The sequence below is a fragment of the Viridibacillus sp. FSL H8-0110 genome (assembly GCF_038003565.1).
Lineage (GTDB): Bacteria > Bacillota > Bacilli > Bacillales_A > Planococcaceae > Viridibacillus > Viridibacillus arenosi.
Map to the genome: position 1 here is coordinate 3,863,987 of NZ_JBBOPJ010000001.1, position 57,671 is coordinate 3,921,657.

Here is a 57,671-nt window from a genome sequence, read left to right on the forward strand (position 1 = left end):
TGAAAGTTATTTTCGCATCTAATTGATTAGCGTTATTCTCGGCTGTGGTAAGTGCTGCTAGAGAAATATCTGTTGCGATTACAGTCGCTTGAGGTACTTCTTTTTTCATCGTTATTGCAATTGCGCCACTACCTGTTCCGATATCTGCTATTTGAATGGATGATGTAGGTGAAAATAGTTTCTTAATGCGTTTTAGTGCTTCTACGATTAACTCTTCTGTTTCTGGACGAGGAATTAGGACTGATTCATCTACTTTAAAAGTTCGACCGTAAAACTCTTCTGAGCCCGTAATATACTGAATAGGGCGACCACTCTTATGTTCCTCAATCATGTTAAAATAGTTTTCCCACTGTGCCTCCGTCATTTCATCTCGCATGATGATCATTAATCCTGTATAGGATGTATTTAATGCATGCTGTAAAAGTAATCGTGCAGCTCCTTCTTCTCGACCGTTTTCTTGTAAAAAAGAAGAAGCCCGGTTGAGGGCCTCAAATACTTGTCTCGTCATATTAATCGTTTAGGCTTTCAAGTTTGTTTGCTTGTTCTTCTAAGATTAATGCATCGAAGATTTCATCTATCTTACCTTCAATAATTTGATCAAGCTTTTGAATTGTTAAACCGATACGGTGATCAGTAACTCGGTTTTGTGGGAAATTATAAGTACGGATACGCTCTGAACGGTCACCTGTACCAACTGCAGATTTACGTTCTGCATTATATTCATCTTGTGCTTCTTGTTGTAATTTATCATATACACGCGCACGTAATACTTTCATCGCTTTATCACGGTTTTTTAATTGAGAACGCTCATCTTGCATTGCAACAACTACGCCTGTTGGAATATGTGTCATACGAACAGCAGATGCCGTTTTATTGACGTGCTGTCCACCCGCACCACTTGCGTGATAAATATCTACTCGGATATCTTTATCAGCTATGTCTAACTCTACTTCTTCGGCTTCTGGCATTACTACTACAGTTGATGTTGAAGTATGCACACGACCTTGTGATTCTGTTTCTGGTACACGTTGTACACGATGTGCGCCACTTTCGAATTTGAATTTTGAGTATGCGCCTTGTCCGTTAATCATGAAGACAATTTCTTTATAGCCACCAAGTTCTGTTGGGTTGGCGTTCATGACTTCAATTTTCCAACCTTGTGCTTCAGCATATCGACTATACATACGGAATAATGTATTGGCGAATAGAGCGGCTTCATCACCGCCAGCAGCACCGCGGATTTCCATAATAACGTTTTTATTGTCATTAGGATCTTTCGGAATTAATAAAAGACGTAGGTGGTCTTCTAATTTTGTAATTTGCTCTTCTAATTCATTTACTTCTTCTTTTACTAGCTCACGCATTTCAGGGTCTAGTTTATCCTCAAACATTTCTTTTGCTTCTTGATACTGTTGTTTCACTTCTTTATATTCTCGATAAACTTCTACTGTTTCACTGATATCAGACTGTTCTTTTGAAAACTTCGCTAGTTTTTTTGAGTCGTTGACTATCTCAGGGTCGCTAAGTAATTCATTTAATCGATCGTAACGATCTTCAACGGCTTGTAGGCGATCAAACATTTTTTCACCTTGACCTTTCTTTTGGAAATTTATTTAAATCAACTTGTGATTAGCTATTTGCCGAAATATGCTCCTTCAATAGTATAATGAAAAAGAGCTGCTATCGCTACTCTTTTGAGAATTGATCGTTATTTTTTCTTTATATATTGATCAATACCATCAGCTATACTATTAGTCAGGCTTTTTATATATAATGGATCTGCTAACTTTTTGTCCTCCTCCTTATTTGTCATGTAACCCAATTCAATCAACACTCCAGGTACCTTCGACCAATTTGCTCCTGATAGGTTATCCCGATAAATAATTCCTTTTATATCTTTAATTTTTTTATTTTTTTCTATCTTTTGTATAATTTCATTTGAAATTACTAGACTCTTTTTATTAATACTTTTTGATATGTATGGATTTTTTGATGATGGCGTTAAAATCGAAAAACCTTTTTCTTTTTTATCAATGGACCCATCTGCATGTATACGTAAAAAGATGTCCGCTTTGCTTTTATTAGCAATATTGGCACGTTCACGATTACTTATGTTCACATTTTGTTTTGTACGTGTATAAATTACTTTATAGCCACGCTTTTTTAATGTATTGCCTAGCATTTTAGATGCTTCTAAAGTAAGGTTGGATTCTTTTTTGTTTGTATAGGGACTATGCGTACCATCTGTCACTTTATACTTCGTTTTAAGTGCACCCGGCCCAATTTGTTCAACATCAATATTGGCATATTGCTGATGGCCAGGGTCGATAACTATTATTTTCTTGCTAGATTTCTTTATTGCCGATTTTGCAGTTACTGGAACTGTTGAGAAAATAGCGATTAAAGCGATAAACGAAAACAATATTAGTATAACATTCTTCATATGTTCCCCTTTTAAAAATAGATTTACTATATTTAATACTAGCATACCTCAATATAACAAAATCCAATTTAGGGTAAAATGATTATTTATGTAAATTAAAACCTCCATTTTAAACGTAAAAAAAGAGCAGCCTTCAAGCTACTCTTACTGAGAAATTGATTTTCCTACTGGCACTACATGGTGATGTCTACAGCGAGGTTCATACGCCTCCGAAGCACCTACTAATATAACCGGGTCATCGATTCCTGCAGGTTGTCCATTAATTAAGCGCTGTGTACGACTCGATGGTGATCCACATACACTACATACTGCTTGTAATTTTGTTACTAACTCTGCGATTGCCATTAACTTAGGCATCGGACCGAACGGAACTCCTTTGAAATCCTGATCAAGTCCAGCTAATATTACACGGAAACCGTGATTAGCTAATTGTTGAACGATTTCTACAATATCATCTTCAAAAAATTGTGCTTCATCAATTGCAATTACATCGAAATCATCTGAAATGTGATCCCATATATCTTTGGGAGATTTGATAGGTCTTGCTAATACTGTTGTGCCATTATGACTTACAACTGCCTCTTCACTATAACGATTATCAATTTCAGGTTTAAAAACTGCAATTTTCTGCTTTGCAAATTGAGATCTACGAACACGGCGAATTAGTTCTTCCGATTTCCCTGAAAACATACTTCCGCATATTACTTCAATCCAACCATTTTGAGTCATTACGTACATGAATTAGACTCCTTTCAACACTTATATCCAACATCATAACGAAAAAATAGAGAGAATACTTCTCTTTTTTTTATATAAAAACTATGTTATGTAATCCACTTACACAGCTTTTTATTTTAAACGAACGAGCTTTATACTACACGAAAAAGCATTTTGGCGCAAGAAAAATACCTGCCTAGCAATTACTTGCCGGGCAGGTATTTTGTATATACGGGTTAAATTATTTAATACCGTATTTTTTGTTGAAACGATCAACACGTCCGTCAGCAGACGCGAATTTTTGACGGCCAGTATAGAATGGGTGACATTCGTTGCAGAATTCTACTACGATTTTTTCTTTTACTGAACCAGTTTTGAAAGTGTTACCACAAGAGCAGATTACTGTTGCTTCTTTATGGTCTGGATGAATACCTTGTTTCATGTGTATGATCTCCTTTCGCCCTGAACCATCTGGAACAGAGTTTATCGAACTGTTGCCTTACACGACCCAGATTAGTTTGCCGCATATGCAACACGTTTATTGCAATACTGTATGAATTATATCAAAAACTATACAGTGTTGCAAGCAAATAAATTATATGAATTTATAATTTAGTAGAAAATAACTTTGTTTTTACAGTAATCCTTTACCGTTTCGAGCAGCCTTCATGTCTGAATTTAGCTGTTCAAAAAACTCATCATTCGTTTTTGTTTGACGTAATTTTTTTAGGAATCGCTCCGCAAAATCTGATGAATCTGAGAATGTTTTACGAATCGCCCACAGTTTATCTAGTTGGTCTTTTGGAATTAGTAGTTCTTCTTTACGAGTTCCTGAACGGCGAATATCAATAGCTGGGAAGATTCGACGTTCTGCTAGACTACGATCTAAATGAAGCTCTAAGTTACCTGTCCCTTTGAACTCTTCGTAAATTACTTCATCCATACGAGAGCCTGTATCGATTAATGCAGTAGCTAATATTGTTAAACTACCACCTTCTTCAATATTACGTGCAGCACCGAAGAAGCGTTTCGGACGATGGAATGCAGCAGGGTCAATACCACCAGATAAAGTTCGTCCACTTGGAGGAATAACAAGGTTATATGCACGCGCAAGTCGAGTAATAGAGTCCATTAAGATAATAACATCTCGCTTATGTTCTACTAATCGCATAGCTCGTTCTAACACTAACTCTGCTACTTTAACGTGATTTTCTGGCAATTCATCGAATGTTGAGCTAACTACGTCCGCTGCTACTGAGCGCTCAATATCCGTTACTTCCTCAGGCCGTTCATCTATTAATAGTACAATAAGTTCAGATTCAGGATATTTCTCTGTAATTGCATTTGCAATTTCTTTTAAAAGTAATGTTTTACCCGCTTTTGGAGGAGCCACAATAAGTCCACGTTGACCAAAACCTACTGGTGCTACTAAATCCATAATACGTGTAGATAACTTTGCAGGAGTTGTTTCAAGTTTAATATGACGATCCGGGTATAGCGGTGTCAATGCTGGGAAATGTACTCGTTCTTTTGCAGTTTCAGGGTCTTCCCCATTTACCGCTTCTACATGTAACAAACCATAATAGCGCTCATTTTCTTTTGGCGGGCGCACTTTCCCCGTTACTTTATCACCATTACGTAAACTAAATCGACGGATTTGAGATGCTGAGATATAAATATCCTCAGAGCTTGGTGAATAATTTATAGGTCTTAAGAAACCAAAGCCCTCTTGTTGAATAATCTCAAGGACACCTTCCATGAAGAAGTAGCCTTCTTGTTCTGCTCTTGATTTTAAAATCGCAAAAATTAATTCTTTTTTTGTCAGCTTACTATAGTATGAAATTTTATAATCTCTCGCAAGCGCATACAAATCTTTCAGTTTCATATCTTCAAGCTGAGAAATTGTCATTGTCGTCATAGACATAGCACCACTCTTATATAAGTTTTTTGTATAGATGAATTTGGTCAACATAGATGTGTGAGAATTGCGAGTAAATGAATGAAATGTACTTTAAGAAGATGCCCGGCAAATGCCGGGCAATTAATATTGAAGTTTAATATTCCATAAATAGATTTGGTTTTTTAGTTAGGCTATGGCGTCCTTCGATGAAACGAACAGTACCAGATTTAGCACGCATAACAACTGATTCAGTTGTACAGTGCCCACCTTTAAATTGAACACCTTTTAGTAACTCTCCATCTGTAACACCTGTTGCGGCGAAGATTGCATCGTCACCTTTAACAAGGTCATCCATATATAATACTTTATTAACTTCGATACCCATCTTTTTGCAACGTTCAATCTCTTCATCATTCGACGGAATTAATTTACCTTGGAATTCTCCACCAAGACATTTTAATGCTACTGCGGCAATTACACCTTCAGGAGCTCCACCCATTCCGAATAGAATATCTACGCCTGTTTCATCAAAAGCTGTGTTAATTGCTGCTGCTACATCTCCATCAGAGATAAATTTAATACGAGCACCAGCATCACGAATTTGATCAACAATATGTTGGTGACGATCACGATTTAATAGAGTCGCTACTACGTCTTCAATATCTTTGTTTTTTGCTTTAGCTACTGCACGTAAGTTATCAATTACTGGTGCATTAATATCAATTTTCCCTGCTGCTTCTGGACCTACTGCAATCTTTTCCATGTACATATCAGGTGCATGAAGTAAGTTTCCGCGATCAGCGATTGCTAATACAGTTAGTGCGTTACCACTACCAGCTGCTACGATATTCGTCCCTTCTAGAGGATCTACGGCGATATCGACATGAGGTCCATTTTCATCATGACCTAATTGTTCACCAATATATAACATTGGTGCTTCGTCCATTTCACCTTCACCGATTACGACTGTTCCTTGCATAGGAATAGAATCAAATACTTGACGCATGGCTGTTGTTGCTGCGTCATCTGCTTCCATTTTCAATCCTCGGCCCATCCATCTTGCTGAGGCAATTGCTGCTGCTTCTGTAACACGTACTACTTCCATTGATAAACTGCGTTTCATTTTTAACTTATCCTCCCGCTTTCCAACTCATTAAATGGTTGGAATCCTTTAAAACTAAATCTATTGTAGCACACAGATAATTCTGTGCGACTTTTTTTCAGTTTTATCTATTTGTGGCTTTGTTTTCTTGTTCTGAAGGTAGCGATTCACGGCGAATATCTGCACCAAGCGCACGTAGCTTCGGAACCAATGAACTATAGCCTCTTTCTATGTGGAAAATGTCATGGATTTCTGTTTCGCCCTTAGCTAATAAGCCTGCAATAACCAGTGCTGCACCTGCTCTTAAATCTGTAGCAGTAACTGTAGCAGCTTCTAGCTTAGTCGAACCATTAATAATGGCTGTACGTCCTTCTACTTTACCATTTGCTCCCATGCGGGCTATTTCATCAATATGTTTAAAACGGGCAGAATAGATTGTATCTGTCACGACTGATGAACCTTGAGATTGTGTTAATAATACAGTAAAGGGTTGTTGTAAATCCGTAGGGAAACCTGGATATACAAGAGTTTTCACATCAACAGCCTGAAGTTTTTCAACTTTAGGAATGATGATTCTCTCTTCTTCCTCAATGATTTTGACGCCCATTTCTCGTAGTTTCGCTGTAACAGCTTCTACGTGTAAAGGAATTACATTATCGATTATAATACCATCACCAATTGCTGCGGCCATTATCATAAATGTACCAGCTTCTATTCTGTCTGGAATAATTGTATGATTTGTACCGTGTAACTCTTCAACGCCATCAATACGAATAACGTTCGTACCTGCACCTTTAATCTTAGCTCCCATATTCGTTAGTAACGTGGCAACATCAATAATCTCGGGTTCTTTTGCAGCATTTTCAATGACTGTGCGTCCTTTTGCTTTAACTGCAGCAAGCATGATGTTAATAGTGGCCCCTACACTGCTAACATCTAAATAGATTTTAGCACCTACTAATTCATCAGCTCGTAAATAGATTGCACCATGCTCATTTGTTACTTTAGCGCCTAATGCTTCAAAGCCTTTAATATGTTGATCAATCGGGCGTGGTCCTAAATGACAACCACCAGGTAATCCAATAACAGCCTTTTTAAATCGTCCTAACATCGCTCCCATCATATAGTACGAAGCGCGAAGTTTTTTGACATTGCCATTTGGTAAAGGCATATCAACCATTCCTCGAGGATCAATAACCATATGACCGTCAGAAAATTGTACTTCTCCACCAATTTCTTCAAGTAAGGCTTTCAATGTTGTAACGTCTAGAATTTCTGGTAAGCCTTCGATCGTGACGGGTGAATTAGCCAATATGGATGCTGGAATTAAGGCCACAGCACTATTTTTAGCGCCGTTTACTTTGATTGTACCTTGCAAACGCTTGTCGCCGTTAATTTTATAAACGTCCATGTAAATCTCCTTCATCTTCGGATATTTCTATTATTATTAACCGTTTTTCTTATTCCAATCCGCTAAGAAACCTTCAATTCCTTTATCAGTTAAAGGATGTTTGAATAATTGAGCTAAAACTTTAAATGGAGTTGTGGAAATATGTGCACCAGCAAGAGCCGCTTCTGTAATATGTTGTGGGTGACGAATAGAAGCTGCAATAATTTGCGTAGGGATTTCATGAATAGCGAAGATTTCAGCGATTTGGCGTACTAACTCAATGCCATCTTGGCCAAGATCATCTAAACGACCTAAGAATGGAGATACGTAAGTTGCTCCCGCACGAGCTGCTAATAGTGCTTGGTTTGCACTAAAGATTAATGTAACGTTTGTCTTAATGCCTTTTTTTGATAGTGTAGAACAAGCTGTTAAACCAGCTGGTGTCATTGGTAGTTTCACAGTAATATTCGGTGCAATTGCAGCAAGTTCAAGACCTTCTTTAATCATGCCTTCTGCATCTAGTGAAATTACTTCTCCACTAATAGAACCATCTACTAATTCCGCAATTTCACGTAGACGATCGTGGAATGAGATATTTTGTTCTTTTGCTACTAATGATGGATTTGTTGTTACACCTGAGATAATTCCCCAAGAATGCGCTTCTTTGATTTCTTCAAAGTTAGCTGTATCGATAAAAAATTTCATTATAATATCCCCCTGGATGATGGAAAATAGGAGAAGGGCCGATTAATTTAACCGAACACTTCTCCTCATTTCACCTAATTAATTATGCTTTTTGAGCACTTCCGAATTCGCGTATTTTGCCAATAACTGTCGCTTTAATAGCATCACGAGCTGGAATTAAATATTTACGTGGATCATAAACTTTAGTGTCATTTGCTAATACTTCACGAACTGCTTTTGTAGCAGCAATTTGGTTTTCAGTATTAACGTTTATTTTAGCTGTTCCTAAAGAGATTGAACGTTGAATATCTTTTAAAGGAATACCAGTACCACCATGTAATACTAATGGTAAGTCAGCTAAGTTTGAGATTTCTTCCATTTCTTTAAAACCTAAGTTTGGCTCACCTTGATAAGGACCATGAACTGAACCTAATGCAGGTGCAAGGCAATCAATATTTGTAGCTTCTACAAGTTTTTTACATTCTTGTGGATTTGCATACATGATGCCACCAATTACTCCATCTTCATCGCCACCAACTGTGCCGAGTTCTGCTTCCACAGAAACACCTCTAGCGTGTGCATATTCAACCACCTTAGAAGTGATTTCAACATTCTCTTCGAACGAATGGTGTGAAGCATCAATCATAACTGATGTAAAACCAGCATCAATTGCTTCTTTACATTTTTCGAAGCTTGAACCGTGGTCTAAGTGAATTGCTACTGGAACTGTAATCTTGTAGCTTTCGATCAGGCCTTTTACCATGTGGACTACGGCAATAAATCCTCCCATGTATTTCCCCGCACCTTCAGAAACACCTAAAATTACTGGTGATTTTTCTTCTTCTGCAGCAAGTAAAATAGCTTGAGTGAATTCAAGGTTATTGATGTTGAATTGACCAACTGCATAACCTTCTTTTTTACCTTTAATCAACATTTCTTTCATGGAAACCAAAGCCATTACAAATTCCTCCTCTAGTATGAATCGTGGTATTAAGGTTACTTAATATCATAACTCATAATATCAAAAACATACGTCGTTGACCACTGCTCACCATCAATCTTTCAATATTTTATTGACCACGTCTCGCACTTCGTAGATGTCGAATGGTTTTGTAAAGTAATGCTTAGCACCAAGCGCCTCTGCTTCTTTAATCAAATCCAATTCGCCATAAGCTGTCATCATAAGTACAGGCAGGTCAGGCAATTGTTTATTTATACGTTTTAGTATTTCAATTCCATCCATACCAGGAATTTTCATATCTAACAAGACACAATCCATCATTATTTTATCTATATATTGCAAAGCTTCAAGACCGTTAGCCGCTAGATATGTTTCATAGCCTTCTTTCTTGAACACCTCATTGAGTAGTAAGCGAATTCCTTGTTGATCATCTACTATAAGTATTTTTTTCACCTTTACCATACTCCCTTTTTTTATTCCCCCGTACGTATTATTCGATAATATACCTCATTTTCCCTTTTAATACATTAAAATAATTCATTTTGCATTTAAAATGAACAATTATTATAATAAAAGCCGTGAGGTGAATATTATGTTGAAAATGTTGTCGACACAGCTTGGCGGTCTCTTACAAAGAATTTCGACTAGTCAAGAAGAAGCAATAGAAGAAACTGCTCGATTATTAGCGCAAGCCGGTATCGCTGAAGGAACTGTATATTTTGCTTGTTTTGATGAAATGCAAGCAATTGAAGATAATGCTTTGCACAGTGCAGAACCTTTTACAAAATTAAACCCTTGGTCTAAAAATACAAAATTAGTATCAACAGACCGTGTATGTATTTTCACTCGTCACGCAAACGATCCACAGGCTCTCGAATTGGCACATTCATTATACGATTTATTTATTCCATTTGCTGTAGTTGCAAGTGAAAAAGCTGAAGATAGTGGCGAGATGGCTGATTTAGCTTATACCTATGTATCTTTAGGCATCAATAAAGGGTTATTGCCAAATGATACCGGTGAACGAATTGTACTGCCATATAGTTTCGCTGCACTGTTTGTATACGAAGCTGTTAAAATGTCTTATGACGAAATGCTATCTAATGATTAGTAATAATCCAACTTTTTCTGGCCACTCTATAGATTCTTGGAGTGGTTTTTTTTGTTTTTTAGTTATTTGAATGATTATGATTACTGTTATAGTATGGTCTAATTTATTTATTTTCCACAAAAAAAGAGACTACTCTTCATTTAAACATGTGGAGTAGTCTCTTTGTATAAATCTTTTGTTTTTCTAGCTAACAAACTTTGTATGCTAGTTACTCAATTGAATCTGAAAAACCATTTTGAACTCGAGCCATATAAAGATATTCAAGTCTTGTAACGCAAAAACAGAATTTATTTAACTGCTGCTGCGATGAATTCTCTAAATAATGGTTGTGGACGGTTCGGACGTGAGATAAATTCTGGGTGGAATTGAGATGCCACGAAGAATTTGTTCTCTGGTAATTCAACAATTTCAACTAAACGGCCGTCTGGGCTTGTACCTGAGAAGACGAATCCTGCTGCTTCAAATGCTTCACGGTACTCGTTATTAAACTCATAACGATGACGGTGACGTTCATAGACTATTTCTTCACCATATGCTTCCATAGCTTTAGAATCTGATTTTAATTTACATGGGTAAAGACCTAGACGAAGTGTTCCACCTAAATCCTCCACGTCTTTTTGTTCTGGTAAAAGATCGATGATAGGGTATTTAGTGTCCGCATCTAGTTCTGATGAGTGCGCGCCTTCTAAGTTTAGAACATTACGTGCAAATTCAACAGTTGCTAATTGCATACCTAGGCAAATACCTAAGAACGGCACGTCATTTTCACGTGCATATTGAGTTGCAATGATTTTACCTTCAACACCACGGTCACCAAAGCCACCTGGTACAAGGATACCATCTGCATTTTTCAATAATTCTTCAACATTTTCAGCTGTAACATCTTCAGAATTGATCCAGTCTACATCAATATCTGCATCTACTGGATATCCAGCGTGTTTTAACGCTTCAACTACTGATAGATAAGCATCTTGTAATTCAACGTATTTACCAACAAGTGCAATTTTCACTGTTTTAGATAAGTTTAATACGCGATCTACTAATGACGTCCATTCAACCATGTCTGCTTGTGGTGCAGAGATACCAAAGTGTTCAAGAACGATATCATCCATACCTTGTGCTTGTAGGTTTAATGGTACTTCATATAAATGTTTTGCATCTTGACATTCGATAACGTTACTTGCTTTTACGTCACAGAATAGTGCTAATTTTTCTTTCATTTCTTGTGGTACTTCTTGTTCTGTACGTACTACAAGAAGAGTTGGTTGAATACCTAAAGAACGTAATTCTTTTACAGAGTGTTGTGTTGGTTTTGTTTTTAATTCACCAGCTGCTTTGATGTAAGGGATTAAAGTACAGTGAATGTACATTACGTTTTCCCCACCAAGGTCTGATTTCATTTGACGAATAGCTTCTAGGAATGGTAGTGATTCGATATCACCTACTGTACCACCTACTTCTGTAATAACCACATCTGCGCTTGTTTCACGACCTGCACGTTGGATACGTTCTTTAATTTCGTTTGTAATATGTGGAATAACTTGTACAGTTCCACCGTTATAATCTCCACGACGTTCTTTTCTCAAAACAGAAGAGTAAACACGTCCAGAAGTTACTGTACTGTGTTTCCCTAAGTTAATATCGATGAAACGTTCATAGTGACCTAAATCTAAGTCTGCCTCTGCGCCATCATCTGTTACGAAAACTTCCCCGTGTTGGTACGGACTCATTGTACCTGGGTCAAGATTGATGTATGGGTCAAATTTTTGGATTGTTACTTCTAATCCTCGGTTCTTCAGTAAACGTCCAAGTGATGCAGCTGTAATACCTTTACCAAGTGATGATACAACCCCACCTGTTACGAAAATATATTTAGTCAAAGCCAATTCCTCCTTTAAATTAAACACTAAAAAAATAAAAAACGCTCCTCCCGCATAATATGCAGGGGGAGCGTATAAATTATACGGTCATTCTCCTTTTAAGGAGCCCAAGTAAAAGATTATATGGAACTCAGCTAGAAGTCAAGAAATTATTCTTCTTCCTCTTCTTCTAACTCATCATCTTCTTCATCAATTTCGAATTCATCTTCTTCTTCAAGCAAGTCTTCATCAAGGTCTTCATCGATATCATCGATTGTAACATCTTCGAATTCTTCCTCTTCTTCTTCTTCATCTTCTTCGGTTGGATCTTCAACGAATTCATCGAAGTTTTCATCGAAGTCTAATTCTTCTTCTTCAAGTTCAAGTTCATCTTCATCGTCAATTACTGCTTTAGCTTTTTTCTTGCGGACTTTTACTGTTGGCGCTGTTTCTTCTTCGATTTGTTCAATTGCATACCACTCGCGAAGTCCCCAACGGTTTTCACCTAGTACAATAAAACGACCCTCAATGTTAAGATCTGTATAAAATTGTTGCAAGCGCTCTTTTACTTCTGCATCATCACAACCTTTTATTGCTTGGATTTCTTTCATCAGTTCTGGGAAAGTTAATGGTTGTTTTTTTGAATCTAAAATTCCGTATGCTAAATCGATAAACGATTCTTCTGATAGTTGTTCTTTTGTCATTTCACGAAAGTTCAAATCGTGCACGTCCCTTCTTAATACATAAACATAATATCCATTATATACAATCTTTCTTTGATTACGCCACAATCAATTATTCTTTTTTTGATTTCTCAATTGTCGAAACCCATAAACAAAAAGATATATGGAAAAAATAAGGATGGGGATGGCCCCTAATTGCTTGTTATACAAAAAGAATATAAGTACCAGGCAAATTATGATAAATAGACAATGTAGTAAGCTTTTCATATAAACAAGAACTCCTTAAAATTTGTTTTACTCCCTATTATACAAAAAATAAAAATGAAGGGGCTAATGAAATGATTAGTTCCTTCATTTTTTATTTTCCACTAATTTTTATCTCTTGATAGTATTGTACATTTCCATTACTTTTATGGGCATCGAAAGTGGCGTTTTAGCTAGTGTTTATTTGTACAATTCTTGTGAATGTCCTGGAGCAACAGGATGTGGATCAGTTAGCTATCACTATAGGAAACGGCTAATTTAGGTTATCTTCCACTAAACGAGTGCATTCAGCATTTAGTTACATATTCAGCTTCTGGCGCTAGCTACTCAGGTCGTTTCGGTCGGGCACTCAAAGTCAAAAAGCGACTTTGGCTTCCGCCCTCCAACGTCCTCATAGCTTAACGAGCGCCTTGGGCTAACAGGATGTTAGTCATGCAACCGTTGCGACAGGACGTCGCGTACTTAGGTTGCCTTCCTAAAGTGATGTATCCAGCTTCAGCGGCCAGCCCCTCGAGGTCACTTCAGTCTCTCGGACAAAAGCTTAAGTAATGCTTTTGTTTCGAGCCTTCCAGTGCTTGTCGGAGGCCCACAGGACGTGGCGTACTTAGGCTATCTTCCTCTCAACGAGGGCCGTTTCAGCATTTAGTTACATATTCCGTCTGTATTGCCCTCCTACTTGGTATAGGGCATTGGTGATTTGACCTAGACTTGCGTATTTTACGGTTTCCATTAGTTCTGCAAAGATGTTGCCTCCTGTTACCGCTACTTCTTTTAGTTTTTGAATAGCGACTTCAACTTCATTGGCATGTTTTGTTTGGAATTTTTGTAGATTTTGAATTTGTGTTTCCTTTTCTTCTTGTGATGCTCTGGCAATTTCCATACTATCGATTGCTTCTGATGAAGGTGGATTTGGATTCAAGTATGTGTTAACACCGATGATTGGTAGTTCACCTGAGTGTTTCAGCATTTCATAGTACATTGATTCCTCTTGAATCTTGCCACGTTGGTATTGGGTTTCCATCGCTCCAAGAACTCCACCTCTATCATTAATACGATCGAACTCTTCCAATACTGCATTTTCTACAAGATCAGTTAGTTCTTCGATTATGAATGCACCTTGTAATGGGTTTTCATTTTTTGTTAACCCGTGTTCTTTTGTAATGATCATTTGGATAGCCATTGCGCGTCGAACAGATTCTTCTGTTGGTGTTGTAATCGCTTCGTCATATGCATTCGTGTGTAATGAATTACAGTTATCATGCAATGCCATCAATGCTTGTAATGTTGTACGAATATCATTGAAGTCGATTTCTTGTGCATGTAAGCTACGACCAGAAGTTTGGATATGGTATTTTAGCTTCTGACTACGTTCATTTGCACCGTATTTGTCACGCATAACAATCGACCAAATACGACGAGCTACTCGACCGATTACTGTATATTCTGGATCTAAGCCATTGGAGAAGAAGAAAGATAGGTTTGGTGCGAAATCATCAATATTCATGCCACGACTTAAATAGTATTCCACATAAGTGAAACCATTAGCCAAAGTAAATGCTAGCTGTGAAATTGGGTTCGCACCTGCTTCTGCAATATGATATCCAGAAATTGATACAGAATAATAGTTACGTACTTTTTGGTCGATGAAATATTGTTGAATGTCCCCCATCATACGTAATGCGAATTCTGTAGAGAAAATACATGTATTCTGTCCTTGATCTTCTTTTAAAATGTCAGCCTGCACTGTCCCCCGCACAACTTGAAGCGTTTTTTCACGAACGTCAGTGAATTCTTCAACAGTTAAGCATCGTCCTAATTTACTTTCTTTTATTTTCACTTGTTGATCGACAGCTGTGTTCATGAACATTGCTAAAATAATTGGAGCTGGTCCATTGATTGTCATGGACACAGATGTAGACGGTGCACATAGATCAAAGCCATCATAAAGCTTCTTCATATCTTCTAGTGTACAAATGCTAACCCCTGATTCGCCAACTTTACCGTAAATATCCGGACGGTAATCTGGATCTTCACCGTACAACGTTACAGAGTCAAATGCTGTTGATAAGCGTTTTGCATCATCATCTTTAGATAAGTAATGGAAGCGTCTATTTGTACGTTCTGGTGTCCCTTCACCTGCAAATTGACGTTTCGGATCTTCTCCTTCACGTTTAAAAGGGAAAACTCCAGCTGTATAAGGGAATGAGCCCGGTACATTTTCTTTATATACCCAACGTAATATTTCTCCGTAATCTACGAATTTTGGTAACACAACTTTTGGGATTTTTAAACCTGCTAGACTAGTAGTTGTCAATATTGTACGGATTTCTTTGTCACGCACTTTTGTAACAAATTCATCTCCCGAGTATGCTTCCTTAAGCATTTTCCAATTCGCTAAAATGTTCTTGGATTCTGCTGTTAATTGATTTTTGATATCCTCAGCTAATGAAATGAGTGATGCAATTAATGCATCATCTGGCGCTTTCTCTTGAACAGTTGTAATTGCCCCTTCTAATTGGAATAGCTTTCGGGCAAATTCAACTTGCTGTTCGGATTTTTTATGATAGTTACGAATTGCGTCTGTAATTTCACGTAAGTAGTAACGGCGATCATTTGGAATGATGACATCTTGCTTTTGCGTTTTCACAAAATGCTCGTAAGATGTTACCCAATCAAGACCACATTTTTCGTTAATAACCTGAACAAGCTCTGCAAATAAAGAATTTGTCCCTTTATCATTAAACTGGCTAGCAATTGTACCAAATACCGGCATTTCATCTAGGTTTTTTGTCCATAGCTCATGGCTACGTTGATATTGCTTCTGTACTTGTCTAAGCGCATCTTCTGACCCTTTACGTTCGAATTTGTTAATGACAATTAGATCAGCAAAATCAATCATATCAATTTTTTCTAGCTGTGTCGGTGCACCAAATTCACTTGTCATAACGTACATGGACAAATCAGAAATTTTTGTAATAGCAGCATCACCTTGACCAATACCGCTTGTTTCAACAACGATTAGATCATATCCTGCTACCTTCACAACATCTAATACGTCAGCAATTGCATCCGAAAGCTCAGAGTGCGATCCCCGTGTTGCAAGACTACGCATATAAACACGATTATTAAAGATAGCATTCATACGAATACGGTCTCCAAGTAGTGCCCCACCAGTCTTTTGCTTCGTCGGATCAATTGATAGGATAGCAACTTTTTTATCCGGGAATTCCTGTAAAAATCGACGAATCAATTCATCAGTTAAAGAACTTTTCCCTGCCCCTCCTGTACCAGTAATACCAAGTACAGGTGTGTTTTTTGATAAACTCCGTGCTTTTTCTAGGAAGTCTGTTAACTCACCATCTTTTGCTTCTTCGGCTGCAGTGATAAGTTGCGCTAGTACTTCAGGTTGTTCCGTTGATAATGTATCTAACTTACTAATTAAGTTCTCTTTAATCGTAGTGAAGTCACTTTTTTCAATCATTTTATTAATCATGCCTTGTAATCCCAGTTCACGACCATCTTCAGGCGAAAATAACCCCGCAATACCATATTCATGTAGTTCCTTAATTTCACGAGGTAAGATTACACCACCTCCACCGCCGAAAATACCTATGTGTGGAGCTCCTTTTTCTCTAAATAAATCTTGCATATATTTAAAATACTCAACGTGACCACCTTGATAAGAAGAAATTGCTACCCCTTGTGCATCTTCTTGGATTGCTGCGTTGACTACTTCTTCAACTGAGCGGTTATGTCCGAGATGAATTACTTCGACGCCACTCGATTGCAAAATACGACGCATAATATTAACCGATGCATCATGGCCATCAAAAAGACTAGAAGCCGTGACAAATCTTACGTGATTTTTTGGACGATACACTGTTGCTTGAACCATATATAAGCTCCCCCTTGTTATGAACAAAAAACTAAGTTGTTTTTCTTACCATTCCCCTGAAATCATTGGAACAAAAAATGTGCAAGGTTATAGAAACTAAAACTATATGAAAAGTTTGAGTTTTCCTACCTTGCACAAAGCGAAGAGTTACTTCTTCAAAATACCATTTAAGAAAATAGTCGTTTGCATATCGATATAATCATCAATTGTATAATTTCTTTTGAAAGCCCATCGTCTAAATGCCCACGTTTGACCTTGCACCACGATATCATTTGCGATAAGATTGATTTCTTTTTCTGATAGAGACAGTTCCCCAGACTGTACGCAACCAGCTAATAGATTTTCAAATAACCCAACCATCTCAAGTTCCTTTGTTAAAACGTAACGCAATGCATCTTTTGGTAAAGATTTAGACTCCTGGTACATGACTAGAATTTCATCTGACATGGAATCTATAAGCAAAAAATACTGGCGTATAGATGCCTTTAATCCTGCTATTGTACCTTCTTCCGTCGGTAAATTGGCTAACCTTAAACTTACTTCACGATAAATATTGTCACAAACTAGATACAGAACATCTTCTTTCGTTCGAATATATTCATAAAGCGTTCCTATACTAAAGCCAGCTTCTTTAGCGATTTCTCGAGTCGTCGTACGGTGAAAGCCCTTTTGTTTAAATAATTTAACCGCTCCATGAATCATCTCATTCCTACGCTTTTCTATCAGGCTTTCATCTTTAACAGACGATTCTACTTGTCTCTTATTTTGTCTTTTTACCATATATTATTTCGTTAACATACGAGAAATCACTAGACGTTGAATCTCTTGTGTTCCTTCGTATATTTGAGTGATTTTCGCATCACGCATATATCGTTCAACTGGATAATCTTTTGTATAGCCATAGCCTCCAAATACTTGCACCGCCTCAGTTGTTACATTCATCGCTGTATCTCCAGCCATCAATTTCGCCATAGCCGATGCTTTACCGTAAGGAAGATTGTTCGACTCTAACCATGCAGCTTGATATGTCAATAATCTTGAAGCTTCAATTGATGTAGCCATATCTGCTAGTTTAAAAGATACACCTTGATTTGCTGTAATTGGTTTGCCAAATTGAACGCGCTCTTTTGCATATGCAACAGACGCATCCAATGCACCTTGTGCAATACCAACTGCTTGAGCAGCAATACCATTCCGACCACCATCTAATGTTTTCATGGCAATTTTAAAACCATCGCCTTCCGCACCTAACAAGTTTTCTTTTGGTACACGGCAATTATCAAAAATAATTTCAGTTGTTGGTGATGAGCGAATTCCTAGTTTCTTTTCTTTTTTACCAACCGAAAAACCTTCAAAATCAGATTCTACTATGAATGCACTTGTTCCGTTCTTAACTGTTGGATCTGTAACAGCAAATACAACATAAATTTCAGCAATACCACCGTTTGTGATGAAGATTTTTGAGCCATTTAAAATGTAATCATCACCATCTAATTTTGCTGTAGTTTTCATACCACCTGCATCTGAGCCTGAGCTCGGCTCCGTTAAGCCATATCCGCCAATTTTTGTACCTTCAGCCATTGGTCGTAAGTATTTTTGTTTTTGTTCTTCATTACCAAATTTATAAATCGGCCATCCTGCTAAAGATGTATGTGCTGAAAGAGTTACTCCAGTCGAAGCACAAACACGAGATAATTCTTCAACTGCAATACAATAAGCTAAAAAGTCAGAACCGATACCACCATATTCTTCTGGCCACGGAATACCTGTTAAGCCCAACTCTGCCATTTTATCGAATATTGCACGATCGAAAGTTTCTGTTTCGTCGCGTTCTGCAGCTGTTGGCGCTACTTCATTTTCAGCGAAATCACGTACCATTTTACGAATCATTTCATGTTCTTCTGATAATTGAAAGTTCATCTCTTTTTCCACCTTTGTTTTAGTTTTTTTACCCCTATTTGTTTAAGTGTTTGCTTATAACAAGTCGTTGAATTTCGCTAGTACCCTCGTAAATTTCCGTTACTTTGGCATCTCGGAAAAAACGTTCAACCGGATAGTCCATCGTATAGCCATATCCTCCAAATACCTGAATTGCCTCTGTTGTTACTTCTACAGCAGTTTTAGAAGCGAAAAGTTTTGCCATAGATGCTTCCTTACCACAAGCTAATCCTTTGGCACGTAAATCTGCTGCACGGTAAACGAGTAACCTAGTAGCTTCGACCGATGTTGCCATATCAGCTAATTTAAAACCTACACCCTGATTACTAGAGATAGGTTTCCCAAATTGGTGACGTTGTTGCGCATAGATAATTGATTCTTCTAAAGCGGCTTCAGCAATACCAAGAGCCTGTGAAGCTATGCCTATTCGACCGACATCTAAGTTCGCCATAGCTATTTTAAAGCCTTCCCCCACTTGGCCAAGTAGATTTTCTGCAGGGACAATCATATTATCGAAATTTAGTTGAACTGTACGTGAGCCATGTAAACCCATTTTATGTTCATCCTTACCAATCACTAAGCCTTCAGTTCCTTTTTCGACAAGAAAGGCGGAAATTCCTTTTGAACCGAGCGATGGATCTGTTGAAGCAAAAACGATATATACATCTGCCTCTCCACCATTAGTGATAAATACCTTTGAACCATTGATAATGTAATTATTGCCGTCCTTCACTGCTTTAGATTTTAATGAACCTGCGTCAGATCCTGCGGACGGTTCTGTTAAACAAAAAGCACCTAAATATTCTCCCGATGCGAGCATTGGCACATACTTTTGTTTTTGTTCTTCATTACCAAAATAAAGAATAAGATTTGTCACAACCGACGTATGGACAGATAAAATCACGCCTATTGTCGCGCTTACTCTCGATAACTCATTTATTGCTATGATGTAGGATGTAAAATCCATATTTGCTCCACCGTACTGTTCTGGTGTTGTAATGCCCATTAGTCCTAGCTCTCCCATTTTAGCTAGTATGTCGCGTGGAAATTCCCCATTTTCCATACTCTCAACTTTTGGTGCAATTTCTGTTTGCGCAAAATCTCGTACCATTTTGCGCATCATTAGTTGTTCTTCTGTGAACATCAATTCCATAGTGGAACACCCCTTTTAAGATTCGTAAATGTAGAAGCCACGTCCCGATTTCTTACCTAACCAACCTGCTTTCACGTATTTACGTAATAGTGGGCATGGTCGGTACTTGCTATCGCCAAAGCCTTCATATAATGTTTCCATAATATAGAGACAAGTATCTAAACCGATAAAATCTGCTAATGTTAACGGTCCCATTGGATGATTCATACCAAGTTTCATGACATCGTCAATAGCTTCCTTCGTCGCTACACCTTCATAAAGTGTATAGATGGCTTCGTTGATCATCGGCATTAATATACGATTTGCAACAAACCCCGGGAAATCATTTACTTCTACTGGTACTTTTTCAAGTTTTTTCGTCATGTCTTCGATTGTTTGATAGACATCATCTGCAGTAGCTAAGCCGCGAATAATTTCAACGAGCTTCATCACTGGTACAGGATTCATAAAATGCATCCCAATAACTTGCTCTGGACGATTAGTCACAGCTGCTAACTCTGTAATTGGTAATGATGAAGTGTTAGTAGCTAAAATAGCATGTGCTGGTGCAATAGTATCCAGCTGTTTGAAAATAGATTGTTTAATTTCCATATTTTCAACAGCTGCTTCAATGACTAAATCAACATCATTTGCATCATTAATATCGAGCGATTTTGTTAGACGACCTAGAATGGCTTCTTTTTCACTCTCCGTCATGCGCCCTTTATCAACATTACGAGAAAGATTTTTTGTAATCGTTCCTAAACCTCTTGCAAAAAACTCTTCTTTCATATCATTTAGTTTGACGTCGAATCCTGCTTGTGCGCATACTTGTGCGATACCAGAGCCCATTTGGCCAGCTCCAATAACCATTATTTTTTGAATACTCATTACTCGAATCCCCCCGTTTTTGGTACTTCAATCATGATGGCATCTCCTTGGCCTCCGCCAGAACAAATAGCCGCAATACCAATACCTCCGCCACGACGTTTTAATTCATAAGCTAACGTCAGAATAATTCGTGCACCTGATGCCCCAATTGGATGCCCTAATGCTACTGCCCCACCATTGACATTAACTTTCTCTGCATCTAGGTCTGCAATTTGATTACTTGCTAGCGCAACAGCTGCAAATGCTTCGTTAATTTCAAACAAATCGATTTCTTGTAACGCTTTCCCTGTCTTTTCTAAAATTTTGTTGATGACTAAACCTGGTGTTTGTGGGAAGTGCTGCGGTTCAACACCAATTTCTGCATGCCCTAAAATGTATGCAAGTGGTGTATGGTTTTCTGCTTTAGCACGTTCTTCATTCATAAGAACTACTGCACAAGCACCATCATTAATACCAGGTGCATTTCCCGCTGTAATCGTACCCTCAGTCGTAAACGCTGCTCTAAGCTTTGCTAAAGATTGAAGTGATGTATCTCTTCTTGGTGCTTCATCCGTATCTATTTCTAACGGACTACCTTTACGCTGTGGAATCGTCACGGACACAATTTCTTTTGCAAATTTACCAGTGTCTATCGCATCTAGTGCTCTTTTGTGACTTCGATACGCCCATTCGTCTTGTACTTCTCTTGAGAATGAAAATTCTTTTGCTGTGCTGTCTCCGTATGTCCCCATATGTACATGTTGTGGATCGAATGCACAAGATAAGCCGTCATATACCATGCCGTCTACCATAGTTGCATCTCCCATGCGTAAGCCAAATCTACCTTTTGGTAAATAGTAAGGTGCATTTGACATTGACTCCATGCCACCTGCTACGATAACTTCCTCGTCCCCTAAACGAATCAGTTGATCAGCTAATGTCACACTGCGTAATCCCGAAGCGCAAACCTTATTTACCGTTTCTGTTTTCACTGACCACGGAATTCCAGCTTTTGAAGCAGCTTGGCGAGATGGTATTTGCCCTTGCCCCGCTTGTAATACACTCCCCATAATAACTTCATCTACTTGATGTGGTAGGACGTTTGCTCTTTGCAAAGCTGCTTGAATAGCAACTCCTCCTAGATCGCTGGCAGTAAGAGTACTCAATGCTCCTCCAAATTTCCCAAATGCTGTTCGCGCACCATCTAAAATCACTGTTTTCGCCAAATCAGACACCCCTTGTCTTTATTTTGCATACGCTTACATTATTCTTTTTAAAGTAAACGAGAATTCATTTATTTTCTCGACTGAACGCTCGCTCAACAAAATTTTAGAAAAAAAGAGAGCGTCTAGCACTCTCTTTTCACTTAGTAATATTGTACATAATTACCAATTTCAATGCAATTAATTACTGAGTAATTGGTTCTTCAACAACTTCTTCTACAGGTGGTTTATATTCTCCACATACTGATTTCTCTAGTAATTCAGCAATATCATATGTGCCTACCTGTTCTTCAACTTCTTTAGCTTTTGTACCATCTGAAAGCATCGTTAAGCAATACGGACAACCTGATGAAATCATCGTCGGATTCACTGCAAGTGCTTGCTCAGTTCTAGCTACATTCACTCGGTTCCCAACATGCTCTTCCATCCACATTAAGCCTCCACCAGCTCCACAACACATACCTGTTTCACGATTACGCTCCATTTCAACTAACTTCACACCTGGAATGGCTTTTAAGATTTCACGCGGTGGATCATAAACATCGTTGTATCGGCCTAAGTAGCATGAATCATGGAACGTTATAGTTTCTTCAATTGCAAATTGCGGTTTAAGACGCCCTTGTTTTACTAAGTCATAAAGTAATTCTGTATGGTGATACACTTCACCCGTCCATCCAAAGTCACTATATTCATTTTTAAAAATATTATATGCATGAGGATCAATCGTTACTAATTTTGTAACATCTGTTTTTTCAAATTCACTAATATTAGCTGTTGCTAACTCTTGGAATAAAAATTCATTCCCTAGACGACGCGGTGTATCTCCTGAATTCTTTTCTTTGTTACCTAAAATCGCAAATTTCACACCCGCTTCGTTCATCAACTTAGCAAAAGATAATGCAATTTTTTGTGAACGGTTATCAAATGACCCCATTGAACCAACCCAGAATAAGTACTCGAACTCTTCGCCAGCTTTTGATACTTCTTTCACAGTTGGAATATGAACATCCGGGCGAGCATCGCGCCAGTTTTCTTTTTCTTTACGATTAATTCCCCACGGATTTCCTTGTCTTTCAATGTTAGTCATTGCGCGTTGTGCGTCTGGATTTACACGTCCTTCTGTCATTGTTAAATATCGACGAAGGTCAATAATTTTATCAACGTGCTCATTCATTACTGGACATTGGTCTTCACAGTTACGGCAAGTTGTACAAGCCCAGATTTCCTCTTCCGTGATGACATCTCCGATTAATGATGGACTATAGATATCTTCAATAACAGCACCTTCTGCTCCAGCTGCAAGTGCTAATTGATTTCCTTTTGCATTGTTGAACATGAATGATGGTACCCATGGTTGTTGACGTGTTGCAACGGCACCTGTAAACGTTAAGTGATCACGTAGTTTAGTAATTAAGTCCATTGGAGACAACATTTTTCCTGTACCACTTGCTGGACACATATTCGTACAACGGCCACATTCTACACAAGCATATAAATCAATTAGTTGTAGTTGTGTAAAATCCGTAATTTTCCCCACACCGAACGATGGAATTTCTTCTTCTCCATCTTCCCCTTCTTCTTCCATCTCTTCAAAGTTAATAGGCGTTAGCTTACCAACATGATCTAAACGGTTGAAGTAAACATTTACTGGTCCAGCAATTAGATGCGCGTGCTTTGATTGTGGTACATACACTAAGAAAGTTAAAAGAATTAATAAATGAATCCACCACATAACAAAGAACACTACAGTTGCAGCTGTAGGTGGCAAAAATCCAAATACTGTAGCAATAGATGATGCAATTGGCTCTGACCAAGTAGCAGCATGATCATGCCAAATCATCCCCATACCATTACCTGCTAGAACTGTAACCATCAAGCCACCGATGAAAATCAATACTAGTCCTGATTTAAAGCCACGCTTTAAGCGGACAAGCTTCTCAATATAGCGGCGGTAAAACGCCCAAACAACAGCGACTAAAATTACTAACGACACAATTTCCTGCATGAATGTGAAATACGGATATACGGGTCCTAAAGGTAAATGAGATCCCGGTTTTAATCCTTTCCAGATGAAGTCAATTGCGCCTAATTGGACTAGTATGAAGCCATAGAAAAACATAACGTGGATAATTCCACTTTTTTTATCTTTTAATAACTTCTTCTGTCCAAATACATACACCCAAATTTTGTGTAAACGTGCTTTAACATCATTGTCAAATTCTACTTGTTTCCCCATTTTGACGAATTCATAACGCGTCTTTAACAAGTAACCGAATAAAAATAAACCATAAGTCACTACTACTAAAAATAGTATCCAGTTTGCAATTAACAATGGATTCATAACATTTCCCCCTCTGTGATGCTCGATATACGATTGTGACATTTCGCTAAAACGTACGCTTAGTGTTTTACCATGAAATGTGTATGTTGTAATCATTGTAAAATATGAATGAGCATTCAGTCAACAATATTTGTAGAATTCATAATTTTAAATTTCTCAATGATTTCGTATAAAATTACCGATGTCTTGTTGTTTATACATATTTCTCAAAGTTTATTAAAAATTCTAGCATATTTTCGAATGAATTACATGTGAATTCAGAATTTTCCTTTAGATGACTTTTATATTATTTAATTTACTAATAATTTTATAGATAAACTCACCACCTATTTCTTCTAAAATGCTCTAAAAAAAAGACTAACCAATTACTAAATTAGTAATTGGTTAGTCTTCGATTTATTTAAAAACTATAGGTTCTAATAATGTACCAAAATGTTGTTCTGCAGATTTTACTTGTTCTTCAGCAATACCTAGTAAAATTACCGTCGCTGGACCAGCCGTTTTTTTACAGTCTAATGAGTTTGAAAAAGAAACGTCTCCGAGCATGCTTCTAATTTCAGAGTCGATTCCCTTTGACCCGACAGGCCAAATACGCCCTATAATATTAGAATCGAGCGCTTTTTTCACTAATAATAGATTTGCAATATATTCGGGATGCTTTAGTAATTCAATCCCTACTAACGGTTTACCATATGTAAACCAATGAAGCTTTTTGACATCCGTTAAAGGTCGAACCGGAGCTCCTATCATTGTGATGGCAACACCAGATTGTAAAGTAGGCATATTCGTTTCAGAACTACCTTTAATCGGTGGCACTGGTAGACTTAACTCATCAAATAATTGCTTAATACCTTTCACATAACGTCCCCAGCTCGCTTCACTACTGAAATTATGCATAACTATTGCTTCAGGTTCTGCACCCGCAGCCCATTGTTCTAGTAAAGTCACTCTAGCAGAATAATAACTTGTTACATCATCTGGCACTTGAACAACATCTCGCTCTTTTTCTCCAATTGCTCCAGAATTATCTGTTGTAACGATAAAGCCATTCGATAATTGCATAGCATTTCTCATTTTTTAATGCGCCTCTTTTCGTTGAAAGGCACGAGATAATACGGGAATTACAACAGCTGCAATTACTACGTTTAAAAGCGTTGTCATTAATAGTACCGGTACCATCGAAAAGAAAAACTCTGGTGAATTCAGCCAATAGAATGGTAGCGGAGCTAAAATCCCGTTAGCGATAATAGCAAAAATCCATTTCGAATATTTTTTTCCCGCATTATGAAACTTAGCAAAGCCCCATAATATGATGAACATCTCTACAGCAATAAAGATATGCAATGGACCAAGGAAAGAACCACCCGTCATTGCCGATATAAGATGACCAATCGCTGCTGCTGCACCTGCGGCTACTGGTGGTAAAAAGACTGCACCTAGAAAAGCAGGAGCCGAATCGAGTGCCATAGAACCCAAACCACCCGGCACTTTAATCATTGCCCCTACTGCACATAGAGCTGCAATCATAGCTGTTAAAGTTAAGGTTTTAAGTTTCATAATTAATCATTCATTCCTTTGCTTTTTTTGAACGTCCACCATCTTTAAATACCTTGGCACTTCGAACGTATTCAGTATCTGGCACATTTAAGCGAGCGTTTACTACGCGTGCTGCTGCAAATAAATAATCAGATAAACGGTTTAAATAACGTTGTACAACTAATGGTACATCACCCTCTTCGGATTCTTTTAGTAATGTGACCATTTGGCGCTCTGCTCGACGTGTAATTGTACGTGCAATGTGTAAAGTAGCAGCTGCTGGTGAGCCCCCAGGTAAGATAAATCTTTCAAGTAATGGTGGTTCATCCATTAGTACATCAATTCGTTTTTCCATAATTTCTATCGGCCCATCTGTCATTTTGTAATGACGTTCTTTCATGACATTAGCAAGATCCCCACCACAATCGAATAATTCGTTTTGCATTGCTTCTAAGTCTTCTAATATATCTTTAAAAATAGCAGGATCTAGTTCCGTCATTGCTTTACCGATAAATGAATTTAATTCATCGATTGTGCCATAAGTTTCAACGCGTTGACTATCTTTATCAACTCGCGCTCCGATAATACTTGTTTTCCCTTTATCACCTGTACGTGTATATAGGTTCATCTCTCATCCTTCTTTCCTGATTCATTTTATTGTTTCAGCTATACCATACCAAATACGCGTTATTTGTGGGCTAATTTTAAATAATTGCTGATAAAATCTTCCACAAATGTCACGGAGCTTGCGCGTATTAGCATCAATTGGGACAACACCTCTACCCATCTCTGTCACAATAACAATAAGTTCTCTTTCTTTATCTAATGCTTGAAGTTGCTGTAGTAGTTGAGAAGCTAACGTATCCTCATCTTTATCTAAATATTCTGCCACTACATTTTCAAGACCTGAGACAACAATTGTCGAAGCTTCAGGTACAGTCATTGGTAACTCACTTTCTAGCCAAGCAACATCTTTTTTCCTTTGCTCTTCTAGCCAGTATCTTACATAGTCCCTTTTACCATTATAGGCTCCACCGATAAAAACGTGCATCGTTGTCCCTCCTCGAACTGTTTCTTCGTTGACCAGTGTAATAGATAACGCTCATTATGAGAAACTTGCCACTCCCAAAAAGTTTTTTCCTCTGGTGCGAATTGCATTAACAACGCTCTAATTGAACCTCCATGCGCGACTATCCTGTAATTCAGCATATCTTTTGGCAAAGATTTAACCACTTCTGTAACGCGAAACATAACTTGTTGTAATGTCTCGCCATTCGGTGGTGCAATTTCATATGGATCGTCTATCCAATTACGATACACTTGTATATCTTTTAACTGTTCATAGGTTTTGCATTCAAAATCACCGAAATGACTTTCGCGTAATCCTTTTATATTCATGTATGTAGCATTCGGAAAATAATAAGCAGCCGTTTCCTTACAACGTATTAAATCACTTCCGAAAACGACAGTAGCTAACTCATCGATAGTCGGCAAACTTTGATTAGGAATAATAGACTCATCAGTCCAGCCAAGATACTTCCTTTCAACATTACTTTTAGTTTTAGCATGGCGTATTAACTCAATAGTAATAGCGTAATCCATAAAATGGCCTCCATTCCTTCAATAAAAGCACCGAGTAAATCACCTGAGCTACCGTGAAAATTACGTACAGTCCAAATCTTATACAGACCTGATGCAACAACTACAATCACTAGTAATATAAGAGGTACGATGAAATCTCCATTCCACCAAATTATAAGAATCAAGCCAATAAGCATTGATACACATGTCACGACAAGAAATTGTGGTACATATAGTTTTTCTTTAAAAAAGTATGCTAGCCCTTTTTCTTTTGAGCATTTTGTCTGGATAAAATATAAGGACATTCCTAGCCGAGCTAAAAATGGTACCGCGACAATCCACATAATCGACAGTTCGCCTTTTTCAATCAATTCAGCTAGAAAGAAAATCTTCGTTAGTACTAAGAACAATAAAGACATCGCACCAAAAGCACCAATACGGGGGTCATCTAAAATCTCTAGTCGCTTCTCGGTATCACGATATGAAAAAAATGCATCTCCCATGTCAACCCAGCCATCTAAATGCAAACCACCTGTACAAATGATAAATCCAACAACAAGTAAAAAGGCCGTTAATAATGAACTGATATCCGTCCACTGTTGCAAACTATAAAAAACAGTAGCCATTACTGCACCCATACATGCACCTAGCCAAGGTAGAAACGAGAACATTCCCGTTATTGTCGGCTTTGTAAGTGGTAATTCTCTTTGAACTGGCACGACGGTAAAAAATTGAAATGCAAGTAAAATACTATGAACAATCGTACGCAAAAGAATACCCCCCTTCTAAAACTGAATTATTTCCATTGATGCATCTGTCCATATTCCATTTCAATTGCAGTAGTTGCTTCAGCTACAAACCATTGATGAATACGACCTAACCATTTTTGATAAAGTCTTACTTCAAAACTAGTAGAAAGCGGCTCATCTAGCACTTCGTTGGAAACGACAACAATCGGTATATTTCTATCACGTAATGCATAAATCGTATTTTGCATCGCTATAAATTTCCGTTCAATACAGCCTTCTTTTTGAAAACAGCTCACACCAGTTTCATAACCATCATAAAATTCATTCGTTAGCCAAGTGGTCACGCAATCCCATAATATCGCGTCATCTTCTTTTATTTTTGAGAGGAGCTTAGAAAAGTCAGTTGGTTGCTCAATTGTCGTCCACTTTTGCCCTGCTCGATCGTTTTGATGTCGGATGATTCTTTGCTTCATTTCTTCATCAAACGGTACACCTGTCGCAACATAAACAAGTCGCTTCATAGGCGATGTCGCTGCTAAATTTACAAGGCACTTTTCTGCAAATGCACTTTTTCCACTCCGCACTCCACCTGTTATAAAGACGAGTTCGCTTGAAACCAATGCATCATCTCCTCTTCTAAACGATTCATCGCTTCAGGTGCCTTCATACCAACTCGGAACCATGCACCTTCCATTCCAATGAAATTTTCTGTATGTCGAAGCACCATACCCTTCTCAAGCATATAAGTAAAGAAATTCTGTGACTGTTCAGTATTTGGTAATTGAAAGCTCACATAATTTGTGACACTGTTCGTAACAAGACAATGATTTTGTCGTAAAAATACTTGAAAACGCGTACGCATTTGCCCAGCATAATCACAAGCCTTTTGACGGAAAGCATCTACTTCCTTACTTAAACAACGTGCTCCGATTACTGCTGCTATTCCATTAATATGCCAATGAGGGGTAAGCTTCCGTATTGCACTTGCTACCTCAGGTGCGGCTACCATATAACCGAGCCTTATACCTGCAATTGCGTACATTTTCGTCATTGATCGTACAATAATCACTTGATGATTTTCTTTTACTGATTTTATAAATGATGCACTTTCATCAACAAAATCTATAAAAGCTTCGTCTAAAACAATACTGCAATTCGATTCTTTTGCAGATTCAATAAGCTGTTTAAGTTCTTCTTTCGAAGGTAATACACCTGTCGGATTATTAGGGGTACATAGATATAGGACATCTGCATTTTGCATTGCTTGTTGAAGTTCGTCTAATGGTAACTTCCAATTAACGATATCTTCACATACTACACGCTGTATTTCTACATCATTTTCTCTTAATGTCGCTTCATACTCTGAAAAAGTCGGATGTAAAATAATTGCATTATTTCCCCGGAAATATGTCGCAAGTAATGAGAAAATTTCCGCCGCACCATTTCCTAATACGATGTTTTCTGTAGAAATGTCGTGATATTTAGCGACAGCAGATAGAAATGGCTCACCTTCTGGGTCCGGATAATGTTGCAATAATTGCAAATAATCTTTCCAATCATTTTTGATAAAATCTGGTGCACCTGCTGGATTTACATTTTCGCTAAAGTCTAATATATCAGCTGGTAGTTGGATGCCCAGCTGTGTATATAAACGATATGGATTTGCCCCGTGATTAGGTAATGACAACGAAAAACCCTCCTAAAATGACCATTAGTAGCCAAAATAATATGGTTACAATTTGCATCTGTTTAATAGAACGTATAATATGCTGAGGCCCTAGCTCATAATGGCACTCACCCATTTTCGCACGATTCGAGATAATCCCCTTATACCTATTCACACCACCAAGCTGAATGCCTAATTGATATGCTGTAGCCGCTTCAAGCCATCCACTATTTGGACTTGGATGTTTTTTTGCATCACGCAGCCACCCTTTCATGCGATAGGCGACTGGTTTTCCACTTTCATTTTTTGTACCTAGCATAAGTAATAAACCTGTCATTCTACTTGGCACATAATTTAATACATCATCCACATGTGCAGCAACGTATCCAAAATCTACGAAGCGATCATTTTTGTAAGCGACCATTGAATCAAGCGTATTAACTGCCTTATACATCCATAGACCAGCGCCGCCAAATAAAAACGCCCAAAAGAGTGGAGCTGTTACACCATCACTCGTATTTTCAGACACGGTTTCAACTACACCTCGCGTCACTTCAGGTACCGATAAATAATCTGTATCACGCCCTACAATCCAAGATAACTTCACACGAGCTTCCTGCAAATCTCCTGATACAAGTGGATTGTAAACTTCAAGTGCTGCTTGTTTTAGACTTTTCCCTGCTAAACCTACAGCTATTAATATTGATTCTACAAAAATACCTAGAATAACATTGATAGAATATGCAAAATAAATTACTGCAAAAGTAATTGTAGTTGTTAAACCAACAACAATTAGGACAAGTAAAAGTCCTTTTAATTTACGATGCTTACCTTTATTCAAACGCTCTGTTAGTTTGGCAATCAATGTGCCAATCCAACGTACGGGATGCGGCATTTTGGGCGGGTCACCTATTAACCAATCTAAAGCTACCCCAATGGTACAAGCAATTATATGTGCTAACATTTTATAACCTTCCCTTGGCACGTTTGTAATCTTGTAGTGCTGTTACTGTCGTTTCATACACCCCGTAACCAATCAATTTCCCAATATCTGTTATAGGTCCGGCGTATTCCATAAATGTCCCATTTTGTGTCGCGGCAATTAATAGGCTATCTGTTGATGTACCTGTTGCAATCGTATTGGATATTGGATCCATGATTTCTTCTTGGTGCATTGCTTTTACTTTAGCTTCAGTTGCCGTTATCATGGCTTGCATAAAGGATTCTTCCGTTAGTTTCCCGTTAATAATGACCCAAGTATTAATCGTTCCTATATACGGTTTACTGACTCTTTCATGTGCCCTTGAAACATCTACTGCATTTCCAACACCAGCTGTAACTGCAACAATAATACTTCCGTTTGCATTTGAAAATTCCCTTATAACAACATGCTTCGCTGCAACTGCAGTCATCATGGCCACCGTATTAGATGGCATAAAGTCATGTTTTTTAAGATAACCTTTTAATTCCTCATGTGCATCTTCGCACATATAATTCAAATCAACTGCACGATTGACAAATGACTGGAACCACCCAAAACCAGCATTGTGAACAGCTGAGGAAACGGTTTTCAAAGGAATTTCCGTACGAAGCTCAACAAATTCATCTCTTATATTGAATTGTTCTTTTGTCACTACATATGATTCACGTTCATCAATAGCTGTTGGCATCAGTGTTACTTGTGGCTTTGGCAATTCAGGATGCGGATAACTTGAAACGCGCGTATTATATACCTCTAAAATTTGCTGTTCTTTCAACACTTCATGCGGTTCTCCAATAGCTTTTACATGTCCCTTTTCCATTAACAATAGGCGATCACAATAAAGTGAAGCTAAATTCATATCGTGAAAAACAGAAATAACTGTTAAACCATTTTGCACTGCTTCTAGACGAATCATATCTAGCAGTTGTCGTTGATGTGCAATATCTAAATGATTCGTAGGTTCATCTAAAAGTAAGATATCAGCTTGCTGAGCAAGTGCTTGTGCTACAAATGTACGTTGTTGCTCCCCACCTGATAAAAATTCGAGGTTTGTATGTTCATAGCTATCTACACCCGTTTGCTTCATAGCTTTTTTCACTGCATTTTCATCTTGTTCTGACCATGTCGAAAACCAACTATTTTGATGTGGGTAGCGACCTAAGGCTACCGTCTCACGTACTGAATGCGAAAAGGCATGGGCATGAAGCTGTGGTAAAACAGCCATTTTGCGCGCAAATTCCTTCGGTGAGAAATGTTTTATATTTTGTTCTTCGATAAGTACTTGACCAGTTGTTGATGGCAGGATACCACTAATCACTTTTAATAATGTGGATTTGCCGCTACCATTTGGTCCTAAAACGCCAAGAATTTCGCCTTTTTTCACTGTAAACGAAACATCTTGTACTATTGGCCTGGTGGCATCATAGCCACCAGTAATATTTTCTACAGTAAGCATACTTACGCACCTTTCGTTCTTCTTTGTCGGAAAAAGATATATGAAAATACTGGCGCCCCAATAAGTGCAGTAATGACACCGATTGGTAACTCTGTTGGGGAAATTATCGTACGAGCAAATAAATCACAAACAATTAGTAATGATGCTCCATTTAAAAACGATAAAGGCAGCAAGTGACGATGATCTGCCCCAAATAAAAGTCGTGTCATATGCGGTACAACAAGTCCCACAAAGCCAATTGTTCCAGACACTGCAACTGCAGCACCTGTTAACATAGATCCGCCTATTAATATCAGAATTTTACTTTTCTTCACGTCAACGCCAAGATACTTGGCACGCTCTTCTCCAAATAACATCGCATTTAATTCACGACGGTTTAACCATAATAAAAATGAACCGATGAGTACAAAAGGCCACACCATCTTGACATATGGCCATCCACGCATTGAAACGCTCCCCATCAGCCACCCAATGATTTGCCTTAACTCATCACCTGTTAACGCAATTAACAATGAAATTAATGCACCTAAAAATGAACTAACGATAATCCCTGTTAAAATCAGCGTTTCCATTTTCATAGTTCGATCAACTAATCGTGCAAAAGCCATTACACCCATCATCGCCAATAAGGCCCCTAGCATGCTGAAGGCTGGTAATGTGTATATACCAAAAATAGGGGTCGAAATGCCGAAAAAGAGCGTCACCACAGCACCTACCGAGGCACCAGATGACACTCCTAACGTATACGGATCGGCGAGAGGATTTTTCAGCAATCCTTGGAAAGCAGCGCCCGCAATGGCCAGTGAGGCTCCTACTAACCCTGCAAGCACAACACGCGGCATGCGTATTTTCCACAATATATTCGTCGCTGTTGGATCCGCTGCCGTATTCCATAACGTACTAATTGGTACTTTTACAGAACCAATTGATACACCTAGCCAAATGCTAACAATTAAAATCACAAAGGCTATGGTGTACCCTAAAATGGTTTTCCTCACTCAAAAGCCTCTGGATATACTGCTTTTGCAATGACCTCTAATCCTTCAGCAAGACGAGGACCTGTACGGCTTGTTAAGTTCGCATCAACTTGAACAACTGCATCATTTTTAACAGCTGTGATACTATCAAATCCTTGGCGTTTTTTCACCTTCTCGACAATATTTTTCACATGGTTGTATTTCACAATAATTGTATCTGGATTACGTTTCACAATTTCCTCAGAGTCAATTTGGAACCAGCCTGTTTGATCTGCTGTGACGTTTTTAATATTAGCTAGATCAAACATTTCTTGCATAAATGTATCTTTACCCGCAGTGTAAATATTAGGTTCGTCTGTTGTTTCGACGAATGCTGATTTTTGTTTTACATCTTTCACTTTAACTTGTACTTCTTTTACTTTTGCTTTCATATCATCAGTAATCTTCTTAGCCTCATCTGCTTTACCTGTAATGTGGCCTATTTGTTCAATTGTTTTATACGTTTCATCAAAATTCTCAGCATTTTTTACAACGAAAACTTTCAATCCTGCATCACGTAATTGTTGGAGACCTGCTTCAGAAGTACCTAAAAGTGTTTCGTGTGCAAAAACAACTTCTGGATTTAAGCTAATAATTTTCTCGGCGTTAAATTCCATCCCACCGATTTTTTCTTTTTTCGTTGCCGCTTTAGGATAATCATCATTATCCGATACAGCAATAATTTCTTTTTCTAATCCTAACGCGAAAAGAATTTCTGTGTTACTTGGTACCAATGTAATAATGCTCTTTGGTGCTTCTGTAAATTTCACATCATTGCCAAGTGCATCAGTCTCTGTTAATGGATACCCTGCTACCTGTTGCTCTGTCGCTGATTCACTATTTTCCTTTTTCTTCGTATCTTCCGTTTGGCCACAGCCTACTAATACGCCTAGTGCTAAAACAAACACTAAACAAAATTGCCATATTTTCTTCATTTACATTTCCTCCTTGTTCATAAAAAAATCTCTCGTTTTACGACGAGAGATACGATGACAGTGAATATATACATAGCTGTACTAAAATGCACTTTTACTGACACCATTTCTATCCGCGTAGTTCTAATTGGTGGTCTCCATGTTGGTAGGTCTCCTGGCTCGTGATCACAGCTTGCCGTGCCTTCCCAAAGTGTTATACTTTAGTGACAAATTACGACTTACTCACACATACAGTGGCGGGACCGCGTCGGATTTACACCGACTTCCCTTTTCTCTTTACTGAATCAAAGTAAAGAACCATCATGTTTCACAATATACAATTGTTATTACATCGTGTTCAATTATACAGAAAATTAAATACTTGTCCAAGATGTTACTAGGCTTGGTGGAACTATTAGCAATAACACATTGTGACATGAATCGATGAAGTCTAGCTATTTTATCTTTAACTAGCGCAATTTTTTTCTTTCATTTGTTCTTTATAAAAACCAAAAGACTATTCCACACTTATTCAGTGAGAAATAGTCTTTTTATAAGTACCTCTTAGATTCACAAGCTTATTCAACCTCAGTAGCTAAAAGGGTATTTCTGTCATTACATTTTCTCAGGTGCTGATACGCCAATAAGTTTTAGTGCGTTGGCGATTGTAGTACGAACTGCTGTAATTAGAGATAAACGTGCTTCTGAGCGATCTTTGTTATCAGCATCTAATACTTTTTCAGCATTGTAGAAGCTGTGGAAAGTTGCTGCTAGTTCTTGAATGTAGTTAGTAATACGGTGTGGTGTGCGATTCTTCGCAGCATCCGCAACAACTTGTGGGAAGTCCCCTACTTTTTTCAAGACATCAATTTCTTTCTCTGCATTAAGAAGATTTAAATGTTCTTTAGATGCTGCTAATCCTTGTTCTTTTGCTTGGCGCAAGATTGAAGAAATACGAGCATGTGCATATTGTGCATAGTAAACAGGGTTTTCATTTGATTGCTTAACAGCTAGGTCAAGGTCAAAGTCCATATGTGAATCACCTGCACGCATTGCAAAGTTATAACGTACTGCGTCTAAGCCAACTTCTTCAACAAGTTCGCGTAAAGTAACCGCGTTACCTGTACGTTTACTCATTTTCACTTTTTCGCCGTCTTTCATTAAGTTCACCATTTGAATGATTTCAACTTCTAATGTGTCACGATCATAACCAAGTGCTTCGATTGCTGCTTTCATACGCGGGATATAGCCATGGTGGTCAGCTCCCCAAATGTTGATAAGTTTAGTGAATCCACGTTGAATTTTATCTTCATGGTATGAAATATCTGGTGTTAAATATGTGTAAGAGCCATCATTTTTTATAAGTACGCGATCTTTATCGTCGCCAAATGTTGTCGAGCGGAACCAAGTAGCGCCTTCTTCTTCAAATACATGACCATTCGCACGAAGTTTTTCTAGAGCCGTTTCAACTTTACCTGATTTATAAAGTGATGTCTCAGAATACCAAACGTCAAAGTCTACACGGAAGTTTGCTAAGTCTTTTTGTAATTTACCAAGCTCTAATTTCAAGCCATGCTCACGGAAAAATTCAAAGCGCTCTTCATCTGATTTACTTAGAATCGAATCACCAAACTCAGCAGCTAATTTACCTGCGATATCGATAATATCTTGACCATGATAACCGTCTTCAGGCATAGAAGCATCTAAGCCTAACGATTGTTTGTAGCGAGCTTCTAAAGATGCTGCTAAATTATTGATTTGATTACCTGCATCATTGATGTAGTATTCACGTGAGACATCATATCCTGCAAAGTCTAGAACGTTACATAATGAATCCCCTACAGATGCTCCTCGGGCATGTCCTAAATGAAGGTCACCAGTTGGGTTAGCTGATACAAATTCAACTTGTACTTTTTCATTAGCGCCAGCTTGTGAACGTCCATATTCTGTACCTTGCGCTAAAACAGTTGTGATTACTTCTGCCAAATAGTCTTTGCGTAGCACAATATTCATAAAACCAGGACCTGCGATGTCGATCTTCTCAATAGCAGTACCTGTAGTATCAAGGTTTTCAATAATAGATTCAGCGATTGCACGAGGTGGTTTTTTCGCTAATTTTGTAAGTTGCATAGCAATATTAGTTGCATAGTCGCCATTCGTCTTATCCTTTGGTGTTTCTAAGTGTATATTCAATGTTGATGTATCTTCTAAAAGACCTGCTTTTGATACTGCTGCAAGAAGCGCTTCTTTAATCGCGTGTTGCACTTGTTCTACTGCGTTCATTATTTTCCCTCCGAGTAATTAATTTCTAAAGTATAATCGCCTACTGATTGTCCACCAATGATTAAATCATAGTTTAAATAAAATCGTCCGCTCATTTTACTGTCATGCGGTTCGAATAGCATGTCCTTCGTATACGTCACGATTGGTAATGCACCGAATTCACTATCATAATGGCCGTTTTGTTCATGATTAAGTAAAAATGGCATACGCATTTTCACATCACCATTTCGAAGAATAACTGCCTCATTATTACCGAATTTTAAAGTTGAACGAATATGTTTATCTTCTTGAACTTCTTCATATTGTAAGTACGTTTGGTCCCTTTTTTGAACTATCGTACCTTCTGACCAAAGCTCATAAGTTTCAGCTGCTTCTGCTTCAGATTGTCGAATTGTCGTTTTTAACTTTAATTTTACGGGTGCTTTAAGTTCACTAGTCATACTTATGGGCCTCCGTTCCATTCTTTATATAACCTTCTTATTATAGGTTAGATTCGCTTGTTTTTTCAAGGTGTAAGTAAATTTAGGACAAACAGTGAATTCTTTAAAATCACACGCTCGAACTACCTTTTGTCGTTTTATAGCGAATGCATAATTATTTTCATTTTCCTTGTAAAATTGGATGTTATAATGGAGGGATAAAATGGTAGGAGAGAATCTATATGTTGCTCGAATTAGTCATTAATTTTTCGATATTATTTACTTTTGTTATATTTTCATATTGGTTATACGAGTCTTTAGAACCTTATCAAGATAGTTTTATTGAGCTGCAACCTTGGATTGTCGGTCTTGTAGCTGGACTTACCGGTTTACTTTTGATGGGCACGGCTGTACATTACCAAAATGATATTATTAGTGATGGTCGTTTTATTAGTATCTTACTCAGTGGATTGCTCGGAGGTCCAATTGCTATCGCTCTGTCCTCTCTCATCATTGGGATTTTTCGAATTTATGTGTTTGGATTGTCAGAAACATCTATTTTTGCAGGATTAAATATTTTAGTAATTGGTGGCGTTATCACATTTATTTCAATAAAAAAACCAATTACATTCCGCAATATCTATTTCTATTTCACTTATATCGTTTTCCAAGTTTGCATTGTTTTCTATATTCTTTCAGATACTTGGACACATGGCTTACAAAATGTTATTCAAACTGCACTTTTTTATATTTTGTCATTTTACATAACTTTACTTGTATTAAAATCAATTCGAAATCAATTTAATCGTATGCGAGAAACTGAAAAAATGGCAGAAACAGATTATTTAACTGGACTGCCGAATAACCGACGCTTCCAGCAAATAATAGATGATTTACTCTCTAATAATGTCCCCTTTTCATTGATATTAATTGATATTGACTCTTTTAAAAAAGTTAATAAAACGTATGGTCATCCTGTTGGTGATGAAATCTTACAACAAATTGGTACACAGTTAAAAAACTATGTGAAAACGATTGATGCAGAAGCTGCTAGAATTAGTGGTGAAGAATTTTATATTGTTTGCAAAGATGCTCCGCCTGCTTATGGAATACATTATGCAAATTTAATTCAATCACAAATTGCCAAAACGCCACTCGTTGTGTCCTCTGGTCATGTAATTCCTATTACGGTTTCCATCGGTATTTGTTCATATCCTGACAATGGTAATACGTCAAAGGATCTCGCATTTTCGGCAGATAAAGCCATCATGCAAGCTATAGAAAGAGGTTCAAATCAACTCGTTCACTTTAATCAATTAAATAATTAGAAATATTTTTAAAAAACGCTAAGAGAATTCACCATTATCTTAGCGTTTTTTGTTGCTGTCAAATAATTACCAAATTCATCCTTTTTAATTTTTTTCGTCCGTTTATTTTACATATAATCATCACATACTATCGCTAAATTGGTGGAACGGAGCTGTTCTTATGAATCGAGCAGACTATTGGCGAAAAAGAAGGGTGAATAAGCGATGGAAACGTACTCTTATGTGGAGTGTCGTAGGTATTTCAGCTGTTTTAACAGTATTGCTGTCACTCAGAATATACGCACAAATTGCGGGTGCGCCTTCTCTCGCTGTTCCGAAGGCAACCGTTTTTTTAGATACGGATGGACATCGAGCTGGCGATAAATTTTCTATGGAACGTCGCTACTGGGTAAACCTAGATGAAATTTCACCTTTTGTTGCACAAGCACTTATTGCAACGGAGGACAAAGATTTCTATTCGCATAACGGTTTTGATTACACCCGTATTGCAGGTGCATTATTGAAAGATGTTAAGGCAATGCGCAAAGTTGAAGGAGCGAGTACAATTACGCAGCAGTATGCTCGTAATTTGTATTTAACGCATGAGAAATCATGGTTAAGGAAAGCAAATGAGGCACTCTATGCATACCGTTTAGAAGTCTTTTATGATAAGGATAAGATTTTGGAAGGCTATTTAAATACTGTTTACTTTGGACATGGTATGTACGGTATAGAAGCTGCAAGTAGATTTTATTTTGGGAAATCAGCAAAAGATTTAACACTTTCTGAAGCTGCTTTACTAGTTGGAATTCCAAAAGGACCAGGCATTTATTCCCCTGCAGTAAATAAGGAAAAATCAATAGGTCGTCAACAATTAATATTAAGTTTGATGTCTAACCAAAATGTTATTTCTGAAGAACAATCAGAACGAGCTAAGAAGGAGACTCTTGATTTTAAATATGAGGAATGGGAAAATTCGAAATCACTAGCACCATACTTTTTAGATACAGCTTGGCAGGAAGCAAAAGATATACTGACTGAGAAAGGTCGTCGCTTTGAAGAAGGTGGTTGGGTAATCAAAACAACATTGAATACTTCCCATCAAAAAGCTGCTGAGGAAGCTGTTGAAAAATCGTTACCAAATAATGAACTAGAAGTTGGCTTCGTTAGTATGGATCCTTCTACAGGTTATGTTACTGCTCTAGTTGGAGGACGACATTATTTAACAAGTACATTCAATAGGGTAACACAAGCAAAAAGGCAACCTGGATCTGCTATTAAGCCATTTTTGTATAGTGCTGCACTAGAAAAAGGTTATACTCCTTTAACGTTTATGGATACTAGCCCTACCATTTTCACTTATGATGATGGACGCTCTAAGTACGAACCCAAAAATGTAAACGGCGAATTCGCGGATCATCCAATGTCATTGGCACAGGCAATTGCTATATCGGATAATATCTACGCAGTCAAGACGTTTGAAACAATCGGCTATAAGGCATTCAGCAGTGTACTGGAGCGATTTAATATTCAAAGTAAATTACAAAATTCACCAGCAGTAGCTCTTGGTACTTCTGAAGTAAGCTTAATGAATTTAACTTCCGCATATAATACATTAGCGGCAAAAGGTGTTCAAAAGAAACCAACGACTATTATTTCGATTACAGATGCAAACGGGAAAGTTATTTATAAAGCAGAAAAGAAACAAAAAAAGAAACAAGTAATTAATTCAGATGACGCATTTTTAATCACACAGTTGATGACTGGTATGTTCGATCCAGTCTTTAATGATTACGCACCGGCAACCGGGATTTCAATTCGCAACAAACAAACCAGACCTTATGCAGCAAAATCCGGTACAACTTTAACCGATCAAATGATGGTTGGTTTTACCCCTTCTTTAACTGCTGGTGTTTGGAACGGTTATGATAAAGGAAAACAAATGACAAGTGCAGAAGATTCACGTGCTACAAAACAAATTTGGATTGATTTTATGGAAAAAGTACATGAAGGACTTCCTAGTGAGCCATTTATGGCACCCGATAATATTGAAGGCGTAATTGTCGATGTTAAAACAGGCGGTATCGCAACATCAAGTTGTGATAAACAACGACTTGTCTATATGAAAAAGAAGGATGTTCCAAAAAAGCTATGTACTGATCCAAGCATTGTTAGTGATTTAACGAAAAAGGACGAAACATCTTGGAGTCTGTTTCCTTTTTCATTATTTGAATAAATAAAAAAGCTTCATCTTCTAAGGAGTCCGTTATCCTTAGGAAGATGAAGCTTTTTGGTTCTCGAAAATATGAGTTACATGGGGCATTCGGCTTGGGTTTGTCAAAATGCCACTTGTCACTCATTTGAAATCGGTTACCAGATGTCCTAGCTTACTTTCGTAAGTTGTAGTTAAAGTGTACTGCCTTTCAATGACAGTTTCAACCATGTATTGAAACCGCTTTACAAATGTCACATTTTGTTCAATTATTTTCAAAATTTTAGAAGGCCAATTCTTTACGTAATTGTTCTGAACTTAAAGACCACATTTTCTCGTTAAAGCCGTGTAAAAACTCACCTAGCACTCGTTTTGACTCTGCATCCATATGCTCTATAATGATATGACGCTTCATCGATTTATCCATTTTATTGACATGGTCTGCTAAAATTTTATAACCACGACGTTTTTCCCTATTGACAACCATTTCACAAGCCGTTATACCAGCGAAGTAAGCTCCGCCTTCTTTGTGATCGATAGTCACCCATACTAACCAATATGGCTTACCGCCTGCTGAATCTTCTCGATTCGTTGTAAATTTAATACCTCTTTCAACATCACTACGTGCATGCATAGCCCCTACTTCTACAGTGGCTTTTTTTTCTTCAATATCGATGATGACTGGTGATACATTCTCAAGCGTTAAAGAACCTACGCCAAATCCTTTATGTCCGTCTGTTGGATCGTTTTTAATAATCGTAAAGCCTAATTTTTGTTTTGGTTTTTCTTCATTAGTCATTCGCAAAATCCCTCCGTTCTGTTATTATAACGAATATACACTATATTTTATATGAGGAGGACTCTTTATGCCTATAGTAACAATAAAAATGATTGAAGGTCGCACAGACGATCAAAAACGTGATTTGGTTGAAAAGGTAACAGCTGCAATTTCCGAATCTGTAGATGCACCAAAAGAAAACATTTCAATTATCATCGAAGAAATGCAAAAATCACACTTCGCTATTGGTGGCGTACGTAAGAGCGACCTTTAATAATATACTTTTTTCAAATAGAGCCGTCTCTTTCTAGGGATGGCTTTTTTATATAAAAAATCCCCACTATTGGGGATTTTCTTACTGAATCGATACTGTTGAAAGTTGTGCTATAAATTCAAAGGCATCTGTCAGCTCTTCTTCTGTAAAGTTCAACTTCCCTTTTACCACATGTACCTTTTCAATTTGCTCTTCTTTTGTGAGTTCATCAAAATATAGTAACGTTGAAACAAGCTCTAGAAAACGTGCACTTCTATCATTCATCATATTGATCACTTCTGGTAACTTGTCATGTTGCTTACCTAGCATGGTAGAAAAACTTGTCCCTTCAGCAGTAACCGCATATCGGTATTGTACATATGATCCCTTATCCTCTTTTTCTTCTGTTAAAAAACCCATATTACAAAGCTCTTCAATTCGTAAAGTTAGCTCTTCTGAGTAAGGGCCATATATATGAAATTGGTATTTTTCTTGGAATGGAAACCGCATTTTCTTTGCTATATAGACCATCTTTTGTAATTTTTTACGACCAGTGACTTGACCTGCTAATGACACAAATTGTACGACTTTTGCGTGTTCTTCTAGCACTTTTAAATCTCCTTCCGGGAGGTTATTAACCTTTTAATATTTCTAATATTTGTTTTCTGAGTATTTTTTTCTTACCGTTCTCTAGTAAAATATCTTCTGGAAAGTATAATTTATGATCCGTTCGGCGTTTTCCGGATATGGCATCTACAATATCAGATGATCTAGATAATTCACGGATTTCGTCATTCGGCATTAATAGATGAATCGGTAACCTTTCCTCTTCTTCACCCGGACGATAAAAATCATATGGTAAATCTGAAGATGAATCTAAAACTAAGTAGTACTGCGGGTCAATACCAGCTTTTCGGAATAGATTCTCAAGTTCACGCAGCTTTTGATAATCTTTGGCAGGGTCAATCTCCACATAATTAAACAATTTTCGGTTCACAAAACGTCTGCTTAAATCGCTTAAAATAGGATCCGCCTCACGCATCCATAGTTGGAAATATGTCAACAAAATACTTTCATCCAATGCTAGATAATCTTCAAGTTCAATATTTCTATCGAAAAATGCTTGAAAATGCGTAGGTTCATGTAAGAATGAATAACCTGTTTCACTTAATGCTTTCGCACGATGTAGAATTTTTGTCAAAATTACTTCCGCACTCCGTGATACAGGATGAAAATAAACCTGCCAATACATTTGATAACGACTCATAATATAATCTTCTACTGCATGCATACCACTTGATTTGATGACCACTTGATCCTCTCGTGGACGCATCACGCGCAATATACGTTCCATATCAAAGTGACCATAACTGACCCCAGTATAATAAGCATCTCGTTGTAAGTAATCCATACGATCAGCATCGATTTGACTTGAAATCATACTGACAACTTGTTTATTTTCATACGTTTTTGCAATAACATTCGATACTTTTAATGGGAAATCAGCCGCAACGCGACTGAGTACTTGATTGACTTCAGTATCTCCCATAATAATATGGCGTGTGAATTCCTCATGGTCCAAGTCAAAAACATGTTCAAAAGCATGTGAAAAAGGTCCATGTCCCAAGTCGTGCAATAATGCAGCACAAAGTACGACAAGCCGTTCACTTTCATCCCATTCTGGTCTACCCTTGAACACATCATCGACCATCCGGCGGACAATTTCATAAACACCAAGCGAATGATTAAATCGACTATGCTCTGCACCATGGAACACTAAATAAGTCGTACCGAGTTGCTTAATACGGCGTAATCTCTGAAATTCTCTTGTTCCAATTAAATCCCAAATCACCTGATCTCGCACATGTACATAGCGATGGACTGGGTCCTTAAATACTTTTTCTTCTTCTAACTTTGCTGTTGCGTAACTCATAAGGCACCCCACTTCCGCTGTTTGTATTGATTTGTTGAAAATGTATAACGAATTATTAAAAACTAATTGAAATAATTACAGGAACTCTATTGATGACCATCAAACTTATTAATTAGCAGCTACTTGGGTTATAAAAACAAAGTATACTTGCTTATACATAAAATACTTGTAGTAAAGTACACTCAAATCATTATTGAATTCACCATTCTACTACAACTTTAATTACAAGTATAAATGAAAAAACCACCTTTCGGAAAGGCGGCTAAAGTCTGACTTCAAGCTAGGAACTTAGTAAGTTTATGAACTAACTTCTTCTTTAATCAGCCTACAGTTTGTTGCTCTAATTACTATAATGATTGTCATATCAACATACTAATCGTCTTTTATAGACGATTTTGTGATTTTAATTTGGCGCGTACTTTTTCCATTAATTCCTCTTCCGTTAATGCAGCACAAGGACGATTATTTACGAATGCGAATGTTTTCTTTCGTCCAGGACCACAATATGACTGACATGCGATATCGACTGAAGCATCAGCATCGATTTCTTTTAATTTCGGGATTAATGTTTTTAAATTAACGGCCTGACATTCATCGCAAACTCGGAATTCGTTTGCCATCTGTCTACAACCCTTTCTATATTTGAATCTGAAGTCTAACAGTCATTGTATCGTATTTATAGCCGTTCCTTCAAGCTTATAATAGGTCATTGTCTCATAGCATTCTCTTTTCTTTTCGTTACAAAAGCCTTTATCACAACATCTAGCATAATATTTTGCAAGTTTGTGAATAAAAAATAGAGAAAGTGACCACGCTGAGACTATCAACATTATAGGAGGTTATAAAATGGTAAAAGTGAGACAAGATGCTTGGTTAAAAGAAAACGATGAATTATTAGCAGAAGCAGTTATTCGACATGTTAAAGAAGGAAGTACACAATTAAATGCCTTTGAAGAAGCGGGAGATGCCCTAAATCGTACTGCAGCAGCATGTGGATTCCGTTGGAATGCGGTCGTTCGCAAAATCTATGAAAATGAATTAGCAGGAGCTAAAAAGGAGCGCAAGGAGCGGATGCGTGTATTCGGACAAACCGTGCGTCGCCGAAATACAGGAATCTACGTCCTACCTACTAGTGGAAATAGTGAGAGTAATGGTGTCACTGAGCAACAACGTTCTATTCCACTATCATCGCTATCACTTGATGTTGTCATAGCTTATTTAATGCGCTTACAACATATGGGTAGTGGCAATGATTCTGAGACTACAAGATGGCGTCATTTGGCTAATGTGGCTAATGATAAGGTATCTCGCTTAGAAGCTGAACTTAACAAACTAGAGAAGGAGAATCGCCACATGCGCAAAGATTATGAGCAATTTGCTCAAATTATGAATCGCGCTCGTCGAATGATAACACTAGATGAAGAGGAAGAGCATATCGCTCCCGTCTTCACTATGGAACGCAACGGGAATTTAGTTGTTAAAGAACCGCCTACAAATTAATAGGGTTAATGAGAGGGTAGTATTTCACTAAGAGATTCTATCGCTACTCTTCTACTTCCTATACTCATCTTTTTTAATCCAATACTAAAACCCGGCCCGCTTGCGAGTCGGGTTAATTTTTTCTCTGTTATTCACTTAACATCTTTTTATTACGTTCAAACACGCGATTCAAATAGAAACTATAAAGTTCCATTTCTTCTTGCTGTAATGAACCTATTTTTAGTTCATCACTAAGTTCCATTAATAATTTTTGTAAATCTATAACGGTTTGTTGAACTGTCAATTTTTCATTTAAAAGTTCGGATAAGGAAGCCATAACTTCTGGACGTACTTGTGGATATTCAAATTTTGTCTGCTCATCCTGCAGACCTATTTTATAAAAATCTCTTATTAAACTGGCACGCTCTGCTCCACTGCCTTCTATGCATAGATAGATTTGGACGGCGATACCTTGACGCAATCTACGTTGTGAGATGCCTGCGAACTTCTTTCCACCTATACTTAAATCATAAGAACCTGGGCAGTATGAACCGATGATTTCATACGCTTCAATATGTTCTGCAGCTTTTGGAAATAATGCTTTGATGAGTTCTAACATCACTTCATAACCTGTATTAATATCGATTTTTGAATGCTGTTCAGACAGAACGATGGAAATATTCAAAACACCTGAATCTAACACAACTGCAAGCCCACCTGAGTTACGAACAATTGGTGTGAAACCTTTTACCTCCAAAAAATTCATACCTTCTGCAATATGTGGCAAACGATGGTCCTGAATGCCAAGTACAACTGAACGATCATGCACCCAGGTGCGGACTGTTGCTGGTGAGATGTCTTGGCCAACTAAATGGCACAATGTATCATCAGCGGCAAATGATTCTAATGGTGAGTGTCCAATACCACTCACGGATTGATCCCAAAAACGCCATGTTTTTTGCTGTAAGTATGTTAACATTTTTATTCTCCTGGACTATAATGTTTTCTTCACTAGCATACACGAATCGGTCAATTTTCTCATGTCAAATTCGTGACTTTCAAACAATAGAGAGACTTATTTTCTTTATTTATGCTAAACTAATGCAGAATGATTCTCACTAAAAGGAGTGTCCATACACAATGATTGAAGCAGCACAAACATTAGATGGTTGGTACGTATTACATGATTTCCGCTCAATTGACTGGGCTTCTTGGAAACTAGTTTCTGAAGAAGAGCGTCAAGCAGCGGTTGAAGAATTCATTAAATATCTAGAAAAAATTAACGAAGCTGACATTGCGAAAACAGGGAGCCATGCTTTCTACTCAATCGTAGGTCAAAAAGCAGATTTCGTACTTATGACATTACGCGAAACAATGGAAGAATTACAAGAGATTGAAACCGAATTCAACAAGTTAGCAATTGCTGATTTCACAATTCCTTCTTTCTCTTATGTTTCAGTAGTTGAGCTTTCAAACTACCTTGCTGGAAAAGACTCTGACGAAGATCCGTACCAAAATCCACATGTACGCTCTCGTTTATATCCTGAATTACCTCGTTGGAATCATATTTGTTTCTATCCAATGGATAAACGACGTCAAAAAGGCGCTAACTGGTATATGCTACCAATGGACGAGCGTAAAGAATTAATGCGCAGTCACGGTTTAATCGGCCGTAGCTATGCAGGTAAAGTTAAACAAATCATCTCAGGTTCTGTCGGTTTTGACGATCATGAATGGGGCGTTACTCTATTTGCTGAAGACGTATTGCAATTCAAAAAACTAATTTATGAGATGCGTTTTGATGAAGTAAGTGCTCGTTATGCAGAGTTCGGCGCATTCTTCGTTGGTAATATTTTGGACAACGAAAAATTAGTGAAATTCCTAACAGTTTAATTTTTTATCTTTAAATGAAAGCTCTTTATTTTATTGAGCTTTCTTTTTTTACGTTCATATGTGTCTTTTCACTTGAAACCTTTAAATGTACACTTTATTAAAACCTAAAATTTGGTGGATACGATATGCTGAGCTATAGATAATATGGATTGTTACATTAACATAATTTGGCAGGAATGACTGGAGTATGCTTGTCATGTGAATTGCATTCTTATTCTAGTCATTGGACCAAAATGTCGAATGGCCAACAGTCTTCCACAGTAGAACAAATAAAACAGCAAGCTCTTTAAATTGAATCGAAAGAGTTTGCTGTTTTGTGTGTCTCTTTACTTAATAGACATTATTTTTTCAGAAAACGTTTTATGCATATCGAACATTAAATTCTGCTAATTTCTCAATAATTTGCTGTTCAACATTAACATCATTTGTAATAGCTTCATCAGAATATGGAGCGAGTATCTCATGATGGCCTATCATAACAGCATGATGGGCATGTTCGAACATAGAGATATCATTAGTATCATTCCCAAATGCAATATAACTACCAGAAGAAATATTCAGTTGCTTCAAGGCACTCCATTTATGAATACCTGTTGGACTAATATCCAATATCCCCTCATCTCTATGTAAATGAATGATAACATCTAGTTGTTTCAAATCTTCATGAAGGGCTTCCATATTACACGAGGTCAGAATAAGTATTTTAATAATCGAACTTAGTTTTTCAAGCGGTTTCTTTTCTGCTAAATTATGAGGATTAAGATTATTTAATATCGGGTGATCTGCAGGTCCTGTATAAGCATAATCCCAGTCGCCATCAATTAAATACGTAGCTTGATATTTTTCTAATAATGCCTTTAACTTAACTAATATTGTTGGGCTAAATCGAGCTACTTGTTTAATATTTCCATTCTGACATATAAGTGAGCCATTCCCACCTATCATTTTATACCCATGAAATCTTTTATGCAGTACAGGCAATAAATCGCGTATCGGGCGTGCGGATGCAAAAACGACTTCATGTCCACTTGCTGTAAGTTGCTCTAAGCTTTGAAGAATAGGTTCTGTGACTGGTTGGCCTTTAAAACAAATCGTCCCATCCAAATCGAAAACAAAATGCATGTATGACACTTCTTTCTGTGAGGTTTCGTGAGTTTTGCCCTCTTATTATTTAACTGCGACAATTTTGCCGCCGGTGAGCTGTAAGAGTTCATCTGCAGTTAGCTGGAACACAGCCTTTGGATGACCCGCTGCTGCCCAAATTGTATCATATTGAAAAAGGTCCTCATCAATCAAAGTTAGAATTTCTGATACATGTCCGATGGGAGATACTCCCCCTATTACAAATCCTGTATGTTCACGAACAAATTCTGCATCAGCTTTACCAAGCTTGTCTTCTACAACTTTGGCAATATGCTTCTCATTTATACGATTAATACCACTTGCTACAACTAAAAGTGGAGTATTAGTATTTTTCATACGAAAAATGATCGATTTAGCAATTTGCGCAACCTTACATCCAATGGCATCTGCCGCTTCTTGTGCTGTACGTGCGCTATCAGGTAACTCTACTACTTCATTATCGAAACCTAACGATTGTAATTTTGTCTGAATCGCAAGTGCACTTTCCTTCATGAAATACATCTCCTAAATAGATATTTTTTTCATTATACACGAATAGGCGGTCTTAATTTCTTAATATTGCATATATTTTAATGAGGAGGTTTTGCGATGCCTGTTATACAATCGACAGAAAAACAACTAGAGTTACTAGCAAGGTTGATGCGAGCCGAGGCAGAAGGTGACGGTGAACTTGGAATGCTAATGGTTGGCAATGTCGGTGTAAATAGGGTACTTGCTAGCTGTCTCGACTTTACTGATATTCGAACAATTGAACAAATGGTTTTTCAAAGTCCAGGTGGATTTGAAGCAACGCAGAAAGGGTATTTTTATCAACGGGCACGCGAACAAGATAAACGTTTAGCGCGTAGAGTAATTAACGGCGAAAGATTCCACCCAGCAACGCGCTCGCTATGGTTTTTCATGCCTGAGGGTGGCTGTCCTGCTCAATGGTATGGTCAATGGAATACTGGGCGTTTTAAGTCGCATTGCTTCTTCGCACCAAGTGAAAGTGATTGTCCGCAAATTTAACTGTTAGAAAGGATGAATGAATGGTCCAGTATTATTGGACACCTAGCTATCAACAACAAATGACTCCTCCCCCAGTGACAATTCCGAGTGGTAGACCACCAGGTTTTCCACAGCGTGAGGAATCTTATATTGAAAACATTTTACGACTAAATCGTGGGAAGCCGGGGAATTTTCACTTTTCGTTTGAGCATGCAGTAGAAGCTGGCAAAAATACGATTAACGTACGCGGTGTCGTGGAGGCGGCTGGGCGCGATCATGTCATTTTACGTGATCTCAGAACGAATCACCGATATCTCTTCCCAATGATCTACTTTGATTATGCAGAATTCGATGAGGAATTAGCTTATTTTAATCAATCTCAGTAAATAGCAAAACCCTTCCATATAAGTCGGAAGGGTTTTTGGCTTTTTATTCATTAATTAAACGCTGTTGCAATGCTTGTTTGAATGCTATTGGGTCATCAAGACGAATAGCGACTCGTGTATATTGCTTTTTAAAACCGATTAACAAAGATGCCGTACATGGTTTTTTTAATTCTAAAATCATATGTGGGTGCACTTCTTCAAAGTCTCTTGCAACAAATTCAATCGTTTTTTTAGCATTAAGCTTTTTCTCGAGTTCTTCTTGATCAGTTGTGATTGACTTAATATCGTCTAATGAAAGTTCCATTTGTTTTACAAGACCTAATGACAAATATAATTTCTGCTCTTTTAGACGTACTGGATTCAAACGTACTGCTTGTATATCTCCAAGAAAGAAAATAACGCTATATACGTTCAATATGAGTAGGATAATGGAAAGAATCATTGATTTTTCATGAAGCCACCAATGGATGCCTAATGTTTCGATTACTATCGCATGTATTAGCATAATTTGAAAGGCAAGTAGACTAGATTTTTTGTGTAAAGTGAAGGTGTTAGATGTTACTGGAATAGGCTTTTTCCATGAAGCAAAGGCATAATAAAACATAAGTAAATCTGAGATAATCATTTGTACAATTCGTTGCTTAGATACCTTTTTTTGAACAGCTTTTGGAAAGGCAAACAATAAACTTTCATCATAGGTTCGTACTTCTCGAATGACAGCAGGCATGAGGAAAAATAGTAATCCAATCAAACTGAGCTCAAGTAAAATTATAGAGCCTTCTATTGCAAAACCTACATAAGAGAACCCGACAAATGGCGCAAGATGATGGGGTGGTATTAATAGCTTTGCGAAAATTAATCCGCCTGCCATTAACATTATGAAACGTTTAATAGTAAATTTATTTTTTCGATCGATTGCGATGATTAATAACGGTGTGACAATTGCAAAATCAAAAAGACTCCCTAGAATAACACTTTTTGTTTCCTCTGATAAAAAAATTTCTGACAATGGCGTCCGATATAATGCAAAGTTCGTTGCAAGAACAAGTAAAAGTAACGCCATCCAAATATAGCTTTTTATATCTCTTTGGCTTACTACCATTTCATCACCTCATCTTCTATATTTTATTAAAAAAATAATACGTATTTTTAATAAAGTACCGACCTTTACTAAAAAATCCTACCTGATAAATTAGCAAGTAGGATTTCTTTCAAAATTAAACATGTTTAAGAGTTGCTAGAATAACCATTACCCAAGCAGCTAAGAATAGAACTCCACCAATTGGTGTAATAGCCCCTAAAACGCCAACACCTGTTAAGCACAGAACATATAAGCTACCTGCAAAAAATACGATCCCTGCAAGCATTAAATAACCTGCACGTGAAAGTTGTGTAACTGGTCCTATTAATGACGAACTCATTAATATGCCGATTGCGATTAATCCTAATGCATGGAACATTTGATACTGTACAGCTGTATCCCATACGGCTGCATAATGATCGGATAATTTCCCCTCAAGTGCATGTGCTCCAAAAGCACCTAGTGCCACTGCGATGAATGCGTTCACAGCTCCTGAAATAATAAAAAATCTCATTTTCTTTTGACACTTCCTTTTCTAAAAATCAAAAATCGAGTCACCATTTGCATCCTCTTCATGAAGCTTGTTTGTAGTAATGGAAGCCGGTATCTGGGTCTGCATCATCTGTTGTGATGGTTGTATATTCTGTGATTGAATTACTTGGCTAGTTTGCATGTCAAGTGGTCTTGATGGTCTTGCTATAGTTTCTGAAGATTTAGCTAGCACTACATCGCATAACGCTCGAACCGCAGAAAGCGCTTCACGAATTTCCTGCTCATTTTGAGCATGCTTTGCCTGCAATAAATATTTGTCAATTTCAGTAACAATTAATTCATGAGAAATCATTAGATGTTCCCTCCCTGCTTCAGCTCAAATTTCAAACACTCAAGACCCGAGGACCTTTTTACAATTACAGAAGGTAGCTCCTTACTTTTGAATTGGTATGCTCGACAACCTCTAGGACTTCTTTGATCCCAAGTCACATAGAAATGCCTACATTTAAAACAACTCTCTTGCATGACGCTCCCCCTCTTCATACTTCACTTTACCATGATTATATCAAACCATAAAGTGACGTGTTTTTGACTTTAATGCTGAAGACGTTCATTAAGAGTAGGAAGACAGTTAGTGAGGGTGATTGTTGCTCTAAGTTAGTTGTTTGTTGCAGTAACTCCGACCTTTGTTGCACTGACTCTGCTGTTTGTTGCGCTAACTAGCACCTTTGTTATTTAGCTGAATATTCACGTCTTCAAAACCTTAATTCTCCACTTTTTATATCAACTCTAGTACTAGTAATTCACCTGCATTTCTCAAACCCTATACTCAAAAATAAAAACCGTTCTCCACAAAAAGAACGGTTTTTCATATGGTTATTTCGTTAAATCAAAATCTATTGGTGATACTCCCCACTCTCGGAGCTGTGCATTGATTTTGGAATACGGTTTACTACCGAAAAATCCTCGATATGAACTAAGCGGACTTGGATGAGGTGCTTCGATAATAGCATGGCGGCTTGTATCAATCAGTCGTTTTTTTTGTTGTGCTGGTTTACCCCAAAGGACGAATATAATAGGTTGTTCACGGTCTGATAGTTTTTGAATAACTGTGTCTGTAAACTGCTCCCAGCCTTGCTTTTTATGTGAATGAGCTTGTCCTTCACGCACCGTTAAGACGGTGTTTAACATAAGCACGCCTTGCTCTGCCCATTTAGTTAATGTCCCGTCTAATGGAATCGGAAAGCCTAAATCCGACTCCATTTCCTTTAGCATATTTTTTAAACTTGGTGGATGCTTCACACCTCGTTTCACTGAAAAGCTCAATCCATGTGCTTGCCCTGCTCCGTGATAAGGATCTTGCCCTAATATGACAACTTTCACATCATTGTATGGTGTATAACGAAAAGCGTTCCATATCTCCGCTTTGGGAGGGTAATTCGTTCGTGTCGCATATTCATTTTCTAAAAAATCCTGAAGCTGTAAAAAATAAGGCTGATTAAATTCTGTACTGAGTACTCGCTGCCAATCGTTGTCTAAAATTTGCTTTGTCATCTTTTCTACTCCTTAAATTCCACTGTCACATCATATCCGACAAGTGCAAACATATCAGCGACAGAACTTTGCGCATTACTTTTTGCTGTATCAATAACCCCTTGAGTGGTTGCTTCTTCAATCATTAGTTTCTTTGCTTCTTTAGCAAGTTCATATGCTTCGCTAATATCTGCTTTTTCTCGGAACAGGCCTTCACTTGAAAAGACTTGAACATGATCAAAGTCTATTTGAGGCTCCCCTAGTATTTTTGCACTTGGCAATGTAATCGTAGCTATTTTCTTCTCTTCATTTAATTCAATATCTTTTTCGGTAATCTTTGAAAAGTCTACACCTGCTTTAACGCCACCAGGTATAACAACTAATAATTCTCTTTTAGTTCCAGGTAAGTTTAAGCCAATCTCTTTACCGAAAAGTTTATTGTCAGAACGTTCAATCATAATCTTTGTATATGCCTCTGCTGTTGTTAGTTCATTTAAATTTTGAATTCGTTCCATGATTGAACCTTTATTTTCTGTGAATGTACTTCCTTTAATAATGTTCATAGTTGCAATCGGAATGATAATTAATAGCGCTAGGACAATTATAGTTGCCCATACATACCATTGCATAAAGAACTTAGGTATAAAAAATTTCCGAATAAAACCCTTTTTTCTATCTTTCCTATAGTAAAGAGACTCTGAAGAATCAAGAATTGTGGCAGATTGTTCTTCTGACTTTAACTCTTTTAACATCTTCTCAAGCTCTCGTATTTTCTTATTTGAAGTCACCTTAATCCCTCTCTTCTATTAATCTAAAAGGAATTTACTATTCCTGATATTCAATTCGACATTATTCTACTATGTTCACTCCTATTATAAAAGTTTCTGCGCTATTAATACAGTCGATTGAATTTGGTGATTAACGGAAATATTATTTAAAACCGTTTTAGAGTAATATAATGGAAAGGAGTTGGTGGAATGGCTGATTTACAATGGCGAGAAAAGGTGAAAAGAATTACGAATGTAGCTGAAAGTGGCCAGCACGTGCCGGAGCAGGCAAAATCGTTTGGCATGGGTTGTTTTTATATATTCTTTGCTATTATTATTTTACTTTTTATATTTTTATTAATTGGATTTATACAAAAGGGTCATTACATAGCAGCTACCATTGTAGGTTTACTTTGTTTAGGTGGGATTATTATTATACGAAGAATTATAAATGCAGATCGGTTACCTAAATAGAAATCCAAACTGACCTTATTAAAAAGTTGGTTTTTGACCATTTCATTCTAGCCAGTTAATTCGTTATAATAGGACTATTCAATTACATTTTTTATATTCGGAAAGTTTAATAAAATAAGTTTTTTCATAAAAGGAGTCTTTTTCTATGTCACTAAAAAAAACACTAACAATTGCCGGCACCGATGCTTCTGGTGGTGCAGGTTTACAAGCTGATTTAAAAACTTTCCAAGAGCATGGCACATACGGTATGTGTGCAGTGACTGTTGTTGCTACAATGGATCCAGACAATAACTGGTCTCATGGTGTATATACATTACCAATCGATGTTCTTAAGGCTCAGCTAAAAACAACTCTTTCTACAGGCATTGATGCAGTAAAAACAGGGATGATTTCTACTGAAGAAGCTATTCAAGTAGCTGGTGAAGCAATTGCAAACTCTGGCACATCAAACGTTGTTATTGATCCAGTAATGGTATGTAAAGGTGAAGATGAGGTTTTAAATCCAGGAAACGTTGAAGCTATGATTAAATACCTTATTCCACAAGCACTTGTTACAACACCAAATCTTTTTGAAGCTGGACAATTGGCTGGAACAGGTACACCAAAAACAATTGAAGAAATGAAAGTCGCAGCACAAAAAATCCATGAACTTGGTGCTAAAAACGTTATCATCAAAGGCGGTAAAGCGTTGCAACATGAAAAAGCTATCGACCTATTCTCAGATGGTGAAAAATTCATCCTTCTTGAAGCCGATAAAGTAGATACTACTTATAACCATGGTGCTGGTTGTACTTTTGCTGCTGCTATTACAGCTAACCTAGCAAACGGTTTATCTGTAAAAGAAGCTGTTTTCGAATCAAAAGCTTTCGTTGCTGCTGCAATTGAACATGGCTGGAAATTAAATCAATTCGTTGGCCCTGTTATGCATGGTGCAAAAGGTGTTTACGGTACTCCGAAAATCACTACTACTGAAGTTTAATATCGAATAATAGATCCTTCGCAATTTCATTAATTGCGGAGGTTTTTTATGTATATCTTTTCAGATTTAAACGATGTCTAAGAATTTATGATGGGACAACAGTTCTTTATGCAAAAAAAGCAGTACTTTTTATATAAACAGGTTGTCCTTATTTAAAAGAACATAATAATAAACCATACACTTTTAGATAAAGAAACAATTTTTCCTTACTCTACTTCTATAGATACAACTTTCAGCTTAATTCTTACAAAGCATATAAAGAAAATATAATTTTTGAGCTTTCGAATCGCATTCGTAGGAATTTTTCTCTATACTAGAGAATAGATTGCTAGCTGTTGGAAGGAGAATTTAAATGGAAATAGTACAAATAGAAAAGCTTCAACAACTTCTTAATTCCTTTGCGAATAAAGATGTTTATATACATTTAGAGACAACCAACGGGGCTTATGCCTCTCATTTCAATGAAAAAGTATTCAACGCTGGTGCATTTATCCGTAACGTTAAACTTCAATATGAATTGGGTAAAGTTACAGCAGATGTTCCTCACCGTGTTGGTTTGAAAATGGCTCATGGCTGGGTTTATGCTCAAGGTATTACTCACTTTGAAATAGATGAACAAAATCGTCTGTTAATGGCTGGACATGACTATGACGGTAAATTAGCAGTAGCACTTGAAATTAGCGAAACACCATTTACTTATTAATTAAGGAGAGATTCAGATGACACTACAACCTGAGCGACACGTACTTGTCGTATTCCCCCATCCTGATGATGAAGCATTTGGTGTTTCTGGCACCATCTCAACTTATGTCAATCAAGGTACCCCTGTCACATATGCATGTTTAACACTTGGCGAAATGGGACGTAATCTTGGAAATCCCCCATTCGCGACACGTGAGACTTTACCTTTAGTCCGTAAAAAAGAATTAATCGCTTCATGCGAAGCAATGGGCGTTACAGATTTACGTATGATGGGCTTACGTGATAAAACAGTAGAATTTGAAGATGATGAAAAAATGGTACAAATGATGACTGGTTTAATCGATGAATTGAATCCATCATTAATTATCACATTCTATCCAAATTACGCTGTTCACCCTGATCATGAAGCAACTGCTCGTGCTGTTGTGCGTGCTGTACGTCGTATGCCTGTTGAACAACGTCCGAAGTTACATGCTGTAGCATTTGCAAATAATACCGGCGAAGGTCTTGGAGAACCGGATATTGTCAATAATATTCGTGACGTACGCGAGCAAAAACTTGGCTCAATGCGCGCTCATATTTCTCAAACTGCTTGGATGCTTGAAGAAAATGAAAAGCGTCTAGAAGCAGGTGAACCAGAAGCTGAGAACTGGTTAACTTATGAACGTTTCTTCAGCTATCGCTGGCATGAAGATTTTGAAGATCAATTTTAAACGAATAACTCCACCCCTGTCCGGCAAAAAATGGACAGGGGCTTTTTTATTTTTCATAAGTAAATAAAAGGATTCACATTTGTTATTGTCTGAAAAGTACGTCTTTTACCTAAACTATTTACATCTGAATGTAAACTCTTTATGATGAATAAATATTCAACTATAAAACGAGGTATTTAATATAAAATGAAAAAATTCCCTATATCTACTTGGCTATTATTTATAATCCCGTCACTGATTGGCGTATTCTTATTTATGACGCCACTTAAGACAGCTGACGGCTGGAAGGTTCCTATTGCGATTTTGGCCAATTTACTTGCTGGATCTTTAGTTTCATTCATTTCCTGGTTCACAGTTATCGTATTTTTCATCGCAGCATTAGGCTCAGTTGCTTATCACTTTATTCCGCAAAAGAATCCTGAGAAACCTACAATGTTTGATGGAATATTCCGTGTAAATTGGTTTTGGACAATCGCACGTGTACTTGGTTTTGTCTTTGCATTAATGGTTGTACAAGATTTCGGTCCGAGCGTAATCCGTAATGAAAACACAGGTGGACTGTTAATGGATCCAGACGGTGGTCTTGTGACTTTCCTATTCACGATTTTCTTATTCGCAGGCCTACTGCTTCCATTTTTAACTGAATTCGGTTTACTTGAATTCTTCGGTACAATGATGGTTAAAATTATGCGACCATTATTCAAAATTCCTGGACGTTCTTCTATTGATGCATTAGCTTCTTGGATAGGCGATGGTACAATTGGTGTCCTTTTAACTAGTCGTCAATATGAAGAAGGCAACTATACACAAAAGGAATCAGCGATTATCGCGACTTCATTTTCAATTGTATCAATCACATTTTGTATAGTTGTAATTGATACCGTACATTTAGGTGAATACTTCATTCCATTTTACGGTGCGGTTGTTCTTTGTGGTTTAGTATTAGCATTAATCATGCCACGTATATACCCCCTTTGTAAGAAAAAGAACACGTATATCAATGGAAAACCACTTGACCTTGAGCGCGAGAAATTGCCAGAAGGTTATAATATGATTACACATGGTTTAGAAAATGCATTAAATACAGCTGAACGTAATCGTAATTTCAGTAAATTTTTCGTAGATGGTTTTAAAAACGTTTTAGATATGTGGTTTGGTGTTGCACCGATCGTTATGGCATTTGGTACTGTAGCGTTAATACTTGCCGAGTTCACTGGAATATTCACTTTCTTAGGGAAGCCATTCGAACCGATTTTAACAGTGCTAGGTTTACCTGAAGCTGCTGAAGCAGCACAAACTATGGTTGTTGGTTTTGCAGATATGTTTTTACCTACTATTCTTGGTTCTGGTATTGAGTCAGACTTAACACGCTTTGTCATAGCAGGTGTTTCTGTTTCACAGTTAATTTACATGTCAGAGGTTGGTGGCTTAATTCTTGGTACGA

Annotated in this window: 59 protein-coding genes and 1 riboswitch (2 of these 60 running past the window's edge); of the genes, 13 read left to right on the forward strand and 46 right to left on the reverse strand. The window is 37.5% G+C overall.

All coding sequences use genetic code 11. The features are described 5' to 3' along the window. The 11 genes from prmC to MHH98_RS19245 all read right to left on the reverse strand — a co-directional run. Positions 1–508, reverse strand: partial view of a peptide chain release factor N(5)-glutamine methyltransferase gene (gene prmC, locus MHH98_RS19195; protein ID WP_038180065.1) — the 5' portion only. 350 nt of this gene lie to the left of the window's left edge; the window shows 508 of its 858 coding nt (coding positions 1–508); it begins with the start codon at positions 506–508; its stop codon lies off the left edge, out of view. A 1-nt stretch (position 509) separates the two neighbouring features. Further along, the gene (prfA, locus tag MHH98_RS19200; RefSeq protein WP_038180067.1) at positions 510–1,580 is read right to left on the reverse strand and encodes a peptide chain release factor 1; all 1,071 of its coding nucleotides are present in this window, start codon (positions 1,578–1,580) and stop codon (positions 510–512) included. 128 nt (positions 1,581–1,708) lie between these two features. Further along, the gene (locus tag MHH98_RS19205; RefSeq protein ID WP_051448577.1) at positions 1,709–2,443 is read right to left on the reverse strand and encodes an N-acetylmuramoyl-L-alanine amidase family protein; all 735 of its coding nucleotides are present in this window, start codon (positions 2,441–2,443) and stop codon (positions 1,709–1,711) included. A gap of 144 nt (positions 2,444–2,587) precedes the next feature. Next, on the reverse strand, positions 2,588–3,181 hold the full coding sequence (locus MHH98_RS19210) for a thymidine kinase (protein WP_038180071.1): 594 nt from the start codon (positions 3,179–3,181) through the stop codon (positions 2,588–2,590). Positions 3,182–3,401: 220 nt separating this feature from the next. Further along, positions 3,402–3,602 (reverse strand): 50S ribosomal protein L31, encoded by a 201-nt coding sequence (gene rpmE, locus MHH98_RS19215; protein ID WP_038180072.1) that lies wholly within the window; start codon positions 3,600–3,602, stop codon positions 3,402–3,404. Between the two features lie 192 nt (positions 3,603–3,794). Further along, positions 3,795–5,078 carry a transcription termination factor Rho gene (rho, locus tag MHH98_RS19220; protein WP_038180872.1) on the reverse strand — a complete coding sequence of 428 codons (1,284 nt, stop codon included), beginning with the start codon at positions 5,076–5,078 and terminating at the stop codon, positions 3,795–3,797. Positions 5,079–5,214: 136 nt separating this feature from the next. Next, positions 5,215–6,183: a class II fructose-bisphosphatase gene (gene glpX / locus MHH98_RS19225; RefSeq protein ID WP_038180073.1), complete on the reverse strand. Its 969-nt coding sequence runs from the start codon at positions 6,181–6,183 to the stop codon at positions 5,215–5,217. 103 nt (positions 6,184–6,286) lie between these two features. Continuing rightward, on the reverse strand, positions 6,287–7,573 hold the full coding sequence (locus MHH98_RS19230) for a UDP-N-acetylglucosamine 1-carboxyvinyltransferase (RefSeq protein ID WP_038180075.1): 1,287 nt from the start codon (positions 7,571–7,573) through the stop codon (positions 6,287–6,289). Between the two features lie 36 nt (positions 7,574–7,609). Then, positions 7,610–8,257, reverse strand: coding sequence for a fructose-6-phosphate aldolase (fsa, locus tag MHH98_RS19235; protein ID WP_038180078.1), 648 nt, complete (start codon positions 8,255–8,257; stop codon positions 7,610–7,612). Positions 8,258–8,339: 82 nt separating this feature from the next. Beyond that, positions 8,340–9,194, reverse strand: a complete 855-nt coding sequence (locus MHH98_RS19240; protein WP_076034289.1) for a class II fructose-bisphosphate aldolase — start codon at positions 9,192–9,194, stop codon at positions 8,340–8,342. Positions 9,195–9,290: 96 nt separating this feature from the next. Next, a complete protein-coding gene (locus MHH98_RS19245) occupies positions 9,291–9,650 on the reverse strand; it encodes a response regulator (RefSeq protein WP_038180081.1) in 360 nt (119 codons plus the stop codon). 139 nt (positions 9,651–9,789) lie between these two features. On the opposite strand from MHH98_RS19245, the gene MHH98_RS19250 reads away from it, so the two are divergent. Beyond that, the gene (locus MHH98_RS19250; protein WP_340713410.1) at positions 9,790–10,308 is read left to right on the forward strand and encodes a DUF2529 family protein; all 519 of its coding nucleotides are present in this window, start codon (positions 9,790–9,792) and stop codon (positions 10,306–10,308) included. 287 nt (positions 10,309–10,595) lie between these two features. Here MHH98_RS19250 and MHH98_RS19255 read toward each other — a convergent pair whose 3' ends face one another. The 23 genes from MHH98_RS19255 to MHH98_RS19365 all read right to left on the reverse strand — a co-directional run bounded on the left by MHH98_RS19255 (position 10,596) and on the right by MHH98_RS19365 (position 37,136). Next, positions 10,596–12,188, reverse strand: coding sequence for a CTP synthase (locus tag MHH98_RS19255; RefSeq protein WP_038180084.1), 1,593 nt, complete (start codon positions 12,186–12,188; stop codon positions 10,596–10,598). 149 nt (positions 12,189–12,337) lie between these two features. Continuing rightward, positions 12,338–12,895 carry a DNA-directed RNA polymerase subunit delta gene (rpoE, locus tag MHH98_RS19260; protein WP_038180085.1) on the reverse strand — a complete coding sequence of 186 codons (558 nt, stop codon included), beginning with the start codon at positions 12,893–12,895 and terminating at the stop codon, positions 12,338–12,340. A gap of 865 nt (positions 12,896–13,760) precedes the next feature. After that, complete coding sequence (icmF, locus tag MHH98_RS19265; protein ID WP_038180086.1) at positions 13,761–17,009, reverse strand: fused isobutyryl-CoA mutase/GTPase IcmF; 3,249 nt, start codon at positions 17,007–17,009, stop codon at positions 13,761–13,763. A gap of 147 nt (positions 17,010–17,156) precedes the next feature. After that, entirely contained in the window at positions 17,157–17,789 is a 633-nt protein-coding gene (locus MHH98_RS19270; protein WP_038180088.1) for a TetR/AcrR family transcriptional regulator, read from the reverse strand. Positions 17,790–17,792: 3 nt separating this feature from the next. Then, positions 17,793–18,929: an acyl-CoA dehydrogenase gene (locus MHH98_RS19275; RefSeq protein WP_076034288.1), complete on the reverse strand. Its 1,137-nt coding sequence runs from the start codon at positions 18,927–18,929 to the stop codon at positions 17,793–17,795. Between the two features lie 34 nt (positions 18,930–18,963). Beyond that, entirely contained in the window at positions 18,964–20,100 is a 1,137-nt protein-coding gene (locus MHH98_RS19280; RefSeq protein ID WP_038180092.1) for an acyl-CoA dehydrogenase, read from the reverse strand. Positions 20,101–20,115: 15 nt separating this feature from the next. Next, positions 20,116–20,970, reverse strand: a complete 855-nt coding sequence (locus tag MHH98_RS19285) for a 3-hydroxybutyryl-CoA dehydrogenase (protein WP_038180094.1) — start codon at positions 20,968–20,970, stop codon at positions 20,116–20,118. After that, complete coding sequence (locus MHH98_RS19290) at positions 20,970–22,175, reverse strand: acetyl-CoA C-acetyltransferase (protein WP_038180097.1); 1,206 nt, start codon at positions 22,173–22,175, stop codon at positions 20,970–20,972. Before MHH98_RS19290 ends, MHH98_RS19285 begins: the two co-directional genes overlap by 1 nt. Before the next feature lie 181 nt (positions 22,176–22,356). Next, on the reverse strand, positions 22,357–24,513 hold the full coding sequence (locus MHH98_RS19295; protein ID WP_038180099.1) for a (Fe-S)-binding protein: 2,157 nt from the start codon (positions 24,511–24,513) through the stop codon (positions 22,357–22,359). Positions 24,514–24,909: 396 nt separating this feature from the next. Then, complete coding sequence (locus tag MHH98_RS19300) at positions 24,910–25,587, reverse strand: hypothetical protein (RefSeq protein WP_038180102.1); 678 nt, start codon at positions 25,585–25,587, stop codon at positions 24,910–24,912. A gap of 3 nt (positions 25,588–25,590) precedes the next feature. Further along, entirely contained in the window at positions 25,591–26,070 is a 480-nt protein-coding gene (locus MHH98_RS19305; RefSeq protein ID WP_038180106.1) for an ECF transporter S component, read from the reverse strand. 10 nt (positions 26,071–26,080) lie between these two features. After that, positions 26,081–26,677, reverse strand: coding sequence for a cob(I)yrinic acid a,c-diamide adenosyltransferase (locus MHH98_RS19310; RefSeq protein ID WP_038180107.1), 597 nt, complete (start codon positions 26,675–26,677; stop codon positions 26,081–26,083). Between the two features lie 21 nt (positions 26,678–26,698). Then, entirely contained in the window at positions 26,699–27,100 is a 402-nt protein-coding gene (locus MHH98_RS19315) for a bifunctional adenosylcobinamide kinase/adenosylcobinamide-phosphate guanylyltransferase (protein WP_038180108.1), read from the reverse strand. Beyond that, positions 27,052–27,651, reverse strand: coding sequence for a histidine phosphatase family protein (locus MHH98_RS19320; protein WP_340713411.1), 600 nt, complete (start codon positions 27,649–27,651; stop codon positions 27,052–27,054). The genes MHH98_RS19315 and MHH98_RS19320 overlap by 49 nt, the downstream gene beginning before the upstream one ends. Then, positions 27,624–28,400: an adenosylcobinamide-GDP ribazoletransferase gene (gene cobS / locus MHH98_RS19325; RefSeq protein ID WP_038180111.1), complete on the reverse strand. Its 777-nt coding sequence runs from the start codon at positions 28,398–28,400 to the stop codon at positions 27,624–27,626. Before cobS ends, MHH98_RS19320 begins: the two co-directional genes overlap by 28 nt. 26 nt (positions 28,401–28,426) lie before the next feature. Further along, the gene (locus MHH98_RS19330) at positions 28,427–28,999 is read right to left on the reverse strand and encodes a bifunctional adenosylcobinamide kinase/adenosylcobinamide-phosphate guanylyltransferase (RefSeq protein WP_340713413.1); all 573 of its coding nucleotides are present in this window, start codon (positions 28,997–28,999) and stop codon (positions 28,427–28,429) included. Beyond that, on the reverse strand, positions 28,972–30,066 hold the full coding sequence (locus tag MHH98_RS19335) for a pyridoxal phosphate-dependent aminotransferase (RefSeq protein WP_038180114.1): 1,095 nt from the start codon (positions 30,064–30,066) through the stop codon (positions 28,972–28,974). The genes MHH98_RS19330 and MHH98_RS19335 overlap by 28 nt, the downstream gene beginning before the upstream one ends. Next, the gene (gene cbiB, locus MHH98_RS19340; protein ID WP_038180115.1) at positions 30,053–31,009 is read right to left on the reverse strand and encodes an adenosylcobinamide-phosphate synthase CbiB; all 957 of its coding nucleotides are present in this window, start codon (positions 31,007–31,009) and stop codon (positions 30,053–30,055) included. The genes MHH98_RS19335 and cbiB overlap by 14 nt, the downstream gene beginning before the upstream one ends. 1 nt (position 31,010) lies before the next feature. Then, positions 31,011–32,483 carry an adenosylcobinamide amidohydrolase gene (locus MHH98_RS19345; RefSeq protein ID WP_076034284.1) on the reverse strand — a complete coding sequence of 491 codons (1,473 nt, stop codon included), beginning with the start codon at positions 32,481–32,483 and terminating at the stop codon, positions 31,011–31,013. Between the two features lie 2 nt (positions 32,484–32,485). Further along, the gene (locus MHH98_RS19350; RefSeq protein WP_038180875.1) at positions 32,486–33,469 is read right to left on the reverse strand and encodes a FecCD family ABC transporter permease; all 984 of its coding nucleotides are present in this window, start codon (positions 33,467–33,469) and stop codon (positions 32,486–32,488) included. A gap of 8 nt (positions 33,470–33,477) precedes the next feature. Next, the gene (locus MHH98_RS19355; protein ID WP_038180118.1) at positions 33,478–34,434 is read right to left on the reverse strand and encodes a helical backbone metal receptor; all 957 of its coding nucleotides are present in this window, start codon (positions 34,432–34,434) and stop codon (positions 33,478–33,480) included. Positions 34,435–34,561: 127 nt separating this feature from the next. Continuing rightward, a riboswitch (cobalamin riboswitch) is annotated at positions 34,562–34,751 on the reverse strand. 277 nt (positions 34,752–35,028) lie between these two features. Next, positions 35,029–36,696, reverse strand: a complete 1,668-nt coding sequence (gene argS / locus MHH98_RS19360; protein WP_076065805.1) for an arginine--tRNA ligase — start codon at positions 36,694–36,696, stop codon at positions 35,029–35,031. Further along, entirely contained in the window at positions 36,696–37,136 is a 441-nt protein-coding gene (locus MHH98_RS19365) for a DUF1934 domain-containing protein (protein ID WP_038180124.1), read from the reverse strand. Before MHH98_RS19365 ends, argS begins: the two co-directional genes overlap by 1 nt. Before the next feature lie 221 nt (positions 37,137–37,357). On the opposite strand from MHH98_RS19365, the gene MHH98_RS19370 reads away from it, so the two are divergent. Both MHH98_RS19370 and MHH98_RS19375 read left to right on the forward strand, forming a co-directional pair. Further along, positions 37,358–38,443, forward strand: coding sequence for a GGDEF domain-containing protein (locus tag MHH98_RS19370; protein WP_038180126.1), 1,086 nt, complete (start codon positions 37,358–37,360; stop codon positions 38,441–38,443). 160 nt (positions 38,444–38,603) lie between these two features. Further along, on the forward strand, positions 38,604–40,658 hold the full coding sequence (locus tag MHH98_RS19375; RefSeq protein WP_038180130.1) for a transglycosylase domain-containing protein: 2,055 nt from the start codon (positions 38,604–38,606) through the stop codon (positions 40,656–40,658). A 259-nt stretch (positions 40,659–40,917) separates the two neighbouring features. Here MHH98_RS19375 and MHH98_RS19380 read toward each other — a convergent pair whose 3' ends face one another. Beyond that, positions 40,918–41,433, reverse strand: a complete 516-nt coding sequence (locus MHH98_RS19380) for a YwhD family protein (RefSeq protein WP_076034282.1) — start codon at positions 41,431–41,433, stop codon at positions 40,918–40,920. Between the two features lie 67 nt (positions 41,434–41,500). Between MHH98_RS19380 and MHH98_RS19385 the strand changes: the two genes are divergently transcribed. After that, positions 41,501–41,686, forward strand: a complete 186-nt coding sequence (locus MHH98_RS19385; protein ID WP_038180134.1) for a 2-hydroxymuconate tautomerase — start codon at positions 41,501–41,503, stop codon at positions 41,684–41,686. Positions 41,687–41,767: 81 nt separating this feature from the next. On the opposite strand, the gene MHH98_RS19390 is transcribed toward MHH98_RS19385, so the two are convergent. From MHH98_RS19390 to MHH98_RS19400, 3 genes are all read right to left on the reverse strand, one after another. Continuing rightward, positions 41,768–42,274 (reverse strand): YwgA family protein, encoded by a 507-nt coding sequence (locus MHH98_RS19390; RefSeq protein ID WP_038180136.1) that lies wholly within the window; start codon positions 42,272–42,274, stop codon positions 41,768–41,770. Positions 42,275–42,299: 25 nt separating this feature from the next. Further along, entirely contained in the window at positions 42,300–43,598 is a 1,299-nt protein-coding gene (locus MHH98_RS19395; RefSeq protein WP_076065804.1) for an HD domain-containing protein, read from the reverse strand. A gap of 383 nt (positions 43,599–43,981) precedes the next feature. Continuing rightward, positions 43,982–44,218: a DUF1450 domain-containing protein gene (locus tag MHH98_RS19400; protein ID WP_038180139.1), complete on the reverse strand. Its 237-nt coding sequence runs from the start codon at positions 44,216–44,218 to the stop codon at positions 43,982–43,984. Between the two features lie 226 nt (positions 44,219–44,444). On the opposite strand from MHH98_RS19400, the gene MHH98_RS19405 reads away from it, so the two are divergent. Next, complete coding sequence (locus MHH98_RS19405) at positions 44,445–45,098, forward strand: RsfA family transcriptional regulator (protein ID WP_038180141.1); 654 nt, start codon at positions 44,445–44,447, stop codon at positions 45,096–45,098. 127 nt (positions 45,099–45,225) lie between these two features. On the opposite strand, the gene MHH98_RS19410 is transcribed toward MHH98_RS19405, so the two are convergent. Then, positions 45,226–46,056 carry a lipoate--protein ligase family protein gene (locus MHH98_RS19410; protein WP_076034281.1) on the reverse strand — a complete coding sequence of 277 codons (831 nt, stop codon included), beginning with the start codon at positions 46,054–46,056 and terminating at the stop codon, positions 45,226–45,228. Positions 46,057–46,217: 161 nt separating this feature from the next. Here MHH98_RS19410 and hemQ point away from each other — a divergent pair, with 161 nt between their 5' ends. Beyond that, positions 46,218–46,970: a hydrogen peroxide-dependent heme synthase gene (hemQ, locus tag MHH98_RS19415; RefSeq protein WP_038180145.1), complete on the forward strand. Its 753-nt coding sequence runs from the start codon at positions 46,218–46,220 to the stop codon at positions 46,968–46,970. A 360-nt stretch (positions 46,971–47,330) separates the two neighbouring features. Here the strand turns inward: hemQ and MHH98_RS19420 are convergent, their stop codons facing one another. Then, positions 47,331–48,092 (reverse strand): HAD-IIB family hydrolase, encoded by a 762-nt coding sequence (locus tag MHH98_RS19420; protein WP_038180154.1) that lies wholly within the window; start codon positions 48,090–48,092, stop codon positions 47,331–47,333. A gap of 45 nt (positions 48,093–48,137) precedes the next feature. Then, on the reverse strand, positions 48,138–48,605 hold the full coding sequence (locus MHH98_RS19425; RefSeq protein ID WP_235175680.1) for a YbaK/EbsC family protein: 468 nt from the start codon (positions 48,603–48,605) through the stop codon (positions 48,138–48,140). A 96-nt stretch (positions 48,606–48,701) separates the two neighbouring features. Here MHH98_RS19425 and MHH98_RS19430 point away from each other — a divergent pair, with 96 nt between their 5' ends. Together MHH98_RS19430 and gerQ are read left to right on the forward strand one after the other, a co-directional pair. Then, on the forward strand, positions 48,702–49,121 hold the full coding sequence (locus MHH98_RS19430) for a cell wall hydrolase (protein WP_038180160.1): 420 nt from the start codon (positions 48,702–48,704) through the stop codon (positions 49,119–49,121). A gap of 20 nt (positions 49,122–49,141) precedes the next feature. Continuing rightward, entirely contained in the window at positions 49,142–49,486 is a 345-nt protein-coding gene (gene gerQ / locus MHH98_RS19435; protein ID WP_038180162.1) for a spore coat protein GerQ, read from the forward strand. A 43-nt stretch (positions 49,487–49,529) separates the two neighbouring features. Here the strand turns inward: gerQ and MHH98_RS19440 are convergent, their stop codons facing one another. The 5 genes from MHH98_RS19440 to MHH98_RS19460 form a co-directional block, all read right to left on the reverse strand. Further along, the gene (locus MHH98_RS19440; protein ID WP_340709348.1) at positions 49,530–50,588 is read right to left on the reverse strand and encodes a beta-carotene 15,15'-monooxygenase; all 1,059 of its coding nucleotides are present in this window, start codon (positions 50,586–50,588) and stop codon (positions 49,530–49,532) included. A 115-nt stretch (positions 50,589–50,703) separates the two neighbouring features. Then, positions 50,704–51,081, reverse strand: coding sequence for a DUF423 domain-containing protein (locus tag MHH98_RS19445; RefSeq protein ID WP_038180164.1), 378 nt, complete (start codon positions 51,079–51,081; stop codon positions 50,704–50,706). Between the two features lie 21 nt (positions 51,082–51,102). After that, positions 51,103–51,411: a YwdI family protein gene (locus MHH98_RS19450; RefSeq protein WP_340709349.1), complete on the reverse strand. Its 309-nt coding sequence runs from the start codon at positions 51,409–51,411 to the stop codon at positions 51,103–51,105. A 524-nt stretch (positions 51,412–51,935) separates the two neighbouring features. Beyond that, positions 51,936–52,613: a uracil-DNA glycosylase gene (locus tag MHH98_RS19455; RefSeq protein ID WP_038180178.1), complete on the reverse strand. Its 678-nt coding sequence runs from the start codon at positions 52,611–52,613 to the stop codon at positions 51,936–51,938. A gap of 5 nt (positions 52,614–52,618) precedes the next feature. Beyond that, the gene (locus tag MHH98_RS19460; protein WP_038180181.1) at positions 52,619–53,380 is read right to left on the reverse strand and encodes a DUF4230 domain-containing protein; all 762 of its coding nucleotides are present in this window, start codon (positions 53,378–53,380) and stop codon (positions 52,619–52,621) included. 189 nt (positions 53,381–53,569) lie between these two features. On the opposite strand from MHH98_RS19460, the gene MHH98_RS19465 reads away from it, so the two are divergent. The 5 genes from MHH98_RS19465 to MHH98_RS19485 all read left to right on the forward strand — a co-directional run. After that, positions 53,570–53,833 (forward strand): hypothetical protein, encoded by a 264-nt coding sequence (locus tag MHH98_RS19465; RefSeq protein WP_038180183.1) that lies wholly within the window; start codon positions 53,570–53,572, stop codon positions 53,831–53,833. A gap of 145 nt (positions 53,834–53,978) precedes the next feature. Next, positions 53,979–54,812, forward strand: a complete 834-nt coding sequence (gene thiD, locus MHH98_RS19470) for a bifunctional hydroxymethylpyrimidine kinase/phosphomethylpyrimidine kinase (protein ID WP_076034279.1) — start codon at positions 53,979–53,981, stop codon at positions 54,810–54,812. 352 nt (positions 54,813–55,164) lie between these two features. After that, positions 55,165–55,515, forward strand: coding sequence for a YojF family protein (locus tag MHH98_RS19475; RefSeq protein WP_038180187.1), 351 nt, complete (start codon positions 55,165–55,167; stop codon positions 55,513–55,515). A gap of 16 nt (positions 55,516–55,531) precedes the next feature. Then, on the forward strand, positions 55,532–56,227 hold the full coding sequence (gene bshB2 / locus MHH98_RS19480; RefSeq protein ID WP_038180190.1) for a bacillithiol biosynthesis deacetylase BshB2: 696 nt from the start codon (positions 55,532–55,534) through the stop codon (positions 56,225–56,227). 186 nt (positions 56,228–56,413) lie between these two features. After that, positions 56,414–57,671, forward strand: the 5' portion of a protein-coding gene (locus MHH98_RS19485) for a YjiH family protein (protein WP_076034278.1). It continues 98 nt past the right edge of the window; 1,258 of the gene's 1,356 nt are visible here — the first part of the coding sequence; it begins with the start codon at positions 56,414–56,416; the stop codon falls past the right edge of the window.

Coding starts and splice junctions, on each gene's coding strand:
- thiD (WP_076034279.1), top strand. CDS start 53,979: ATGTCACTAAAAAAAACACTAACAATTGCCGGCACCGATGCTTCTGGT.
- MHH98_RS19210 (WP_038180071.1), bottom strand. CDS start 3,181: ATGTACGTAATGACTCAAAATGGTTGGATTGAAGTAATATGCGGAAGT.
- MHH98_RS19465 (WP_038180183.1), top strand. CDS start 53,570: ATGGCTGATTTACAATGGCGAGAAAAGGTGAAAAGAATTACGAATGTA.
- MHH98_RS19295 (WP_038180099.1), bottom strand. CDS start 24,513: ATGAATCCATTGTTAATTGCAAACTGGATACTATTTTTAGTAGTAGTG.
- MHH98_RS19230 (WP_038180075.1), bottom strand. CDS start 7,573: ATGGACGTTTATAAAATTAACGGCGACAAGCGTTTGCAAGGTACAATC.
- MHH98_RS19355 (WP_038180118.1), bottom strand. CDS start 34,434: ATGAAGAAAATATGGCAATTTTGTTTAGTGTTTGTTTTAGCACTAGGC.
- MHH98_RS19250 (WP_340713410.1), top strand. CDS start 9,790: ATGTTGAAAATGTTGTCGACACAGCTTGGCGGTCTCTTACAAAGAATT.
- glpX (WP_038180073.1), bottom strand. CDS start 6,183: ATGAAACGCAGTTTATCAATGGAAGTAGTACGTGTTACAGAAGCAGCA.
- MHH98_RS19365 (WP_038180124.1), bottom strand. CDS start 37,136: ATGACTAGTGAACTTAAAGCACCCGTAAAATTAAAGTTAAAAACGACA.
- prfA (WP_038180067.1), bottom strand. CDS start 1,580: ATGTTTGATCGCCTACAAGCCGTTGAAGATCGTTACGATCGATTAAAT.
- MHH98_RS19320 (WP_340713411.1), bottom strand. CDS start 27,651: ATGGATTACGCTATTACTATTGAGTTAATACGCCATGCTAAAACTAAA.
- MHH98_RS19420 (WP_038180154.1), bottom strand. CDS start 48,092: ATGCATTTTGTTTTCGATTTGGATGGGACGATTTGTTTTAAAGGCCAA.
- gerQ (WP_038180162.1), top strand. CDS start 49,142: ATGGTCCAGTATTATTGGACACCTAGCTATCAACAACAAATGACTCCT.
- MHH98_RS19315 (WP_038180108.1), bottom strand. CDS start 27,100: ATGCACGTTTTTATCGGTGGAGCCTATAATGGTAAAAGGGACTATGTA.
- MHH98_RS19400 (WP_038180139.1), bottom strand. CDS start 44,218: ATGGCAAACGAATTCCGAGTTTGCGATGAATGTCAGGCCGTTAATTTA.
- MHH98_RS19440 (WP_340709348.1), bottom strand. CDS start 50,588: ATGGTAGTAAGCCAAAGAGATATAAAAAGCTATATTTGGATGGCGTTA.
- bshB2 (WP_038180190.1), top strand. CDS start 55,532: ATGACACTACAACCTGAGCGACACGTACTTGTCGTATTCCCCCATCCT.
- argS (WP_076065805.1), bottom strand. CDS start 36,696: ATGAACGCAGTAGAACAAGTGCAACACGCGATTAAAGAAGCGCTTCTT.
- MHH98_RS19280 (WP_038180092.1), bottom strand. CDS start 20,100: ATGGAATTGATGTTCACAGAAGAACAACTAATGATGCGCAAAATGGTA.
- fsa (WP_038180078.1), bottom strand. CDS start 8,257: ATGAAATTTTTTATCGATACAGCTAACTTTGAAGAAATCAAAGAAGCG.
- cbiB (WP_038180115.1), bottom strand. CDS start 31,009: ATGTTAGCACATATAATTGCTTGTACCATTGGGGTAGCTTTAGATTGG.
- MHH98_RS19345 (WP_076034284.1), bottom strand. CDS start 32,483: ATGCTTACTGTAGAAAATATTACTGGTGGCTATGATGCCACCAGGCCA.
- MHH98_RS19205 (WP_051448577.1), bottom strand. CDS start 2,443: ATGAAGAATGTTATACTAATATTGTTTTCGTTTATCGCTTTAATCGCT.
- MHH98_RS19430 (WP_038180160.1), top strand. CDS start 48,702: ATGCCTGTTATACAATCGACAGAAAAACAACTAGAGTTACTAGCAAGG.
- MHH98_RS19395 (WP_076065804.1), bottom strand. CDS start 43,598: ATGAGTTACGCAACAGCAAAGTTAGAAGAAGAAAAAGTATTTAAGGAC.
- MHH98_RS19455 (WP_038180178.1), bottom strand. CDS start 52,613: ATGACAAAGCAAATTTTAGACAACGATTGGCAGCGAGTACTCAGTACA.
- MHH98_RS19475 (WP_038180187.1), top strand. CDS start 55,165: ATGGAAATAGTACAAATAGAAAAGCTTCAACAACTTCTTAATTCCTTT.
- MHH98_RS19270 (WP_038180088.1), bottom strand. CDS start 17,789: ATGGTAAAAAGACAAAATAAGAGACAAGTAGAATCGTCTGTTAAAGAT.
- MHH98_RS19375 (WP_038180130.1), top strand. CDS start 38,604: ATGAATCGAGCAGACTATTGGCGAAAAAGAAGGGTGAATAAGCGATGG.
- MHH98_RS19370 (WP_038180126.1), top strand. CDS start 37,358: ATGTTGCTCGAATTAGTCATTAATTTTTCGATATTATTTACTTTTGTT.
- rho (WP_038180872.1), bottom strand. CDS start 5,078: ATGACGACAATGACAATTTCTCAGCTTGAAGATATGAAACTGAAAGAT.
- MHH98_RS19300 (WP_038180102.1), bottom strand. CDS start 25,587: ATGAGAAATGCTATGCAATTATCGAATGGCTTTATCGTTACAACAGAT.
- MHH98_RS19425 (WP_235175680.1), bottom strand. CDS start 48,605: ATGAAGGAAAGTGCACTTGCGATTCAGACAAAATTACAATCGTTAGGT.
- icmF (WP_038180086.1), bottom strand. CDS start 17,009: ATGGTTCAAGCAACAGTGTATCGTCCAAAAAATCACGTAAGATTTGTC.
- MHH98_RS19305 (WP_038180106.1), bottom strand. CDS start 26,070: ATGAAACTTAAAACCTTAACTTTAACAGCTATGATTGCAGCTCTATGT.
- hemQ (WP_038180145.1), top strand. CDS start 46,218: ATGATTGAAGCAGCACAAACATTAGATGGTTGGTACGTATTACATGAT.
- MHH98_RS19275 (WP_076034288.1), bottom strand. CDS start 18,929: ATGAACTTTCAATTATCAGAAGAACATGAAATGATTCGTAAAATGGTA.
- MHH98_RS19410 (WP_076034281.1), bottom strand. CDS start 46,056: ATGTTAACATACTTACAGCAAAAAACATGGCGTTTTTGGGATCAATCC.
- MHH98_RS19445 (WP_038180164.1), bottom strand. CDS start 51,081: ATGAGATTTTTTATTATTTCAGGAGCTGTGAACGCATTCATCGCAGTG.
- MHH98_RS19380 (WP_076034282.1), bottom strand. CDS start 41,433: ATGACTAATGAAGAAAAACCAAAACAAAAATTAGGCTTTACGATTATT.
- MHH98_RS19310 (WP_038180107.1), bottom strand. CDS start 26,677: ATGAACCTATATACACGTACAGGTGATAAAGGGAAAACAAGTATTATC.
- rpmE (WP_038180072.1), bottom strand. CDS start 3,602: ATGAAACAAGGTATTCATCCAGACCATAAAGAAGCAACAGTAATCTGC.
- MHH98_RS19385 (WP_038180134.1), top strand. CDS start 41,501: ATGCCTATAGTAACAATAAAAATGATTGAAGGTCGCACAGACGATCAA.
- MHH98_RS19285 (WP_038180094.1), bottom strand. CDS start 20,970: ATGAGTATTCAAAAAATAATGGTTATTGGAGCTGGCCAAATGGGCTCT.
- MHH98_RS19240 (WP_076034289.1), bottom strand. CDS start 9,194: ATGGCTTTGGTTTCCATGAAAGAAATGTTGATTAAAGGTAAAAAAGAA.
- MHH98_RS19405 (WP_038180141.1), top strand. CDS start 44,445: ATGGTAAAAGTGAGACAAGATGCTTGGTTAAAAGAAAACGATGAATTA.
- MHH98_RS19450 (WP_340709349.1), bottom strand. CDS start 51,411: ATGATTTCTCATGAATTAATTGTTACTGAAATTGACAAATATTTATTG.